Source organism: Pseudomonas sp. KB_12 (genome assembly GCF_052114545.1).
Lineage (GTDB): Bacteria > Pseudomonadota > Gammaproteobacteria > Pseudomonadales > Pseudomonadaceae > Aquipseudomonas > Aquipseudomonas brassicacearum.
Genome location: NZ_JBFREY010000004.1, coordinates 113,346 through 168,905, shown reverse-complemented (window position 1 = coordinate 168,905; position 55,560 = coordinate 113,346). Strand labels below are relative to the sequence as shown.

General features: G+C 60.7%; 58 protein-coding genes (2 of these 58 running past the window's edge). 34 read left to right on the top strand and 24 right to left on the bottom strand.

Annotation, left to right across the window (positions count from 1 at the left end):
* Window positions 1–304, top strand: partial view of a PepSY domain-containing protein gene (locus tag AB4Z20_RS03895; RefSeq protein ID WP_018604552.1) — the 3' portion only. The gene continues 2 nt to the left of window position 1, outside the view; 304 of the gene's 306 nt are visible here — the last part of the coding sequence; its start codon straddles the left edge of the window (only 1 of its three bases is visible, at window position 1); it ends in the stop codon at window positions 302–304.
* Window positions 305–384: 80 nt separating this feature from the next.
* On the opposite strand, the gene AB4Z20_RS03890 is transcribed toward AB4Z20_RS03895, so the two are convergent.
* Window positions 385–2,010 carry a methyl-accepting chemotaxis protein gene (locus tag AB4Z20_RS03890; RefSeq protein ID WP_253477385.1) on the bottom strand — a complete coding sequence of 542 codons (1,626 nt, stop codon included), beginning with the start codon at window positions 2,008–2,010 and terminating at the stop codon, window positions 385–387.
* 258 nt (window positions 2,011–2,268) lie between these two features.
* On the opposite strand from AB4Z20_RS03890, the gene AB4Z20_RS03885 reads away from it, so the two are divergent.
* The 4 genes from AB4Z20_RS03885 (at window position 2,269) to AB4Z20_RS03870 (ending at window position 5,147) form a co-directional block, all read left to right on the top strand.
* Entirely contained in the window at window positions 2,269–3,291 is a 1,023-nt protein-coding gene (locus AB4Z20_RS03885) for a transporter (protein WP_018604547.1), read from the top strand.
* A 142-nt stretch (window positions 3,292–3,433) separates the two neighbouring features.
* A complete protein-coding gene (locus tag AB4Z20_RS03880) occupies window positions 3,434–3,577 on the top strand; it encodes a hypothetical protein (RefSeq protein ID WP_003204853.1) in 144 nt (47 codons plus the stop codon).
* Between the two features lie 37 nt (window positions 3,578–3,614).
* On the top strand, window positions 3,615–3,845 hold the full coding sequence (locus AB4Z20_RS03875) for a hypothetical protein (RefSeq protein WP_320389343.1): 231 nt from the start codon (window positions 3,615–3,617) through the stop codon (window positions 3,843–3,845).
* 102 nt (window positions 3,846–3,947) lie between these two features.
* Window positions 3,948–5,147, top strand: a complete 1,200-nt coding sequence (locus AB4Z20_RS03870) for an MFS transporter (protein ID WP_003204857.1) — start codon at window positions 3,948–3,950, stop codon at window positions 5,145–5,147.
* On the opposite strand, the gene arfB is transcribed toward AB4Z20_RS03870, so the two are convergent.
* Window positions 5,144–5,557 carry an alternative ribosome rescue aminoacyl-tRNA hydrolase ArfB gene (gene arfB, locus AB4Z20_RS03865; RefSeq protein ID WP_013694088.1) on the bottom strand — a complete coding sequence of 138 codons (414 nt, stop codon included), beginning with the start codon at window positions 5,555–5,557 and terminating at the stop codon, window positions 5,144–5,146. The genes AB4Z20_RS03870 and arfB overlap by 4 nt on opposite strands.
* Before the next feature lie 335 nt (window positions 5,558–5,892).
* Window positions 5,893–7,314, bottom strand: coding sequence for an amino acid permease (locus tag AB4Z20_RS03860; protein ID WP_442089355.1), 1,422 nt, complete (start codon window positions 7,312–7,314; stop codon window positions 5,893–5,895).
* Window positions 7,315–7,972: 658 nt separating this feature from the next.
* On the opposite strand from AB4Z20_RS03860, the gene AB4Z20_RS03855 reads away from it, so the two are divergent.
* Both AB4Z20_RS03855 and AB4Z20_RS03850 read left to right on the top strand, forming a co-directional pair.
* On the top strand, window positions 7,973–8,110 hold the full coding sequence (locus AB4Z20_RS03855; RefSeq protein ID WP_003178782.1) for a hypothetical protein: 138 nt from the start codon (window positions 7,973–7,975) through the stop codon (window positions 8,108–8,110).
* Between the two features lie 92 nt (window positions 8,111–8,202).
* Window positions 8,203–9,168 carry a leucyl aminopeptidase gene (locus tag AB4Z20_RS03850; protein WP_214509475.1) on the top strand — a complete coding sequence of 322 codons (966 nt, stop codon included), beginning with the start codon at window positions 8,203–8,205 and terminating at the stop codon, window positions 9,166–9,168.
* Window positions 9,169–9,422: 254 nt separating this feature from the next.
* Here the strand turns inward: AB4Z20_RS03850 and rluB are convergent, their stop codons facing one another.
* The 5 genes from rluB to AB4Z20_RS03825 form a co-directional block, all read right to left on the bottom strand.
* Complete coding sequence (gene rluB, locus AB4Z20_RS03845; RefSeq protein ID WP_214509474.1) at window positions 9,423–10,658, bottom strand: 23S rRNA pseudouridine(2605) synthase RluB; 1,236 nt, start codon at window positions 10,656–10,658, stop codon at window positions 9,423–9,425.
* A gap of 324 nt (window positions 10,659–10,982) precedes the next feature.
* The gene (gene scpB, locus AB4Z20_RS03840) at window positions 10,983–11,942 is read right to left on the bottom strand and encodes an SMC-Scp complex subunit ScpB (RefSeq protein ID WP_442089354.1); all 960 of its coding nucleotides are present in this window, start codon (window positions 11,940–11,942) and stop codon (window positions 10,983–10,985) included.
* A gap of 11 nt (window positions 11,943–11,953) precedes the next feature.
* Window positions 11,954–12,652: a segregation and condensation protein A gene (locus AB4Z20_RS03835; RefSeq protein WP_164488504.1), complete on the bottom strand. Its 699-nt coding sequence runs from the start codon at window positions 12,650–12,652 to the stop codon at window positions 11,954–11,956.
* Between the two features lie 132 nt (window positions 12,653–12,784).
* Window positions 12,785–13,414 (bottom strand): L-threonylcarbamoyladenylate synthase, encoded by a 630-nt coding sequence (locus AB4Z20_RS03830; RefSeq protein WP_014339843.1) that lies wholly within the window; start codon window positions 13,412–13,414, stop codon window positions 12,785–12,787.
* 13 nt (window positions 13,415–13,427) lie between these two features.
* Window positions 13,428–14,291 (bottom strand): PHP domain-containing protein, encoded by an 864-nt coding sequence (locus AB4Z20_RS03825; protein ID WP_253477398.1) that lies wholly within the window; start codon window positions 14,289–14,291, stop codon window positions 13,428–13,430.
* 87 nt (window positions 14,292–14,378) lie between these two features.
* Here AB4Z20_RS03825 and AB4Z20_RS03820 point away from each other — a divergent pair, with 87 nt between their 5' ends.
* The 11 genes from AB4Z20_RS03820 to AB4Z20_RS03770 all read left to right on the top strand — a co-directional run bounded on the left by AB4Z20_RS03820 (window position 14,379) and on the right by AB4Z20_RS03770 (window position 26,883).
* Window positions 14,379–14,975: a septation protein A gene (locus AB4Z20_RS03820; RefSeq protein WP_253477401.1), complete on the top strand. Its 597-nt coding sequence runs from the start codon at window positions 14,379–14,381 to the stop codon at window positions 14,973–14,975.
* Between the two features lies 1 nt (window position 14,976).
* Window positions 14,977–15,276, top strand: coding sequence for a YciI family protein (locus tag AB4Z20_RS03815; RefSeq protein ID WP_003204875.1), 300 nt, complete (start codon window positions 14,977–14,979; stop codon window positions 15,274–15,276).
* Between the two features lie 107 nt (window positions 15,277–15,383).
* Window positions 15,384–15,794 (top strand): translation initiation factor 2, encoded by a 411-nt coding sequence (locus AB4Z20_RS03810; protein WP_214509469.1) that lies wholly within the window; start codon window positions 15,384–15,386, stop codon window positions 15,792–15,794.
* 7 nt (window positions 15,795–15,801) lie between these two features.
* A complete protein-coding gene (locus tag AB4Z20_RS03805; protein ID WP_003204879.1) occupies window positions 15,802–16,479 on the top strand; it encodes a response regulator transcription factor in 678 nt (225 codons plus the stop codon).
* 311 nt (window positions 16,480–16,790) lie between these two features.
* The gene (locus AB4Z20_RS03800) at window positions 16,791–17,228 is read left to right on the top strand and encodes a Spy/CpxP family protein refolding chaperone (protein ID WP_014339849.1); all 438 of its coding nucleotides are present in this window, start codon (window positions 16,791–16,793) and stop codon (window positions 17,226–17,228) included.
* 65 nt (window positions 17,229–17,293) lie between these two features.
* Window positions 17,294–18,634: a sensor histidine kinase gene (locus AB4Z20_RS03795; protein ID WP_320389347.1), complete on the top strand. Its 1,341-nt coding sequence runs from the start codon at window positions 17,294–17,296 to the stop codon at window positions 18,632–18,634.
* A 284-nt stretch (window positions 18,635–18,918) separates the two neighbouring features.
* Window positions 18,919–20,346, top strand: coding sequence for a di-heme oxidoreductase family protein (locus tag AB4Z20_RS03790; RefSeq protein WP_258689175.1), 1,428 nt, complete (start codon window positions 18,919–18,921; stop codon window positions 20,344–20,346).
* 28 nt (window positions 20,347–20,374) lie between these two features.
* Window positions 20,375–21,439: an imelysin family protein gene (locus AB4Z20_RS03785; protein WP_116833304.1), complete on the top strand. Its 1,065-nt coding sequence runs from the start codon at window positions 20,375–20,377 to the stop codon at window positions 21,437–21,439.
* Between the two features lie 2 nt (window positions 21,440–21,441).
* Entirely contained in the window at window positions 21,442–22,539 is a 1,098-nt protein-coding gene (locus AB4Z20_RS03780) for a DUF1513 domain-containing protein (RefSeq protein ID WP_077508578.1), read from the top strand.
* A gap of 155 nt (window positions 22,540–22,694) precedes the next feature.
* Window positions 22,695–23,843: an efflux RND transporter periplasmic adaptor subunit gene (locus AB4Z20_RS03775; RefSeq protein WP_442089353.1), complete on the top strand. Its 1,149-nt coding sequence runs from the start codon at window positions 22,695–22,697 to the stop codon at window positions 23,841–23,843.
* 13 nt (window positions 23,844–23,856) lie between these two features.
* Window positions 23,857–26,883: a multidrug efflux RND transporter permease subunit gene (locus AB4Z20_RS03770; RefSeq protein ID WP_214509463.1), complete on the top strand. Its 3,027-nt coding sequence runs from the start codon at window positions 23,857–23,859 to the stop codon at window positions 26,881–26,883.
* A 196-nt stretch (window positions 26,884–27,079) separates the two neighbouring features.
* On the opposite strand, the gene AB4Z20_RS03765 is transcribed toward AB4Z20_RS03770, so the two are convergent.
* The 5 genes from AB4Z20_RS03765 to colR all read right to left on the bottom strand — a co-directional run bounded on the left by AB4Z20_RS03765 (window position 27,080) and on the right by colR (window position 30,772).
* Window positions 27,080–27,307, bottom strand: a complete 228-nt coding sequence (locus AB4Z20_RS03765) for a hypothetical protein (RefSeq protein WP_214509462.1) — start codon at window positions 27,305–27,307, stop codon at window positions 27,080–27,082.
* A 2-nt stretch (window positions 27,308–27,309) separates the two neighbouring features.
* Complete coding sequence (locus AB4Z20_RS03760; RefSeq protein ID WP_214509461.1) at window positions 27,310–28,020, bottom strand: lipopolysaccharide kinase InaA family protein; 711 nt, start codon at window positions 28,018–28,020, stop codon at window positions 27,310–27,312.
* Window positions 28,021–28,024: 4 nt separating this feature from the next.
* Window positions 28,025–28,693 carry a class I SAM-dependent methyltransferase gene (locus AB4Z20_RS03755; protein WP_442089352.1) on the bottom strand — a complete coding sequence of 223 codons (669 nt, stop codon included), beginning with the start codon at window positions 28,691–28,693 and terminating at the stop codon, window positions 28,025–28,027.
* Window positions 28,694–28,821: 128 nt separating this feature from the next.
* Entirely contained in the window at window positions 28,822–30,099 is a 1,278-nt protein-coding gene (locus AB4Z20_RS03750; protein WP_214509459.1) for a sensor histidine kinase, read from the bottom strand.
* Window positions 30,089–30,772 carry a two-component system response regulator ColR gene (colR, locus tag AB4Z20_RS03745; RefSeq protein WP_320389352.1) on the bottom strand — a complete coding sequence of 228 codons (684 nt, stop codon included), beginning with the start codon at window positions 30,770–30,772 and terminating at the stop codon, window positions 30,089–30,091. The genes AB4Z20_RS03750 and colR overlap by 11 nt, the downstream gene beginning before the upstream one ends.
* A gap of 208 nt (window positions 30,773–30,980) precedes the next feature.
* On the opposite strand from colR, the gene AB4Z20_RS03740 reads away from it, so the two are divergent.
* Window positions 30,981–32,930, top strand: coding sequence for an LTA synthase family protein (locus tag AB4Z20_RS03740; protein ID WP_320389353.1), 1,950 nt, complete (start codon window positions 30,981–30,983; stop codon window positions 32,928–32,930).
* 53 nt (window positions 32,931–32,983) lie between these two features.
* Window positions 32,984–33,727 (top strand): phosphatase PAP2 family protein, encoded by a 744-nt coding sequence (locus tag AB4Z20_RS03735; RefSeq protein ID WP_320389354.1) that lies wholly within the window; start codon window positions 32,984–32,986, stop codon window positions 33,725–33,727.
* A gap of 211 nt (window positions 33,728–33,938) precedes the next feature.
* Here the strand turns inward: AB4Z20_RS03735 and groL are convergent, their stop codons facing one another.
* From groL to AB4Z20_RS03715, 4 genes are all read right to left on the bottom strand, one after another.
* Window positions 33,939–35,582: a chaperonin GroEL gene (gene groL / locus AB4Z20_RS03730; protein WP_014339862.1), complete on the bottom strand. Its 1,644-nt coding sequence runs from the start codon at window positions 35,580–35,582 to the stop codon at window positions 33,939–33,941.
* 50 nt (window positions 35,583–35,632) lie between these two features.
* Window positions 35,633–35,926, bottom strand: a complete 294-nt coding sequence (locus AB4Z20_RS03725) for a co-chaperone GroES (protein ID WP_003204913.1) — start codon at window positions 35,924–35,926, stop codon at window positions 35,633–35,635.
* A gap of 244 nt (window positions 35,927–36,170) precedes the next feature.
* A complete protein-coding gene (locus AB4Z20_RS03720) occupies window positions 36,171–36,647 on the bottom strand; it encodes an FxsA family protein (RefSeq protein ID WP_014339863.1) in 477 nt (158 codons plus the stop codon).
* Window positions 36,648–36,713: 66 nt separating this feature from the next.
* Window positions 36,714–37,445 (bottom strand): HugZ family pyridoxamine 5'-phosphate oxidase, encoded by a 732-nt coding sequence (locus AB4Z20_RS03715; protein WP_186650416.1) that lies wholly within the window; start codon window positions 37,443–37,445, stop codon window positions 36,714–36,716.
* A 164-nt stretch (window positions 37,446–37,609) separates the two neighbouring features.
* On the opposite strand from AB4Z20_RS03715, the gene AB4Z20_RS03710 reads away from it, so the two are divergent.
* Complete coding sequence (locus tag AB4Z20_RS03710; RefSeq protein ID WP_253477419.1) at window positions 37,610–38,368, top strand: SDR family oxidoreductase; 759 nt, start codon at window positions 37,610–37,612, stop codon at window positions 38,366–38,368.
* 189 nt (window positions 38,369–38,557) lie between these two features.
* Here AB4Z20_RS03710 and apbC read toward each other — a convergent pair whose 3' ends face one another.
* Window positions 38,558–39,652: an iron-sulfur cluster carrier protein ApbC gene (apbC, locus tag AB4Z20_RS03705; RefSeq protein WP_442089351.1), complete on the bottom strand. Its 1,095-nt coding sequence runs from the start codon at window positions 39,650–39,652 to the stop codon at window positions 38,558–38,560.
* 332 nt (window positions 39,653–39,984) lie between these two features.
* Between apbC and metG the strand changes: the two genes are divergently transcribed.
* From metG to AB4Z20_RS03665, 8 genes are all read left to right on the top strand, one after another.
* On the top strand, window positions 39,985–42,030 hold the full coding sequence (gene metG, locus AB4Z20_RS03700; protein WP_442089350.1) for a methionine--tRNA ligase: 2,046 nt from the start codon (window positions 39,985–39,987) through the stop codon (window positions 42,028–42,030).
* Between the two features lie 130 nt (window positions 42,031–42,160).
* On the top strand, window positions 42,161–42,733 hold the full coding sequence (locus tag AB4Z20_RS03695; RefSeq protein WP_258689183.1) for an Rnf-Nqr domain containing protein: 573 nt from the start codon (window positions 42,161–42,163) through the stop codon (window positions 42,731–42,733).
* Window positions 42,730–43,755, top strand: a complete 1,026-nt coding sequence (rsxB, locus tag AB4Z20_RS03690) for an electron transport complex subunit RsxB (protein ID WP_258689184.1) — start codon at window positions 42,730–42,732, stop codon at window positions 43,753–43,755. The genes AB4Z20_RS03695 and rsxB overlap by 4 nt, the downstream gene beginning before the upstream one ends.
* Window positions 43,742–44,728, top strand: a complete 987-nt coding sequence (locus AB4Z20_RS03685) for an RnfABCDGE type electron transport complex subunit D (protein ID WP_258689186.1) — start codon at window positions 43,742–43,744, stop codon at window positions 44,726–44,728. Before rsxB ends, AB4Z20_RS03685 begins: the two co-directional genes overlap by 14 nt.
* Entirely contained in the window at window positions 44,725–45,336 is a 612-nt protein-coding gene (locus tag AB4Z20_RS03680; RefSeq protein WP_442089349.1) for an RnfABCDGE type electron transport complex subunit G, read from the top strand. Before AB4Z20_RS03685 ends, AB4Z20_RS03680 begins: the two co-directional genes overlap by 4 nt.
* Window positions 45,329–45,862: an Rnf-Nqr domain containing protein gene (locus tag AB4Z20_RS03675; protein WP_442089348.1), complete on the top strand. Its 534-nt coding sequence runs from the start codon at window positions 45,329–45,331 to the stop codon at window positions 45,860–45,862. The genes AB4Z20_RS03680 and AB4Z20_RS03675 overlap by 8 nt, the downstream gene beginning before the upstream one ends.
* Window positions 45,859–46,497, top strand: a complete 639-nt coding sequence (nth, locus tag AB4Z20_RS03670) for an endonuclease III (RefSeq protein ID WP_253477443.1) — start codon at window positions 45,859–45,861, stop codon at window positions 46,495–46,497. The genes AB4Z20_RS03675 and nth overlap by 4 nt, the downstream gene beginning before the upstream one ends.
* Window positions 46,498–46,604: 107 nt before the next feature.
* Window positions 46,605–46,787, top strand: coding sequence for a PA3496 family putative envelope integrity protein (locus tag AB4Z20_RS03665; RefSeq protein ID WP_214509446.1), 183 nt, complete (start codon window positions 46,605–46,607; stop codon window positions 46,785–46,787).
* 55 nt (window positions 46,788–46,842) lie between these two features.
* On the opposite strand, the gene AB4Z20_RS03660 is transcribed toward AB4Z20_RS03665, so the two are convergent.
* Entirely contained in the window at window positions 46,843–47,469 is a 627-nt protein-coding gene (locus AB4Z20_RS03660; RefSeq protein ID WP_057452503.1) for a response regulator transcription factor, read from the bottom strand.
* Between the two features lie 467 nt (window positions 47,470–47,936).
* On the opposite strand from AB4Z20_RS03660, the gene AB4Z20_RS03655 reads away from it, so the two are divergent.
* Window positions 47,937–48,419, top strand: coding sequence for a hypothetical protein (locus AB4Z20_RS03655; RefSeq protein ID WP_253477499.1), 483 nt, complete (start codon window positions 47,937–47,939; stop codon window positions 48,417–48,419).
* Between the two features lie 93 nt (window positions 48,420–48,512).
* On the opposite strand, the gene AB4Z20_RS03650 is transcribed toward AB4Z20_RS03655, so the two are convergent.
* Both AB4Z20_RS03650 and AB4Z20_RS03645 read right to left on the bottom strand, forming a co-directional pair.
* On the bottom strand, window positions 48,513–49,730 hold the full coding sequence (locus AB4Z20_RS03650) for an argininosuccinate synthase (RefSeq protein WP_003204943.1): 1,218 nt from the start codon (window positions 49,728–49,730) through the stop codon (window positions 48,513–48,515).
* Between the two features lie 128 nt (window positions 49,731–49,858).
* Window positions 49,859–50,836 carry a flagellar protein MotY gene (locus AB4Z20_RS03645; protein ID WP_253477502.1) on the bottom strand — a complete coding sequence of 326 codons (978 nt, stop codon included), beginning with the start codon at window positions 50,834–50,836 and terminating at the stop codon, window positions 49,859–49,861.
* Between the two features lie 190 nt (window positions 50,837–51,026).
* Here AB4Z20_RS03645 and pyrC point away from each other — a divergent pair, with 190 nt between their 5' ends.
* Window positions 51,027–52,073 (top strand): dihydroorotase, encoded by a 1,047-nt coding sequence (gene pyrC / locus AB4Z20_RS03640; protein ID WP_214509444.1) that lies wholly within the window; start codon window positions 51,027–51,029, stop codon window positions 52,071–52,073.
* Window positions 52,070–52,747 (top strand): ribonuclease T, encoded by a 678-nt coding sequence (gene rnt, locus AB4Z20_RS03635; RefSeq protein WP_003204947.1) that lies wholly within the window; start codon window positions 52,070–52,072, stop codon window positions 52,745–52,747. Before pyrC ends, rnt begins: the two co-directional genes overlap by 4 nt.
* 213 nt (window positions 52,748–52,960) lie before the next feature.
* Here rnt and AB4Z20_RS03630 read toward each other — a convergent pair whose 3' ends face one another.
* The gene (locus tag AB4Z20_RS03630; protein WP_003204949.1) at window positions 52,961–53,563 is read right to left on the bottom strand and encodes a peroxiredoxin; all 603 of its coding nucleotides are present in this window, start codon (window positions 53,561–53,563) and stop codon (window positions 52,961–52,963) included.
* A 313-nt stretch (window positions 53,564–53,876) separates the two neighbouring features.
* On the opposite strand from AB4Z20_RS03630, the gene AB4Z20_RS03625 reads away from it, so the two are divergent.
* Together AB4Z20_RS03625 and bfr are read left to right on the top strand one after the other, a co-directional pair.
* A complete protein-coding gene (locus AB4Z20_RS03625) occupies window positions 53,877–54,095 on the top strand; it encodes a bacterioferritin-associated ferredoxin (RefSeq protein WP_003178704.1) in 219 nt (72 codons plus the stop codon).
* Window positions 54,096–54,303: 208 nt separating this feature from the next.
* Window positions 54,304–54,777, top strand: coding sequence for a bacterioferritin (gene bfr, locus AB4Z20_RS03620; protein ID WP_018614169.1), 474 nt, complete (start codon window positions 54,304–54,306; stop codon window positions 54,775–54,777).
* A gap of 200 nt (window positions 54,778–54,977) precedes the next feature.
* Here the strand turns inward: bfr and grxD are convergent, their stop codons facing one another.
* Both grxD and AB4Z20_RS03610 read right to left on the bottom strand, forming a co-directional pair.
* Window positions 54,978–55,319 carry a Grx4 family monothiol glutaredoxin gene (grxD, locus tag AB4Z20_RS03615; RefSeq protein ID WP_018614171.1) on the bottom strand — a complete coding sequence of 114 codons (342 nt, stop codon included), beginning with the start codon at window positions 55,317–55,319 and terminating at the stop codon, window positions 54,978–54,980.
* An 89-nt stretch (window positions 55,320–55,408) separates the two neighbouring features.
* A protein-coding gene (locus AB4Z20_RS03610; RefSeq protein ID WP_442089347.1) for a molybdopterin oxidoreductase family protein crosses the window boundary here: on the bottom strand, window positions 55,409–55,560 show its 3' end. It continues 1,957 nt past the right edge of the window; the window shows 152 of its 2,109 coding nt (coding positions 1,958–2,109); its start codon lies beyond the right edge, outside the window — the gene reads right to left on this strand; its stop codon occupies window positions 55,409–55,411.

The following is a 55,560-nucleotide window of genomic DNA, read 5'->3' as shown; positions in this document are numbered from 1 at the left end:
GAAAACTTTGACTGCCCTGTTTACCGCCGCTGCCCTGACCCTGACTGCTGGCCTGGCCCAGGCAGATGTTCGCGTCGATCAGATTCCTCAACTGGTCAAGGAAGGCAAGATCAAGTCCCTTGAATCGATGAACGAAGAAGCCCTGAAGTTGCACCCGGGCGCGACCATCACCGACACCGACCTGGATAACCACTTCAACGGTTATGAATATGAAGTTGAATTGAAAACCGCCGACGGCAAAGAGTTTGATGTTGATTTCGATGCCACGACCGGCAAAGTCTTGAGCAACAAGCAAGACACTTGATCCATCAGAAAAAAAAGAGCCGCGCAACCTTGGGGTTGCGCGGCTCTTTTGCGTTTATCAATACCTGTCGCGAACGACCGTCAGGCACTCAACCGCGCCGTCACTTCATTCAACTGTCCCGACAAACCGTGCAGATCCCGACTGGCGGCTTCGGTGCGCTGCACATTGTCCATGTTGGTGCTGGCAATGCAGGTGATTTCCGTCAGGTTGCGGGAAATGTCTTCGGCCACGGAAGTCTGCTCTTCGGCTGCAGTGGCGATCTGGCGGTTCATGTCGCGAATCGCTTCGACAGCCTGGGTGATGCGTTCGAGCATCACACCGGCCTGGGTCACTTGCTCCACACTTTCTTCGCTGCGCGACTGCCCACTCTCAATGGCATGGGCCGCGTCCACCGCACCCGTTTGTACAGTCTGGATGATCTGGTTGATCTCGATGATTGACGAGGCCGTGCGTTGGGCCAGGCTGCGGACCTCATCGGCGACCACCGCGAAACCGCGCCCCGCCTCCCCGGCTCGCGCGGCTTCGATGGCAGCATTGAGGGCCAGCAGGTTGGTCTGTTCGGCGATCCCGCGGATCACCTCCAGCACCTTGCCGATGCGCCCGCTGTCGGTTTCCAACTGACGGATGACCGCAGCCGTGTTGGCGATCTCGCCGCGCATCCGGGTGATGGTGTGGATGGTCCCCTGCATGACCTTGCCGCCCTGTTGCGCCGATTGATCGGCGTCATCGGCCGCCTGCGCCGCGTCGGCGGCATGACGGGCCACTTCCTGGGCCGTGGCGGACATTTCGTTCATCGCCGTCGCCACCTGATCGGTGCGTTCGAATTGCTCGCCGGTGCCCTGGCTCATCAGGCTGGCGATGGCATTGAGCTCACCGCTGGCACTGTCCAGCTCCGTGGCACTGCGTTGCAGGCGGGTAAAGGTTTCGGCAAGGAAATCGCGCAATGTGTTGGCCGCTACCGCCAGGTTGCCCAGCTCGTCCTGACGGTTGCTCGTCACACGCTCGGCGAACCGCCCATGACTGAGTCGGGTCACGTAGTCGATCAGGCTACGGATCGGTTGAACCAGGTTGCGATTGACCAGCCACAGGCTGAACAGCCCAATCAGCACACCCGACACCAGCATGATCACGGTGCCCAGCATGATCGTGCGATCGGCGCCGGCACTGATCAGCGTCGATTGCTCGGTGCCCAGCTTGCGCAGTTCCACCACCAGCGCACTCATTTGCTCACTGGCCGCACGGTCCACGCCCTTGACTGCCGCATCGCCCGCCGCCGAATCGCCACCGGAGGCGACAAATGCGTCACGGCCCTTTTGGTAGGCAGCACCCAACTGACGATGTTCATCGCGCAGGGCCACGATGCGGGTCTTGATGGGCGCCGGCACACCTTCACGCCCGCTCAATTGGCCAAGGATGTCCTGGACCTCACGCTGACGTTCCTCGAACTGCTTCCAGTATTTATCCAGGTCAGCCGGCTGCTTGCCGCGCAGCAGGACGTTTTTCCATTCCTGCACCTGCACCTTGAACTGCAGGTTGGCCTCGTCGATCAACTGCGAGGCACGCAACGGTCCATCGATCAGGTTGCGATAGTTCTGGACACCATTGGAGAGGAAATGAAAGGACGCCAGGGCGATCAGCAACATCGCCAGCAGGCTGCCGCTCAATAGGGCGAGAATCTGAGCTCGAAGGGATTTTTGTAGAATCATGGGGAGCAATCTCTAAGCAAGGATAACAGGAACGACGTCCCGACCTCCATGTCCGCAACACACCGCGTCGCAACCCGAATACGGGGGGATATGCACATACCATCGGCCTGAGCGGGGCATTCTTGAACCTTGGCGACGGCCGGTAGCGCCAGCTTGGCGGTGCGAATGGAACTGTCACAAAACCATCAAGAAAGCTTGCGAAGATGGCGTTCAAGTGAACCTGTAGCCGCCACAGGCACTTCCCGCCAGCGAGACTTCATGAACCACAGCATTGATCAAAGCCACCGTGATCCGGACCTGTTCGGCCTGCTTTACGGGTTCCGTTTCCGCCCCGGCGAACGCGGGCAGGAGATCGATTCGGCCCAGGCCTTACGGAGCCTGCAACACCCGCAAGATTCGGATGAGTTCCTCTGGCTGCACCTGAACCTGGCCCACGCTGCGTGCGAGCGCTGGATGAAAGGTCACCTGGCCCTGCCCCAGGAGTTTTTCGAAGCCTTGCACGAAGGCTCGCGCTCGACCCGCATCGAGCATGTCGACTCGGCGTTGCTGGCCGTGGTGAACGATGTCGTGTTCAACCTCAGCAACATGGTGTCCTCGGATGTCTCCACATTGTGGGTTTGCGTGCACAGTCGATTGATCGTCAGCGCGCGCCTGCAACCCCTGCACTCGGTCGACAAGCTGCGCTCGTCGGTGAAGGCCGGCGAGTGCTTTCGCTCGCCAGTGGAATTACTCGTGCACTTGCTGCGCGACCAGGGCGAAGTGCTGACCCAGATCGTGCGCAAGACCAGCCTGAGCGTCGATCAGGTCGAAGATCAGTTGCTGTCCTCGCGGCTGTCCACCAACCGCGCCGAGCTGGGCAGCAACCGCCGGGTACTGGTGCGCTTGCAGCGCTTGCTGGCCCTGGAGCCGGGTTCATTGCTACGTCTGCTCAACCGCCCGCCGCAATGGTTGCAGAAAGAAGACGTCAAGGAGCTGCGCAAATCCACCGAGGAGTTCGCCCTGATCATCAACGACCTCACCGCGTTGAGCGAACGGATCAAGCTGCTCCAGGAAGAAATCGCCGCCAACCTCAACGAACAAAGCAACCGCACCCTGTTCACCCTGACGGTGGTCACGGTATTGGCGTTGCCCATCAACATCATTGCCGGTTTCTTTGGCATGAACGTCGGCGGCGTGCCGCTTGCCGGCGATCCCGAAGGCTTCTGGATCCTGGTGGCGCTGGTGGCAACCTTCACGCTGATTGCCGGCCGCTGGGCGTTTCGCAAGCGACGTGACTATTGAACATGACGTGTCTAGACAATCCCTTTTGTCGGCCCGACGGGATTTAACAGTCTTTTTGTCATTTCTCCTGCTGTATCCTGCCCAGGCTTTGTAAAAGCGCGGATCTACCAGATCTATCCACAGACCTTGCGAGGAGCGCGATATGCACGAGATCCCTAATCTCCCCTTCCCAAGCCTGCACGACACTGAGCAGACGACCACGCTACAAGCCGGGGGGCAAGCAGACGCCCAGCAACCCGAGCCAAAAGAAGCCACTGAACGCCGCCAGGCCGACAGCGAAGACTGATTGACCCGCACCACCAGACCGTGTGGAAAGCGCTAAGATGCGCTTTCCACACCGCCTGAATCCCGAGCCCTCCATGACCGATGACACCCCTCCCTTCAGCGAAGCCCAGGCCAGCGTGCTGATCGGCACTGCCGAAAAAATGGTCGAGATCTGGACCCGCCTTCCTGCCGAAAAACAAGCGGCCCTGCTGGCGCGCTTTGGCAGCGAAGAAAACGCCATCGCCGCACTGGTCACCACACGCCTGGTCAGCAGTGAGAACGGCAGCTGAACCACCGTTGGGCAAATAGTTTTACTTTCCCCCGCCCTGAGCCCACGGTCGCCGTTATCATAAGCAGCCTATCTATCCTGCTGCTCCGTGGACCTTTACCCCATGTCAGATTCCCAGCGCCCCCTGGCGGTCACGCTGCAAGTCGTTTCCATCGTCCTGTTCACGTTCATCGGCTACCTGAATATCGGCATTCCCCTGGCCGTGCTGCCCGGGTTCGTCCACGGCGAACTGGGCTTCGGCGCGGTGATCGCCGGGTTGGTGATCAGCGTGCAATACCTGGCCACCCTGCTCAGTCGTCCTTACGCCGGGCGAATCATCGATAACCTGGGGAGCAAGCGCGCGGTGATGTTCGGCCTCGCCGGCTGCGGGCTGAGCGGTGTGTTCATGCTGGTGTCTGCCTGGACGCCCCACCTGCCCACGTTCAGCCTGATCAGCCTGCTGATCGGTCGCCTGGTGCTCGGCAGCGCGGAAAGCCTGGTGGGCTCCGGTTCGATTGGCTGGGGCATCGGCCGGGTCGGCGCGGCGAATACCGCCAAAGTGATTTCCTGGAACGGTATCGCCAGTTACGGCGCGCTGGCGATCGGCGCTCCGCTGGGGGTGTGGCTGGTCAATGCGCTGGGGCTGTGGAGCATGGGCGTAAGCATTATCTTGCTCGGTTTGCTGGGGTTGGCATTGGCCTGGCGCAAAACCGCCGCGCCCATCGTCACTGGCGAACGCCTGCCGTTCATGCACGTATTGGGACGTGTGCTGCCACACGGCTGCGGCCTGGCCCTGGGTTCCATCGGGTTTGGCACCATCGCGACCTTCATCACCCTGTACTACGCCACCCAGCACTGGGACAACGCCGTGCTGTGCCTGAGCCTGTTCGGCGCCAGCTTCATCGGCGCGCGCCTGCTGTTCGGCAACCTGATCAACCGTCTGGGCGGCTTTCGCGTGGCGATTGCCTGCCTGTCGGTGGAAACCCTGGGCCTGTTGCTGTTGTGGCTCGCACCGGATGCCCACTGGGCCCTGGCGGGCGCGGCGTTGAGCGGTTTCGGCTTTTCCCTGGTGTTTCCGGCGCTGGGCGTGGAAGCGGTCAACCTGGTGCCGGCCTCCAGCCGCGGGGCGGCGGTGGGCGCTTATTCACTGTTCATTGATTTGTCGCTGGGGATCACCGGACCGCTGGCCGGTGCGATTGCCGCGGGCTTCGGCTTTGCCTCGATCTTTCTGTTCGCCGCACTGGCGGCCCTGGGCGGGTTGGCATTGAGCGTCTACCTGTACCGACAGGCGCCGAGGCATCGCCAGGAACGGGAGAAAAGCTAGAAGTCCACCTTGCCGCGCCCGGCCTTGATCGAGCCGCGCTTGGTCTTGGATTCCAGGCGACGCTTTTTCGAACCCAGGGTCGGTTTGGTCGGACGGCGCTTCTTCTCGACCTTGGTGGCGCTGAGGATCAGTTCGGTCAGGCGCTCCAGGGCATCGGCCCGGTTCTGTTCCTGCGTGCGGTATTGCTGGGCCTTGATGATCAATACACCGTCGCTGGTAATGCGACTGTCGCGCAGCGCCAGCAGCCGCTCCTTGTAGAACTCGGGGAGCGACGAGGCCGGAATGTCGAAGCGCAAGTGCACGGCGCTGGAGACCTTGTTGACGTTCTGCCCCCCTGCCCCCTGGGCGCGGATGGCCGTCAGCTCGATCTCGGCGTCCGGGATGTGCACGGTGTTGGAAATCGCCAGCATGGAAAGTGTCCGGTATCAGGACCCACAGGATACCCGAAACAGCCGGAATGAAGATTGCGAGAGCCTGACCTGTGGAACTGGTCTGTGGAATTGGTCTGTGGAATTGGTCTGTGGAATTGGTCTGTGGAATTGGTCTGTGGGAGCAAGGCTTGCCCGCGATGCCGTCACCTCGGTGCAGCTGATGGACCGAGGCGATGCCATCGCGGGCAAGCCTTGCTCCCACAGACCTTGTTCCCAGAGTTCTTGCTTCCAGAGTTCTTGCTTCCACAGGATTTGTGTCTGGCCTGAAACGACAAACCCGGCACTTGGCCGGGTTTGTTGTATTTCAAGATGGGTTACTTGGCAGCAGCCGCCACCGCCAGTTCATGCCGGGCACTGCGCTTGTTCTTGATCACGTAGCACACCCACATGAACACCACCCACACCGGAATCGCATAGACCGATACCTGGATGCCCGGGATCAGCAGCATCACGCCCAGGATGAACACCACGAACGCCAGGCAGATGTAGTTGCCGTACGGGTACCACAGCGCCTTGAACAGCGGCGTCTGGCGGGTCTGGTTCATGTGCTGGCGGAACTTGAAGTGCGAGTAGCTGATCATCGCCCAGTTGATCACCAGGGTCGCGACCACCAGCGACATCAGCAACTCCAGCGCATGTTGCGGGATCAGGTAATTCAACAGCACCGCCACCAGCGTGACCGCCGCCGAGGCGAGGATCGAACGCACCGGCACGCCGCGCTTGTCGATCTTGGACAAGACCTTGGGCGCATCGCCCTGCTCGGCCATGCCCAGCAACATGCGGCTGTTGCAGTAGGTGCCGCTGTTGTACACCGACAGCGCGGCGGTCAGCACCACGAAGTTGAGGATATGCGCCGCGGTGTTGCTGCCGAGCATCGAGAACACCTGCACGAACGGGCTGCCGCTGTAGGCATCGCCGGAAGCGTTGAGCGTGGTCAGCAGGCTGTCCCAAGGGGTCAGGGACAACAGCACCACGAGCGCACCGATGTAGAAAATCAGGATCCGGTAGATCACCTGGTTGATGGCCTTGGGAATCACGGTTTTCGGTTTGTCGGCTTCAGCGGCAGTGAAACCGAGCATTTCCAGGCCACCAAAGGAGAACATGATGATCGCCATGGCCATCACCAGGCCGCTGACGCCGTTGGGGAAAAACCCACCGTGGGACCACAGGTTGGTCACCGACGCTTGCGGCCCGCCGTTGCCACTGACCAGCAAATAGCTGCCCAGGGCAATCATGCCGACAATCGCCACGACCTTGATGATCGCGAACCAGAACTCGGCCTCGCCAAAGACTTTGACGTTGGCCAGGTTGATAACGTTGATCAGGATGAAAAACGCCGCCGCCGACACCCAGGTCGGAATGTCCGGGGCCCAGTAATGGATGTACTTGCCGACTGCAGTCAGCTCGGACATGCCCACCAGGATGTAGAGAATCCAGCAGTTCCAACCCGACAGGAACCCGGCGAAACCGCCCCAGTACTTATGGGCAAAGTGGCTGAAGGAACCGGCCACCGGCTCTTCGACGATCATTTCACCCAACTGGCGCATGATCATGAAGGCGATGAGGCCGCAGATGGCGTAGCCAAGGATCATCGACGGGCCGGCTGATTTCAGCACCCCCGCCGAGCCGAGGAACAGGCCAGTACCGATCGCGCCACCGAGGGCGATCAGTTGAATGTGGCGATTTTTCAGGCCGCGTTTCAGCTCGCCCGAATGCGTATATTCTACAACGGTCATGCGTCACCTATTTGTTTTTATCTGTGACGAAATCGAACCCGACACGCTTATGGCATGGCGGAGTGAACAAGGCGGATAACCTTGAAAATGCGTGGGTACGCGAAGGGTCACAGTAAAACGCCGCGCATTGTACACTGCGGCCCTCCTCCTGCCAGACACCACCGGATCAGCGTCTCCCCCTGCACTTCAGGTATGGCGCGCATCTGACCCTTCCCGTTGGCCTGAAACAAGCGCTGCGAAGTATCAAAAAACGCGTCAAACCGGGGCCCTCGGCAGCTTTTTCTTACAGCCACCCGAAACGCCGATAGCGGCCCGTTCACAAGGAAAAAATCGTCAGTATTCCTTTACGGTGCGTAACGCAAACTTTCCAAAGAGGAAATTTCCGTAGGCTGACTGCAAATTGACGGTAGGTAGCTACCTATTTAAAAAAGCACCCAGGCGGCTGTTTTTGAATGACTAATATCGCCGCTGAAAATGGAATAAAAAGTTCAAACAAAAAAAATAAAATTATTTTTTTGCAATCCAAAAATCCCTCGACTAGGTTTTCACCGACTTGCCAAGGCATCGTGCCGACAAGTTCTGCGGTGCCGTTGCCGGCCTGCTTCCATTCGCCGAATCGAGCCGCAAATTTCCGTAAAAGTCATCTAGGAGATTCACTATGCAAGCACTGGACAAAGACTTGGAAACCGAACTGCAACTGGACGAATGGTTTGAAGCCCCAACCCATGAAGCCGCGGTTGAAATGATGCAGGCCGATGCCGTCGTTCCATTCGGCACGGCGATGTGGCCTCTGTAGGCACCGCCCGGCGGAGGCGATCCGGCCGGTCGACTCCGCCACTTTTGCCGGTTGTCAGGGACGTTTAATGAACTTGTCAGGGAAGAAAAAGCATGGACACACAACGAGCCATCTCACATTTCCTTTACTACCTCGAACACCATCCCGCCCTGGTCGGCATCCAGCCCGCCAAGGTGTTGCTCGGCCATACCGCTGACTACGAAGCGCTGACCGGCGCCATTGCCGAGCAGGCGGGCAGCGGCTCGCCCTTCCGGTTCAGCGCCATGCGCCTGGACCTTGAACCCACGGAGCGCCTGTCCAAGGCCATTGCCGACAGCGATCTGTACATTTTCTTCTACGACTCCTCCACCCTGCCCAACCCTCGTCCCGACGGCCCGGACTTTGTCCGCGCACTGCAAGGCGTGATGGCCGACAACTGGAGGAAATCGCTGCTGTTCAAGGACTACGGTGACTACTTCTACGACACCTTCAGCGTGATTCCCCAGCGTATCGCCGGGCTCAACAGTCACCTGATCCGGCGCATGTCCCAGGCGACAACCCTGAGCTTCCAGGATGACCATGGTTCGTATTTCGACACCGCCCTGGGCAGTGTGAAGAAATGGACCGACATCAACGGACTCGGCAACTACGACCTGGCCCCCGGCGAAATCGCCACCCACAGCGACACCATCAATGGCCGAGTGAATTTCGTCGGCACCTTCCTGAGTACCATCCCGTTCGCGCGCAAATACGGCGTGCTGCAATCGCCGCTGGAGCTGTGGATCGAAGACTCCACCATCCAGAAAATCGCCACCGACGTACCGGGCCTGGAGCACGACTTCAACAAATACCTGGACGCCAACCCGTCCAACCGCCGCATCGAGGAACTGGGGATTGGCACCAACGAAGGGGTCAAGAGCCTGTACGCCCGCAATGCCGGTTTCGAGGAGCGCCATTGCGGCCTGCACCTGGGGCTCGGCGGCGGGGCCAAGGGCAGCCATCACCTGGATCTGATTTTCGAGAAGGGGATGTTGGCGCTGGATAATGAGCCGATGTTTGATGGGCGGTTTGTGCTTTAGAGGTATCTGTGAGGCTACTGGCCTCTTCGCGAGCAGGCTCGCTCCCACACGCCATCCCATTGTGGGAGCGAGCTTGCTCGCGATAGCGGCCTGCTTGAAAAGGTGATGTTGACTGGACCGCCGCCATCGCGAGCAAGCTCGCTCCCACAGAAGATCTGAGCCAGATGCCGAATCTGTGAACCTCCCCCTTCAACTAAAGCCAGGCAAAAAAAAGCCAACTCGAAAGTTGGCTTTTTTTCATGGACGCTCGCCGATCACTCCGGCTTACGACGCCCAAACCCCGGACGCTGTCCCGAACCTGCCGGTGCACCACGGCGCTTGCCCGATGGCGTGTCACGGTCGGCCAGGATGATACCCGGGCGTTTTTTCGGTGCCGGCTTGGCCGGACGCTTGGTGTCGGCCGGGCGATCGGCAACTGGCGTACCGCGTCCAGCCGGGGCACCGCGACCTTCGCCGCGCTCAGTGCGACCATTGGCCGGACGCGGCGTGCGTGGACCACGCTCGCCGTCCTGACGCGGAGCAGGCTTGCGGGCCGGGCGTTCGCCTTCGATCTGCGGCTCGCGGGAAGGACGCGGCCCCGTCGGCGCGCCTTCGGCAGCCGGACGCAGCGTACGCACGCGCTCGGTCTTGCCCATCGGGCGCGAGGATTTACGCTGCATCCGCTCCAGCTTGTCCTTGCTCTTGGCGGTCATCTGCGGCATTGCCACCGGCTTGAGGCCCACTTCGGCCGCCAGGATGTCGACTTCGTACTGGCTCATTTCGCGCCAGCGGCCCATCGGCAGGTCGGAATTGAGGAACACCGGACCGAAACGCACGCGCTTGAGGCGGCTGACCACCAGCCCCTGGGATTCCCACAGACGCCGCACTTCACGGTTGCGGCCTTCCATCACCACGCAGTGGTACCAGTGGTTGAAGCCTTCGCCGCCGGGCGCCTGCTTGATGTCGGTGAAACGCGCCGGGCCGTCTTCCAGCACGACGCCGGCCTTGAGGCGCTCGATCATCTCGTCATCGACTTCGCCACGCACACGCACAGCGTATTCGCGGTCCATCTCGTAGGACGGGTGCATCAAGCGGTTGGCCAGTTCACCGTCGGTGGTGAACATCAGCAAACCGGTGGTGTTGATGTCCAGGCGACCGATGTTGATCCAGCGGCCTTCTTTGGGACGCGGCATCTTGTCGAACACGGTCGGACGGCCTTCCGGGTCGTCACGGGTGCAGATCTCGCCGTCGGGCTTGTTGTACATGATCACGCGGCGCACCGTTTCGGCGGCCTCTTCGCGCTTGATCACCTTGCCATCGATGGTGATGGCGTCGTGCATGTCGACACGCAGGCCCAAGGTGGCATCTTTGCCATTGACCTTGATCCGGCCCTGGGTGATCCAGGCCTCCACGTCGCGGCGCGAGCCGACGCCGATACGGGCGAGGACTTTTTGCAGCTTCTCGCCTGCTGGGCCGATTTCCTGGCTGTCGTTCTGGTCTTGGTCTTTCATTCTGGGCACCTCCCGGTGTGGTCGAGCCAGGCTTGGCCTGACGCTTTGAAAACGGGTCTTCGACGAAGGGATCGCCAAAGGGTCGCGAATCATACGCTCGTTGAGGCGATTGCGCATCAGAGACTAGCTGATCGACGCACGCCCGGCGCTTTTTCCGCCGACCGGTGGCACCCGGCTTAATGAAGGCCCCTGTGGGAGCCGAGCTTGCTCGCGATGACGGTGGGTCAGCCTGCATTGATGCTGAATGTTCCTCCGTCATCGCGAGCAAGCTCGGCTCCCACAGGGGACGGCGGTGGATCAGCCAGTGTTTGCAAACCAGTTGAATCAGTCGTCGAACTGGCGCCGTTCGTTTTCGATCGCTTCGGCCAGGGCGCGGGCTTCGGCTTCTTCGTCGCTCAGCTCGGGTTCCGGCGGTTGGAGAGCGGCGACGGCGGCCAGCAGTTTTTCCCGGGCTTGCGCAACGCCGAGGATGTCTTCTTCCGGTTCTGGCTCTGGCTCTGGCTCTGGCTCTGGTTCCGACTCGCTGTCAGGCCCCGGCAGCTCATCCGTCTCGCCTTCAGGCCCCGGCCCCTCACGCAGCAGGTCATCGAAATCGGTCTTCAAGCCCTCCTCCATGGTGTCCAGCTCCAGCAACAACGAGTGGAAACTGGTCTCTTCCTTCGGTTCCTCAGGCTCGGCACTGGCATCGGCCAATTCCTGCAGGCCCTGGGGCACCGGGGCGTCGTCGAACTCCAGCATCGGCTCGGGTTCCAGCTCCCGCAGTTCGGCCAGCGGCGGCAGGTCATCCAGGTTCTTCAGGTTGAAGTGATCGAGAAAGGCCTTGGTGGTGGCGAACATCGCCGGTTTGCCGGGCACATCGCGATAGCCAACGACACGGATCCACTCGCGCTCCAACAGCGTCTTGACGATATGGCTGTTGACCGCCACGCCGCGCACATCTTCGATCTCGCCGCGGGTGATCGGTTGGCGATAGGCAATCAATGCCATGGTTTCGAGCATGGCGCGGGAGTAGCGCTGCGGCCGCTCCTCCCACAGGCGCCCGACCCATGGCGCGAACTTCTCGCGGATCTGCAGGCGATAACCGGACGCCACTTCCTTGAGTTCGAAGGCCCGCCCCTCGCAGGATTTGCCCAACAGCGTCAGGGCTTTCTTGAATACGGCCGGCTCAGGTCGCTCACCTTCTTCGAAGAGTTCGAACAGGCGCTCCATCGATTGCGGCTTTCCCGAGGCCAACAGGAAAGCTTCAAGCAAGGGGGCCAGCTCGCGGGGTTCAGTCAGATTCATTGATTTGCTCGTTATTCGGCTCGTGCCCGCACGTGGATCGCTGCGAACGGCTCATTCTGCACCAGCTCGACCAAGGATTCCTTGACCAATTCCAGGACCGCCATAAACGTCACGACAACCCCCAAGCGCCCTTCCTCGGCGGTGAACAGCTCGACGAACGGCACAAAACCGCCGCCCTTGAGCCGCTCCAGCACATCGCTCATGCGCTCGCGGGTGGACAGCGCTTCGCGGCTGACCTGGTGACTTTCAAACATATCGCCCCGGCGCAGGACCTCGGCCATGGACATCAGCAACTCTTCCAGGCTCACATCCGGCAGCAACTTGCGCGCCCGTGCCTCGGGGGCATCGAGCTTGGGCACCACCACGTCGCGCCCGACCCGGTTCAAGCCATCGAGGCCTTCGGCTGCGGCCTTGAAGCGCTCGTACTCCTGCAAGCGGCGGATCAGTTCGGCCCGCGGATCGTCTTCTTCCGCTTCGACCTCTGCCGAGCGCGGCAGCAGCATCCGCGACTTGATCTCGGCCAGCATGGCCGCCATCACCAGGTACTCGGCCGCCAGTTCCAGGCGCACCGACTGCATCAACTCGACGTAGCCCATGTACTGGCGGGTGATTTCCGCCACGGGGATGTCGAGGATGTTGATGTTCTGTTTGCGAATCAGGTACAGCAGCAGGTCAAGCGGGCCCTCGAAGGCTTCGAGGAACACTTCCAGCGCATCCGGCGGAATGTACAGGTCCAGGGGCATTTCCATGACCGCCTGACCATAGACCATGGCGAACGGCAGCTCCTGCTGCGCGCCGGCCTGGCTATCTGTAGGGTCCACAGCGGTTTCCACGGCGGACATTCAGGCCTCGACCATGAACGGCGTCGGATCGCCACAACCGACGCGCACCACCTGGGGCTCGCCATCGGCCAGGTTGATCACCGTGGACGCCGACATGCCGCCGAAACCGCCGTCGATGATCAGGTCCACCTGATGCTCGAGGATCTGGCGCATTTCATAGGGATCGGTCAGCGGATCGGTCTCGCCGGGCATGATCAGCGTCACGCTCATCAGCGGCTCACCCAGTTCCGCCAGCAGCGCCAGGGCAATGGGATGGCTCGGCACCCGCAGGCCGATGGTGCGCTTTTTCGGGTGCAGCAACAGCCGCGGGACTTCCCGCGTGGCATTGAGAATAAAGGTATATGGCCCCGGCAAATGCGCCTTGAGCAGGCGGAAGGTGCCGGTGTCGATCTTGGCGAACAGCCCCAACTGCGACAGGTCGCTGCAGATGAGCGCGAAGTTGTGCTTGTCGTCCAGTTGACGCAGGCGTCTTACCCGCTCCACGGCATTCTTGTCGCCGATCTGGCAACCGATGGCGTAGGACGAGTCGGTGGGATAGACCACCACGCCACCGCCACGAATGATTTCCACGGCCTGTTTGATCAGGCGCGCTTGCGGGTTTTCCGGATGAATCTGGAAAAATTGACTCACGTGTTCTACCTGTTCAGACGGCGGCGGTAACGGGATCATGTTTGAATCTACACCAGAGTGGTGGCAGATCTTCCGGCAATGGGCGGTATTCGCCAATCTCGGACCAGCCCCCAGGGCCATGGAAATCACTGCCGGCGGTGACCAGCAGGCCGAACTCACGGGCCAGGATCGCCAGGCTGCCAACCTGCTCGGCAGGCTGATGGCCGTTGACCACCTCAATGGCATGGCCCCCCGCTTGAATATAGTCGGCGACCAGGCGGCGGCGCTTGCTGCGAGTGAAGTCATAGTGCCATGGATGTGCGAGGCTGACCCAGGCGCCAGCGGCCCGCAGGGTCTCGACGGTTTCTTCCAGCGTCGGCCAGTGTTGCTTGACGTCCCCCAGCTTGCCGGCCCCCAGCCATTTGCGGAACGCTTCGGCGCGGTCCTTGACGAACCCTTCGCGCACCATCCAGTCGGCAAAGTGTGGTCGGGCCGGTGCGTTGCCACTGTCGCCCAGCGCCTGCTGGATCTGCCGGGCGCCGTCCAGCGCACCGGGCATGCCCTTGAGGGCCAGCTTGCGGCTGATCTCTTCGGAACGCAGCCAGCGCCCGTCGCGCAATTGGGCGATGGCCTGGACCAACGCCGGCGCATCCACATCGAAACCATAGCCCAGCACATGGATTGTCGCCCCACCCCAGGTACAGGACAGCTCGACCCCATTGACCAGCTGCATGCCCAGTGCCGTGGCGGCACTGCGGGCCTCGTCGAGGCCTTCGAGGGTGTCGTGATCGGTCAGGGCCAGGACTCGCACGCCGTGCTCGAACGCCCGCGCCACCAGAACCGCAGGCGCCAGGGCGCCATCGGAGGCCGTGCTATGGCAGTGCAAATCAACATTCACGAGAGTTTGTTACCTCAAATCAGCTGGCCCTATCGCGGCCAAGGATGTTTGTTATTATGCCGCCACATCCTGCTTCTGGCTGCCACTGTGAAACAATTCATCGACTTCATCCCGCTCCTGCTGTTTTTCATCGTCTACAAACTTGATCCCCGGGCCGTCGACTTCGCCGGTCATTCCTTGACTGTAGGCGGTATTTACAGCGCCACCGCAGTGCTGATCATCAGCTCCCTGGTGGTCTACGGCGCACTGTTCGTGTCCCAGCGCAAGCTGGAGAAGAGCCAGTGGCTGACCCTGGTCGCCTGCCTCGTGTTCGGCAGCCTGACCCTGGCGTTCCACAGCGAAACCTTCCTCAAGTGGAAGGCCCCGGTGGTCAACTGGCTGTTTGCCCTGGCCTTCATCGGCAGCCACTTCATCGGTGACCGCTTGCTGATCAAGCGCATCATGGGCCATGCCATCAACCTGCCGGAACTGATCTGGACCCGGTTGAACATCGCCTGGATCGCGTTCTTCCTGTTCTGCGGCGCCGCCAACCTGTTCGTTGCGTTCACGTTCCAGGAGTACTGGGTCGACTTCAAGGTCTTCGGTAGCCTGGGCATGACGCTGTTGTTCCTGATTGGCCAGGGTATCTACCTGTCCCGTCACCTGCATGATGCCGACCCCACCACGCCAAAAACCGAGGACTGACATGCTCTACGCAATCATTGCTACCGACGTCGCCAACTCCCTGGAAAAACGCCAGGCCGCTCGTCCCGCGCACCTGGAGCGCCTGCAAAAACTCCAGAACGAAGGCCGCGTAGTGCTGGCCGGCCCGCATCCGGCGGTGGACAGCAATGATCCGGGCGCCGCAGGTTTCAGTGGCAGCCTGATGGTAGTCGAATTCGACTCCCTGTCCGCTGCGCAGCAATGGGCCGAGGCCGACCCGTTCGTTGCGGCCGGCGTCTATGCCAATGTCGTGGTCAAGCCATTCAAGCAAGTCATGCCGTAAATGCCCCTGGCGCGATGAGCCTTCGCGGCTCATTGCGTTCAATTGCTCATTGTTCTCGTTTGCCTGCCGACAACCTGTCTAATCTCGATTGGAATTCAGGAGTTGCAATGCGCAAAGGTCCGTTGTGCCTGTTATTGGTCACGTTGGCGATCGGGGCACCCGCCCATGGCGAGGAGAGCACCGAGGGCAGTCATTCGACGCCTTTGTCCCTGAGTGCTGGCAGCCAGATCGCCGAACTGCAGCAACGCTTGAAAGACAGCGAACGCCAGCGCGAAGAACTGAGCAAGCAATTGCAAAGCGCCGACAGCGAACGCGAGAGCGCATTGCTGGGCCGGTTGCGCCAGGAGAACCAACGCCTGAAGCTGCAACTCAAGGAAGCCCAGGCCAGCCCCCTGCCACGCCTGTTGACCGATCAACAGCAATGGTTTGTCATCGGTGCCGGGGTAGCGCTATTGGCCCTGCTCTGCGGTATCTTTGCCAGCGGTGGACGTAGACAACGTCGGCAATGGCTAAATTGAGTGAGTCATGAGCGAGCTGTTACTGATAGACGATGACCAGGAGCTGTGCGAGCTCCTTGTCAGCTGGTTGAGCCAGGAAGGTTTTCAGGTCCGGGCCTGTCACGATGGCCAAAGTGCCCGCAAGGCCTTGGCCGAAACCGCCCCGGCAGCCGTAGTACTGGACGTGATGCTGCCCGACGGCAGTGGCCTGGAACTGCTCAAGCAATTGCGCAGCGATCATCCGGAGTTGCCGGTGCTGATGTTGTCGGCCCGGGGTGAACCCCTGGACCGGATCCTCGGCCTGGAACTGGGCGCCGATGACTACTTGGCCAAGCCCTGCGACCCACGCGAACTGACCGCCCGCCTACGCGCCGTGCTGCGCCGCAGCCACCCGACAGCCGTGTCCAGCCAGATCGAACTGGGTGACCTGACTTTCAGCCCGGTACGTGGCGTGGTCAGCATCGATGAACAGGAACAGACCCTCACCGTTTCCGAAAGCCGCCTGCTCGAAGCGTTGCTCAAGCAACCGGGCGAGCCGCTGGACAAGCAGGAACTGGCGCAGATCGCCCTGGGCCGCAAGCTGACCCTGTACGACCGCAGCCTCGATATGCACGTGAGCAACCTGCGCAAGAAAATCGGCCCCCACCCCGACGGCCGCCCGCGCATCGTGGCGCTGCGTAGCCGTGGTTACTACTACAGCCTCTAGAGGCTTTGGCTGCTATTCCTGCCCAAGAGGCTTTTTGTGGCGAGGGAGCTTGCTCCCGCTCGGTTGCGCAGCAACCGCAGAATCTTGGGGCTACTTCGTAGCCCAGCGGGAGCAAGCTCCCTCGCCACAAAAGCGCCCTCACCACAGCAAGTACCCCCATCACAGGGCTTTGTGTTCGGCCCAGCAGATTTGTCAGGTCCGCACCAAACCGTCTTTACCCAAGCTTTACCCACCCCTGACCGCCGCTGACCTTGATCTCCGTAATCTGCACTCATCCGGAACTGACCGGGAATGAGACAAGGAGACACACCATGCGCAAGACCCTTATCGCTCTGATGTTCGCTGCCGCCCTGCCGACCGTCGCCATGGCCATGCCCGAAGGCGCCGGCCCGATGGGACCAATGGACGGCCCACGCCACGGCGGCCAGATGCACGACAAAGGTCCGTACAGCCAACTGGACCTGAGCCGCGAACAGCGCCAGCAGATTCGCCGGATCATGGGCGAACAGCGCCACGAACAACGCGAACTGGTAGACAAGTACCTGGCCAAGCTGTCGCCAGCCGACCAGAAAGCCATGCAAGACGAAATGCAGGCCCGGCATCAGAAGATCGATGCCCAGATCCGCGGGCTGTTGAAGCCTGAGCAGCAGAAAGAGTTCGACGCGATCCAGAAGAAACAGGCCGAGCGTCGCGCCGAGTGGGCTGAGTTCAAGGCCTGGAAAGCGCAACAGCCGCAAAAAGCGCAATAATGCACTGAAGCCCCCTAGCCCAACGGCAATTGCCGTTGGGCTTTCTTTGTTTTCGAGGATCTACCGTGCGTTCATTGTTCTGGCGCATCCTGGCCAGTTTCTGGCTGGCCATCGCTCTGGTTGCAGGACTTTCGCTCCTGATGGGCCACATGCTCAATCAGGACGCCTGGATCCTCAGCCGCCATCCGGGTCTCAACACCCTGCCCGAAGAGTGGACACAAACCTACGAAAGCCAGGGTGAGGACGCCGCGCAGGACATCCTGCAACAGCGCAAGCGTCAGTATCACATCGACGTCCAAGTGTTCAATGAAAGCGGCGACCCGGTGGTGCGCGGCACATTCCCCCATCGCGCCGAGGCCTTCGAGGCTCGGCAGAACAGCAACGAGCGACGCCTGCCCTGGCGGCGACTGACCGACGAATTCACCAGTGCCAAAACCGGTGACACGTATCTGTTCATCTACCGCATCCCCCATCCCGAACTGGACGCCTGGCACCGCGACAGCCTGCTCTGGCCCCTCAGTGCGCTGGGGATCGCGCTGGTGGTGCTGACCTTGTTCAGCCTGTTGGTGACGCTTTCCATCACTCGCCCGCTGAGTCGCCTGCGTGGTGCGGTGCATGACCTGGGCCAGGCCGCCTATCAGCAGAACAGCCTCGCCAAGCTGGCCAACCGGCGGGATGAGTTCGGCGTACTGGCCACTGACTTCAACCGCATGGGCGCGCGCCTGCAAAGCTTGATCACCAGCCAGCGACAACTGCTGCGCGACGTGTCCCACGAACTGCGCTCGCCCCTGGCCCGGCTGCGCATTGCCTTGGCCTTGGCTGAGCGGGCCAGCCCCGAGGAACGTGAAAGACTCTGGCCACGCCTGACCCGCGAATGCGATCGCCTGGAAGCGCTGATCAGTGAAATCCTGGTGTTGGCCCGGGTCGATGCCGACAACGCCAGCGCCGAAGAGGTGGAACTCAACGGCTTGCTGGTCACCCTGCAAAAAGATGCGCAACTGGCCTCACCGGAACAAACCGTGCAGCTCGAAACCGAGGCGGACCTGACCCTCAAGGGCTGGCCGACCATGATCGAGCGAGCGCTGGACAACCTGCTGCGCAACGCCCAGCGCTTCAATCCGGCCGGGCAATCGATCGAGATGCGCGCGGCGCGCCAGGGCGAACGGATCCTGATCAGCGTGCGCGACCACGGGCCAGGCGTGGAGGCCGAACACCTGGGACAATTGGGCGAGCCGTTCTACCGCGCCCCCGGCCAGACCGCCGCCGGTCATGGCCTGGGCCTGGCCATCGCACGCCGCGCCGCCGAACGCCATGGCGGCACGCTGGTACTGGGCAATCATCCCGACGGCGGGTTCATCGCGACGCTGGAGTTGCCGTTGGTGCCGGGGGCTGTCGTCCAGCCCTGAGCGCCTTAGGTGAACCTGTGGCGAGGGAGCTTGCTCCCGCTCGGCTCTGTAGGAGCTGTCGAGTGCAACGAGGCTGCGATCTTTCCCCTGACTGTTGAGTCTCAAGCGAAAGATCAAAAGATCGCAGCCTTCGGCAGCTCCTACAGAGCCCAGCGGGAACAAGCTCCCTCGCCACAGTGAAGCAAGCGCGATCCCATCAAACCAAACGATAATTCCTCTTATTCAAACTGCCCCGCCCTGTTAGACTTTGCGCCCTCGTTTTAACTCATCTCCCAGGACGCCCGATGCCGTCGTTGCCTCTTCGTTTATGTGCGCTGTTCATGGCCCTGGGCCTGAGCGCCTGCGATGATGCCCCGCGTTTTACCCAGGCCGAACCGGGTGAAGCCCGTTCCGGTGGCGCCGCGACGGTACGCAAGACAGACCAGAACGCCTTTTCCCTGCCCTCGGCCAACCTGCCGCCCTCACGGCGCGTGGATTTCAGCGTCGGCAACAGTTTCTTCCGCAGCCCCTGGGTGATCGCCCCCTCGACCACCACCGCTCGCGATGGCCTCGGGCCCTTGTTCAACACCAACGCCTGCCAGAACTGCCACATCAAGGACGGCCGCGGCCACCCACCCGCGCCGGACGCGACCACCGCGGTATCGATGCTGGTACGCCTGTCGATCCCCGACGCGCCGCCTTACGCCAAGGTCATCGAACAATTGGGAGTCGTGCCGGAACCGGTTTACGGCGGGCAGTTGCAGGACATGTCCGTGCCTGGCGTCGCCCCTGAAGGCAAGGTGCGGGTCGATTACACGCCGGTCCCGGTGCGTTTCAAGGACGGCACCGTGGTGGAACTGCGCAAGCCCGACCTGCAGATCACCCAACTGGCCTATGGGCCGATGCACCCGGACACGCGTTTTTCCGCCCGCGTCGCCCCGCCGATGATCGGCCTGGGGCTGCTCGAGGCGATCCCCGACGAAGCCATCCTGGCAAACGCCGAAGCCCAGGCCCGGGAGAAAAACGGCATCGCCGGGCGTCCCAACCAGGTCTGGGACGATGCCCAGCAAAAAACCGTCCTGGGAAGGTTCGGCTGGAAGGCCGGACAGCCCAACCTCAACCAGCAGAACGTCCACGCGTTCTCCGGCGACATGGGCCTGACGACAAGCCTGCGGCCCTTCGACGACTGCACCCAGACCCAGGTCGACTGCAAGCGTGCGCCCAGCGGCAACGGCCCCGATGGCGAACCGGAAGTCAGCGACAACATCCTGCGACTGGTGCTGTTCTATAGCCGCAACCTCGCCGTACCGGCCCGGCGCGAGGTGAACTCACCCCAGGTGCTGGCGGGCAAGAATCTGTTCTTCCAGGCCGGTTGCCAGTCCTGCCACACACCGAAATACACCACCGCCGCCAACGCTGCCGAACCGGAGTTGGCGAACCAGGTCATCCGCCCTTACACCGACCTGCTGTTGCACGACATGGGCGAAGGCCTGGCGGACAACCGCAGCGAATTCAAGGCCAGCGGCCGTGACTGGCGAACCCCGCCGCTATGGGGTATCGGCCTGACCGAAACCGTCAACGGCCACACCCAGTTCCTGCATGACGGCCGGGCCCGCAATCTGCTCGAAGCCGTGCTGTGGCATGGCGGCGAAGCACAAGCGGCGCAGCGCCAGGTTTTAGCGTTCAATGCCGAGCAGCGCACTGCGTTGCTGGCCTTCCTGAATTCCCTTTAAACGCCTTTTCCAGAAGTGGGAGCACGACATGTTCCGTCCCAAGCTGTTGTTCACCAGCCTCGCCGCCATCGCCCTCGGTGCCTGCTCGCCCCAGGATCCACAAGCCGTCACCTCGGCCGCCATCGCCAAGCAAGTGATCCTGCCGACCTACAGCCGCTGGGTCGATGCCGACCGGCAACTGGCGAGCAGCGCCCTGGCGTTCTGCCAAGGCAAGGAAAACCTGGAAACCGCCCGCGCCGATTTCCTCAAGGCGCAAAAAGCCTGGGCCGAGTTGCAACCGCTGCTGATCGGTCCGCTGGCCGAAGGCAACCGCGCCTGGCAGGTGCAGTTCTGGCCGGACAAGAAAAACCTGGTGGGCCGTCAGGTCGAGCAATTGGTCAACAGCGAGCCACAGATCGACGCCGCCGGCCTGGCCAAGTCCAGCGTCGTGGTCCAAGGCCTCTCGGCCTATGAATACCTGCTGTTCGACGCCAAGATCGACATGGCCGACAGTGCGCAAAAAGCCAAGTATTGCCCGCTGCTCACCGCCATTGGTGAACGCCAGAAACAACTGGCCGAAGAGATCCTGTCGCGCTGGAACACCAACGACGGCATGCTCGCCCAGATGAGCAAATTCCCCAACCAGCGCTACGCCGACTCCCACGAGGCCATCGCTGACCTGCTGCGTGTCCAGGTCACCGCCCTGGACACGTTGAAGAAAAAGCTCGGCACACCGATGGGCCGCCAGAGCAAAGGCGTGCCTCAGCCGTTCCAGGCCGATGCCTGGCGCAGCCAGTCGTCGCTGCAAGGCCTGGAGGCCAGCCTGAGTGCGGCCAGGACCGTCTGGGCAGGCGTGGACAACAAGGGCCTGCGCGGCCTGTTGCCAAGCGACCAGAAGCCACTGGCCGACAAGATCGATGCCGCCTACGATGCCTCCTTGAAGCTGTTCGCCAGCAGCCAGCGTTCGCTGACCGAAATGCTCAACGACGATGCCGGGCGCCAGCAACTCAACGATTTGTATGACAGCCTCAACGTCGTCCATCGCCTGCACGAAGGCGAACTGGCCAAGGCGCTGGGCATTCAACTGGGCTTCAATGCCAACGACGGTGACTGATCATGTTTCGACGTCAGGTTCTGGCACTGGGCAGCTTGCTGCTCGGCGCCGTCACCCTGGGCGGCTGGACGCTGTTCAAGCAAAAGGACAAGCACCCACTCTTGCTTTCGGCACGGGACGACGGCGACGGCAAGCACTACGCCGTCGGCTATCGACTGGACGGCACCCGGGTGTTCGCCACCCAGGTCGGCCAGCGCTGCCATGACATCATCAATCATCCGACACAGCCGATTGCGCTGTTCGTCGCCCGCCGTCCAGGTACCGAAAGCTACCTGATCGACCTGCGCGACGGGACGCTGCTGCAAACCATCACTTCGTTGCCGAACCGGCATTTCTACGGCCATGCGGTGATCCACAAAAGCGGCGAATGGCTGTATGCCACCGAGAACGACACCACCGACCCGGGGCGCGGCCTGTTGGGCGTGTACCGTTTCGAAGGCGAGCGGCTGGTGCACAGCGGCGAGATGTCCACCCATGGCATCGGTCCGCACCAGGTCTCATGGATGCCTGATGGCGAAACCCTGGTGGTGGCCAATGGCGGCATTCGCACCGAGGCCGAAAGCCGGGTCGAAATGAACCTCGACGCCATGGAGCCGAGCCTGGTGCTGATGCAACGCGATGGCACCCTGCTGAGCAAGGAAACCCTCGCCCAGTCGATGAATAGCGTGCGCCACCTGGGCATCGCCAGCGACGGCACCATCGTCTCCGGCCAGCAGTTCATGGGCGCTGCCCACGAGTCGTCGCAACTGCTGGCGATCAAGCGGCCGGGCCAGCCGTTCCAGGCGTTCCCAGTGCCTGAAGAGCAATTGCAGGCCATGGGGCACTACACTGCCAGCGTCGCCGTGCACAGCGACCTGCGCCTGGTGGCCCTGACCGCTCCTCGTGGCAACCGCTTCTTCATCTGGGACCTGGACAGTGGCGAAGTACGCCTGGATGCGCCGCTGCCGGACTGTGCCGGCGTGGGCGCGGTGGCCGACGGGTTTGTCGTGACGTCGGGCCAAGGGCGTTGCCGCTATTACGATTGCCGGCAGACACAACTGGTTGCAAAACCATTGGATCTGCCGGCAGGCCTCTGGGACAACCATTTGCATCTGGCCTGAGCCAGGGAGCGAAGCACCTCGGTGCCGAGCTCCCTGATTTTTCGGAAGAATCCCACGCATCACCGGCCCGCCAACATCTGGAATAGCCCGCACACTCAGAGTAATGTGCCCGCCTATCTGTATTTTCTCTCAGCTCTTTTCCAAGGAAGTGGAACATGCTGCGACGCCGCATGCTGATCATGTTGGGTGTTGTCCTGCTGGTGGTGCTGCTGCTCGCCGGCTACAAGGCCTTCTCCGTCTACCAGCAGATCCAGATGTTTTCTGCACCCAAACCACCGGTCAGCGTGGCCGTGGCCACGGCCGCCCAGCAACCCTGGCAAGCTCGCCTGCCCACCGTTGGCAGCCTCAAGGCGCTGCAAGGCGTGGACCTGAGCCTGGAAATCGCCGGGACCGTGCAGAAGGTGCAATTCCAGTCCGGGCAGAAGGTCAAGGCCGGCCAACCGCTGCTGCAACTGGACAGTGAAGTCGAAAGCGCCCTGCTGGAAACCGCCGAGGCCGACCTTGGCCTGGCGCAACTGGATTTCGGGCGCGGCCGACAACTGGTGGGCAGCCAGGCGATCTCCAAGGGCGAATTCGACCGGCTCTCGGCGCAACTGAAGAAGAACCAGGCCACGGTCAACCAGCTCAAGGCTTCGCTGGCCAAAAAACAGATCCTGGCGCCCTTCAGCGGCACCATCGGTATTCGCCAGGTGGACGTTGGCGACTACCTGGCCAGCGGCACGGTGATCGCCACCCTGCAGGACCTCAGCAGCCTTTACGTGGACTTCTACGTCCCCGAGCAAACCGTGCCCAGGCTCGCCGTTGCCCAGTCGGTCAACGTCAGTGTCTCGGCCTATCCCGGGCAAAACTTCGTCGCCACCATCAGCGCGATCAACCCCAAGGTCGAGGACAGCACCCGCAACGTGCTGGTGCGCGCCACCCTGGCCAACCCCGACGGCAAGCTGCTGCCCGGCATGTTCGCCAACCTGCAGGTGATCCTGCCGGACGTGGCCGCCGGAATCGTCGTGCCGGAAAGCGCCGTGACCTACACCCTCTACGGCAACTCCATGTACGTGGTGACCCGGAAGAAAACCGCCGACGGCAATGTCGAGAAAGACGACAAGGGCCAGCCGGTCCTGATCGCTGAACGGCGTTTCGTGGAAACCGGCGAACGACGCGACGGGCAGGTGCTGGTTACCAAAGGCGTGCAGAGCGGCGAGCAAGTCGTGATTGCCGGCCAGCTCAAGCTCGATAACGGTACGCCGATCGCCATCAGCGACGACAAGACCCTGACCGAACAGAACAGCCCGCCGCGCGCGGACTGATCAAGGAACCCCCATGGCTTTTACCGATCCGTTCATCCGCCGTCCGGTGCTCGCCACCGTGGTCAGCCTGTTGATCGTGCTACTGGGCTTCCAGGCCTGGAGCAAGTTGCCCCTGCGTCAGTATCCACAAATGGAGAACGCCCTGATCACGGTGACCACCGCCTACCCCGGGGCCAATGCCGAGACCATCCAGGGCTACATCACCCAGCCGATGCAGCAGAGCCTGGCCAGTGCCGAGGGCATCGACTACATGACCTCGGTCAGCCGCCAGAATTTCTCGGTGATTTCGGTCTATGCCCGCATCGGCTCCAACAGCGACCGGCTCTTTACCGAACTGCTGGCCAAGGCCAACGAGGTCAAGAACCAACTGCCCCAGGATGCCGAGGACCCAGTCCTCAGCCGCGAGGCCGCCGATGCCTCGGCACTGATGTACATCAGCTTCTTCAGCAAGGAACTGAACAACCCACAGATCACCGACTACCTGTCACGGGTGATCCAGCCCAAACTGGCGACCCTGCCAGGCATGGCCGAGGCGGAAATCCTCGGCAACCAGGTCTTCGCCATGCGCCTGTGGCTGGACCCGGTCAAACTCGCCGGCTTCGGCCTGACTGCCGCCGACGTGACCAATGCCGTGCGCCAGCACAACTTCCTCTCCGCTGCTGGTGAAGTGAAGGGCGAGTATGTGGTCACCAGCATCAACGCCAACACCGAACTCAAGTCCGCCGAGGCCTTCGGCGCGATCCCGCTCAAGACCGACGGCGACAGCCGCGTATTGCTGCGGGACGTGGCCCGCGTGGAAATGGGCGCCGAGAACTACGACTCCATCAGTTCCTTTGGTGGCACGCCCTCGGTGTACATCGGGATCAAGGCCACGCCGGGTGCGAACCCGCTGGATGTGATCAAGGAAGTACGCAAGATCATGCCGGACATGGAGGCCCAGCTCCCGGCCAACCTCAAGGCCGAGATCGCCTACGACGCCACCCTGTTCATCCAGGCTTCCATCGACGAAGTGGTGAAAACCCTGTTCGAGGCGGTGCTGATCGTCATCGTCGTGGTGTTCCTGTTCCTCGGCGCCCTGCGCTCGGTGGTCATCCCGGTGGTGACCATCCCGCTGTCGATGATCGGCGTGATGTTCTTCATGCAGTTGATGGGCTACTCGATGAACCTCCTGACCCTGCTGGCCATGGTGCTCGCCATCGGTCTGGTGGTGGACGACGCCATCGTGGTGGTGGAGAACATTCACCGGCACATCGAGGAAGGCAAGACCCCATTCGACGCGGCGATAGAAGGTGCCCGGGAAATCGCCATGCCGGTGGTCTCGATGACCATCACCCTGGCGGCGGTGTACGCGCCGATCGGCCTGCTCCAGGGCCTGACGGGCGCTTTGTTCAAGGAGTTCGCATTGACCCTGGCCGGGGCGGTGGTGATCTCCGGGATCGTCGCCCTGACCTTGTCACCGATGATGTGCGCCATGCTCCTGCGCCACGATGAGAACCCCTCGGGGCTGGCCCATCGGCTGGACATGGTTTTCGAACGTTTGAAGAGCCGTTACCAGCGCATGCTTCACGGCACGCTCAACACCCGGCCGGTGGTACTGGTGTTCGCCGTGATCGTCCTGCTGCTGATCCCGGTGCTGATCATGTTCACCAAGTCCGAACTGGCCCCCGACGAGGACCAGGGCATCATCTTCATGATGGCCAACGCCCCGCAACCCACCAACCTCGACTACCTGAACACCTACACCGATCACTTCATTACCATCTTCAAGGAGTTCCCGGAGTACTACTCCTCGTTCCAGATCAACGGCTATAACGGCGTACAGTCGGGCATCGGCGGCTTCCTGCTCAAGCCCTGGAACGAACGCAGCCGCACCCAGATGGAAATCCTGCCAGAGGTCCAGGCCAAGCTGGAAAGCGTGCCTGGCTTGCAGATCTTCGGTTTCAACCTGCCCTCGCTGCCGGGCACCGGCGAAGGCTTGCCATTTGCCTTCGTCATCAACTCGCCGAAGGATTATGCGACGCTGCTGGAGATTGCCGACCGGGTCAAAAAGCGCGCATTGGAATCCGGCAAGTTCGCCTTCATGGACATTGACCTGGCGTTCGACAAACCCGAAGTCGTGGTGGATATCGATCGCGCCAAGGCCGCCCAGATGGGCGTCTCGATGCAGGACCTGGGCGGTACCCTGGCGACACTGCTGGGTGAAGCCGAGATCAACCGCTTCACTCTCGAGGGGCGCAGCTACAAGGTCATTGCCCAGGTCGAACGCCCCTTCCGGGACAACCCGGACTGGTTGAACAACTACTACGTGAAAAATGCCAAGGGTGAATCACTCCCGCTGTCGACCCTGATCAAGGTCAGCGACCGGGCGCGACCGCGACAACTGAACCAGTTCCAGCAGCTCAATGCGGTGACCATTTCGGGCTTTCCCATCGTGAGCATGGGCGAGGCGATCGAGACCGTCCGCCAGATCGCCCGGGAGGAAGCCCCGGTGGGGTTCGCCTTCGATTACGCCGGGGCGTCGCGCCAATTCGTACAGGAAGGCAGCGCGTTGTGGGCGACCTTTGCCCTGGCACTGGCAATCATCTTCCTGGTGTTGGCCGCGCAGTTCGAAAGTTTCCGGGACCCGCTGGTGATCCTGGTGACCGTGCCGCTGTCGATTTGCGGCGCCTTGATTCCGTTGTTCCTCGGCTGGTCGAGCATGAACATCTATACCCAGGTGGGGCTGGTGACGTTGATTGGCCTGATCAGCAAGCACGGGATCCTGATTGTCGAATTCGCCAACCAGCTGCGCAGGGAACAGAACCTGACACCGCGCGAAGCCGTGGAACAAGCCGCGTCGATTCGTCTGCGGCCGGTGCTGATGACCACCGCAGCAATGGTGTTCGGCATGGTGCCGCTCATCTTCGCCACGGGCGCCGGGGCGGTGAGCCGCTTCGACATCGGCACGGTGATCGCCACCGGGATGTCGATTGGCACCTTGTTCACGCTGTTCGTGTTGCCTTGTGTCTACACGCTGCTGGCCAAGCCGGACAAGGCCTGAAGTGAACACCTGTGGCGAGGGATACTGTGGGAGCAAGGCTTGCCCGCGATGAAGGTGATGCGGTCTTCCAGAAATCGGGGCGACTGTTTCGCGAGCAAGCTTTGCTCCCACAAAATCCCCTCGCCACAATGGTTTTTCTGCAGTCAAAAAATAAAGGCCTCGCACAAGCGAGGCCTTTATTTTGGCTTTATGTCTCTCAACTTTGCGGCCTCATCCCCTGGGACAGGCTGAACATGAACAGCAGCAGGTCATTATCCGGTCGGATCGTCTCGCTGACCTTTGCCACACGCGGCAAAGGACAATGCGCACCCGCATTGGAGGCACTGAGGATCTGCGAGCGTGGCTGCTCCCACACAGCCACCGCCATCGATGCAACTGCCAGGGCTCCGACTAAAAACAAACCTCTAGCAATTTCTAGTTTCATCGCTATAAACCTTTGATAGCGCTGCCAAACGCCGCCTCGTAAAAGTAGACCAGTTTTTTCCAGTCAGCCTCGCTGAACGACGAGTGGCGCCGCAACTGCTTCAGGTCATGGGATGCCGCACGTTGGGCGGTCAGACGCTGGCGACACTTTTCAAAATCGAGCAAAGCCACTTCGGCCTTGGCCGCCTCGCCCTCCCCGGTCACGCGCACAAAGACGTGCTTGATGTAGATACAGCCATGTTGCCAACGGCCCTTGTGCATGCGGGCCAGGTTTTCAGCCAGTGCCAGGAGGATTTGATCATGCACGGCTTCGCCATGGCGCTCGCGGCCACCGCCGGCATACCAGTGCTCGATCTCTTCAAAACCTTCCAGCGCCTGGGTTACCAGCAGCGCACGCCACTTGTGAACCGGGTCGCGTTGGGCGCCACAGAAAATGAGCTGGGGGACGCGAACACCCAACCGGGTCAAGGCCAGGAGTGCGTCTTGCTCGCGCAGCACGGTCGGTCTACCGAACGGGTGCAACCAGCTGCGATAAATATGTCCGGTCTGACGCTTGGCATAAAGCAGCTTGCCGTCCTTGCTCTTGATCCGCTGTACGCCGCTTTCACCGCCGCGACGCACATTAGGTTCTTCCACCCACTCACCCTGCTGACTCCAGAAATGTTCGAAGTCGTCGAGAAGAATCGTCGATGGTTCTGCTGCCTGTACACCCATGCCTTTACCTCTTGCGTAATACATAAACTCGCCACATGGCATAGAGCGGTAGAAAATCCAGTCGTTCCTGAATGCGAAACCCTGCCTGCCGAAACTCCTCCTCTACTGTAGCAACCGGTAACACAAATCGATTCTGGTAGTCTTTTTGCCCACGAGTGCGTTCCTGGCGCTTGCGTTTCCAGGCCTTGAAATTGCCATCGACCCATAACGAAACGAGCACGCTGTCGCGGCTGACACGGTGGAATTCCCTAAGAATCGCCAGTCGGTGCGCGGGTTCACCGATGTGATGCAACAGGCGCATGCAAAAAATGCTGTCGACGGCGTTATCAGGCAAGGCAATGTCGAACGCAGAAGTGTGCAAGGGTTGTACCCGTTTCACCACATCGGCCGGTTGAGCCTCCATTGCGGTCGTGAGCATGGCCTCGGAATTGTCCGCGCCGATGATGACCCGGTTCGGTTTTTCGGCCAACAAAGACCAGAATCGCCCGGCACCGCACGGCAAATCCAATACCAGGCCTGGATCACCCACCAGTGCCAATGCGCGGCGGGCCAGTTGCTGGTCTCGTAGGTTGGAAAGACGGCGACTCAAGCTGCCTCGATGCTTATGAAAATACTTCTTGGCGTGCTGCTCGTCGTATTTCTCGGAAAAATCGAGTTTGATCGGGTCGGGCATTGATGGGGGCCTCCATGTCTGAATAGCCCCCACCTTATGAATTGGTATGTCAGGGTCAGGTCATCACTCTGTGAAAAATTCGTCATGTAAATGACCAAATTTTTACAAGATTTTTCCAAGCTAAACGATCATACCTTCGGATTCAACTCCACCTCGAAATGGCAACCGTTGGGTTCCATCGTGCTGAGACTCACCGTCCAGCCCTGGTTCTCGCAAATCCGTTGCACCAGTGACAGTCCCAACCCCAACCCCTCGCCACGCTTTTCGTTGCCGCGCACGAATGGCTCGAACATCGCCTCGCGCTTCTCCTCCGGGATGCCCACGCCGCTGTCCTCGACCACGAAGCCGGTCGCAGACAACGAGAGACGGATGAACCCCTGGTCGGTGTAGTGCAAGGCATTTCTTAGCAGGTTGCCCATGACGGCGGTCAGGAACGTGGCGTTATACAGGGTGTCCAGGGTTTGCCCCGGTTCGAAGATCAGCGTCAGGCCTTTGGATTCGATGGAGCCGCGCCATACTCCGAGGAGATTTTCAGCCACCTGTGCAAGGTTCCGCCGAGGCGACATGCCGTTGTCTTCGCGCTGGGCCCTGGCGAGCATCAGGAAGGTCTGCACCAGTTCGCGCATCTCTTCACTGGCCCTGTTGATGCGCTCGACCTGGGTGCGACCACGCTGGTCCAATGCCGGATTTTCCAACAGCAATTCACAGGAGGTCGCCAAGACCATCAACGGTGTGCGCAATTCGTGGCTCACGTCGCTGGTGAACAATCGTTCACGGGTCAGGGCCTGGCGCAAGCGCCCCAGTGTTGCGTCGAACGCCACGGCCAGTTCACCCACTTCATCGGCGGCATAATCCGGAGCCAGCGGCGGAGCCAGGCCCAGGAGCTGGTCGCGGTGGCGCACTTGCCGGGCCAGGCGAACCACCGGCGCCATTACCCGGCGTGCCAGGACCCAGCCCAAAAATACCGCCAGTGCCAGGCTGAGCACAAAGCCCACCAGCACCACAGCGAACAGCACCCGTTCGCGCTCTTCGAAGTCGCTCTGGTCCTGCAGCAACACGTAGTGCCGGCCGTCAACGATCTCGACCATGGCGTGATAGGACAGCTGCTCGCGGAACACCTCGTGGAAACCGCGCTCCAGATGGCGCAAATCCTTGGGCAACTCGAAGTCCCCCGGGCCGCCGCTGAAATAAAACAACTGGTCGGGCTCTGGGCGATGGCTCCAGTCGGAAACACTGTCCATCAGCAACAGGCGTTGCAGGTCCCCGCCCAGTCCGGCGGAAATCAATTTCTCTTCAACCAGATGGACCGTCGCGATGATGCCCAGGGCAAAAGCACCCGCCACCAACGCGCTCATCAGTGCAAACGCGATGATGATCCGTTGGGCAAGGCTTTGCTTAAACTCCATCACGGCCCTCGGTCAAGCGGTAACCAACGCCGTGCACTGTATGCAGCAGCTGTTTTTCGAACGGTTTGTCGATGACCTGGCGCAGTTGGTGGACATGGCTGCGCAGGCTGTCGCTGTCCGGGCAATCATCGCCCCACAACGCTTCTTCGAGGATTTCGCGGCGCAGCACGTGAGGGCTTTTCTGCATCAGTACCGCCAGCAGCTTGAGGCCCACAGGGTTGAGCTTGAGCAGCTTGCCTTCACGCGTAACTTCCAGGGTGTCGAGGTCGTAGCTCAGGTCGCCGACCTGCAAGGCACGGCGACCACCACCCTGGGACCGACGCATGACGGCTTCGATCCGCGCCGCCAGCTCCGACAAGGCAAAGGGCTTGACCAGGTAATCGTCAGCCCCGGACTTGAAACCCTGCAAGCGATCATCCAACTGGTCTCGCGCGGTGAGCATGATCACCGGCGTATCGATCCGGGCGTCTTCGCGCAGGCGTTTGCACAAGGTGTAGCCGTCGATGCCCGGCAGCATGATGTCGAGCACGATCAGGTCGTAGTGCTCGGTCGCGGCCAGGTGCAACCCCGACAAACCGTCCTGGGCACAATCGACGGTGTAGCCCTTGAGCCCCAGGTAGTCGGCCAGGTTGGCCAGGATATCGCGGTTGTCTTCGACCAATAGAATTCGCATGGGCACCTCTGTGTACACAGTTAACGGCCATCTTGGCCCGCGCAGCTTACGGCCAATGCCGATTCAGGGCTAGGGCTGGAGGCGGCGGAAAATTGACACCTGCCGTACGTCAGTTTTTAATGGTTTTTTCACTATCGATTCACAACCTGACTACAGTGAGGGAGCAAGACTCTCGCGCTATCGGATTGATATATAAGGAAAGTAGTAAATGGACTTTATCAAAGCGGCGCCCATGCGCTTTCTGCTGCTGGTCACCAGCGTCTGGCTGGCAGTGTTTATCCTGACCCGAACCGTTCTGCTGCTCACCCACTTGGATGAGGCCGGAGGCATCGCGTTTTCCGTGTTTGGCACCGGCCTGCTGTATGACCTGGGGTTCCTCGCCTATGCCATCCTGCCGATGGGGCTGTATCTGCTGCTTTGCCCTCCAGCCCTATGGCACCGTCGCGGTCACCGCTGGTTTCTTCGCGGGCTGCTGACGGTCAGCGTGTTCGTCATGCTGTTCACCTCGGTCGCCGAATGGCTGTTCTGGGACGAGTTCGGCGTACGTTTCAATTTCATCGCTGTCGACTACCTGGTCTATTCCGATGAAGTGCTGAACAACGTGCTGGAATCGTATCCAATCGGCACTCTGTTGACGACTCTTGCGGTACTGGCCGTGGGCTTGAGCCTGGCGTTGGGTAAACCGTTCAATGCCGCGTTGGCCGCCCCATTGCCGCCCTTGCGCGGACGCCTGCTCAATGCATTAGGCCTGTTGGCTGTCGCGGGCCTGAGCCTGCAATTGCTCAGCCAGGATGCACCACGTGCCCAGGGCGGCAATGCCTACCAGAACGAACTGGCAAGCAACGGCCCATATCAGTTTTTCGCGGCGTTTCGTAATAACGAACTGGACTACGGACAGTTCTACAGCAGCTTGCCCCCAGCGACCGTCGCCCAGCAGATACGTGCTGAACTGAGCGAGCCCAATGCACGCTTCGTCGGTGAGGACCCACAAGATATCCGCCGAATGATCGACAGCCCCGGCACCGCCCGTAAACCGAACATCGTGCTGGTGACCATCGAAAGCCTCAGCGCCAAATACCTGGGCAGCAACGGTGATCAACGCAACTTGACGCCCAATCTGGACGCCTTGCGCAAACAGAGCCTGTATTTCAATAACTTCTACGCCACAGGCACTCGCACCGATCGAGGCCTGGAAGCCATCACCCTGGCTATTCCGCCTACCCCGGGACGCTCGATCGTCAAGCGCATTGGCCGGGAAAGCGGCTTCGCCAGCCTTGGCCAGCAGTTGAACGCGGTCGGCTACGACAGCGTGTTTGTCTATGGCGGGCGCGGTTACTTCGATAACATGAACGCGTTTTTCAGCGGCAATGGCTATCGGGTCGTCGATCAAACCAGCGTCGATGAATCCGAGATCCACTTCAAGAATGCCTGGGGCATGGCCGATGAGGACCTGTACAAACAGACGTTGAAATTGGCCGATGCCAATCATGCCCAGCAACAGCCATTTTTATTGCAGTTGATGACCACCTCCAACCATCGCCCTTATACCTACCCGGATAACCGGATCGACATCAAGTCCGGCAATGGCCGTGATGGCGCGGTAAAGTACACCGACTATGCCATCGGTCAGTTCCTGGAGCAGGCGCGGCAAAAACCGTGGTTCGATAACACGATCTTCGTCTTCGTCGCCGACCACACCGCCGGCAGCGCTGGCAAGGAAGACCTGCCGATCAGCAATTATCAGATCCCGTTGTTCATCTACGCGCCGAAGCTGATCGAACCGCGAGAAGACGGCCAACTCGCCAGTCAGATTGACCTCGCACCCACCTTGCTCGGCTTGCTGAACATGGATTACGAGTCGACGTTCTTTGGTCGCGACCTGTTGCAGGACAACCCGTTGCCACCCCGCGTCGTCGTAGGCAATTACCAGCACCTGGGCCTGTTCGACGGCAAGGACCTGGCAATCCTCAGTCCACGCCAGGGCCTGCGACGGCATGACGATGCGCTGACCGAAAGTCGCGAATCCCGGGCGGACAGCGCAGACCCGCTGATCAGCCGCGCCATCACGTATTACCAAACCGCCAGTTATGGCTTCAAACAACAGCTGCTTGGCTGGAAAGCACCCAAGGAGGGTGCCGAGCAAGTCAGCGAACGTTAATCGAACTGCCCCAGGCTGATGCCCTGGGGCGTTTTCTTTGTTCAGGACCTGTCATGTCATCAAGCGTTCTACGCCCTGTCCCTCGCCCGCTGAATTTCTGGTTGTGCCTCGGAGCTCCAATCTTGATAGCGCTCCTTCTGGTACCGCTGGAGTGGACCGACCTGGATATGCAGCTGGCCAAACTGTTTTATGACCCTACCGCCGGCAACTTCATCGGGCGTCATAGTTACTTTCTGGAAAACATCCTTCATGACCGAGCGAAACAGGTGGTTATCGCCTTTTCGGTGTTTGCCATCCTCGGGTTCATCGGTACGTTTTTCATCGCCCGCCTCAAACCATTCAAACGCGAACTGGGCTGCCTGGTGTTGTCCCTGGCACTGGCGACGTCCTTCGTCACGCCGATGAAAGCGGTGACGGCGGTGCAATGCCCCTGGAGCCTGAAGGAGTTCGGTGGCAAGGAAACCTACAGTGAGCTGCTAAGCCCGCGCCCGGCCACGGACAAACCCGGTCGATGCTGGCCCGGCGGTCACGCCGCTACCGGGTTCACGTTGTTTGCGCTGTTCTTCGTCCTGCGCGACCGCCGCCCACGCCTGGCCCGCCAGGCTCTGATATTCGCCTTCACGTTGGGAACGGTGTTCTCCCTGGGGCGAATGATGCAAGGGGCGCACTTCTTTTCCCACAATGTGTGGACAGCGGTGTTCTGTTGGCTGATCTGCCTGGGGTGTTACTACTACATCCTGTACCGACCGGCCGTCATGACTGATCGCGTAGCGCTGAGCCAGCCCGCCAACGCCTGAAAGCGTCTCGGACAAACCCTGTGGGAGCAAAGCTTGCTCGCGATCGCAATGGCAGCTTCAGCATCCTGGCAAGCTGACCCACCGCAATCGCGAGCAAGCTTTGCTCCCACAGAGGCAGCTGGGTCCAGCTCGATGCTGGGCAAACCCAAGGCAATAAAAAACCCCGCTTGCTTTCGCAGGCGGGGTTTTTCGCTACAGGGGTAAGGCTGGCTTACATCATGCCGCCCATGCCACCCATGCCGCCCATGTCTGGCATGCCGCCGCCAGCTGGAGCGTCTTCCTTGATTTCAGCGATCATCGCCTCGGTGGTGATCATCAGGCTGGCAATCGACGAAGCCGCTTGCAGAGCCGAACGAGTCACTTTGGCTGGGTCCAGGATACCCATTTCGATCATGTCGCCGTATTCGCCGGTAGCAGCGTTGTAACCGTAGTTACCCGAACCCTGCTTGACCTTGTCGACCACAACGCTTGGCTCGTCGCCGGAGTTGGCAACGATCTGGCGCAGCGGCGCTTCTACAGCGCGACGCAGCAACTGGATGCCCACGTTCTGGTCATCGTTGTCGCCTTTGAGTTCGCTGATGGCTTGCAGGGCACGAACCAGTGCCACGCCGCCGCCAGGTACCACGCCTTCTTCAACGGCTGCGCGGGTAGCGTGCAGGGCGTCTTCAACGCGGGCTTTCTTCTCTTTCATTTCAACTTCGGAACCAGCGCCAACCTTGATCACTGCAACGCCGCCGGACAGCTTGGCCAGACGCTCTTGCAGTTTTTCACGGTCGTAGTCGGACGAAGTGTCGGCCACTTGCTGACGGATCTGCAGAACGCGAGCCTGGATGTCAGTCTCAACGCCGGCACCGTCGATCACGGTGGTGTTTTCCTTGGACAGGATCACGCGCTTGGCGTTACCCAGGTGCTCCAGGGTGGTGCTTTCCAGGCTCAGGCCAATCTCTTCGGAGATAACGGTACCGCCGGTCAGTACGGCGATGTCCTGCAGCATGGCCTTGCGACGGTCGCCGAAGCCTGGAGCCTTGACGGCTGCGACTTTAACGATACCGCGCATGTTGTTCACGACCAGGGTCGCCAGGGCTTCGCCTTCAACGTCTTCAGCCACGATCAGCAGTGGGCGGCCGGCTTTGGCAACGGCTTCCAGCACTGGCAGCATTTCGCGGATGTTGGAGATCTTCTTGTCGACCAGCAGGATCAGCGGACCGTCCAGCTCGGCAGTCATGGTCTCTGGCTTGTTGACGAAGTAAGGGGACAGGTAGCCACGGTCGAACTGCATGCCTTCTACAACCGACAGTTCGTTTTCCAGGCCCGAGCCTTCTTCAACAGTGATCACGCCTTCTTTACCGACTTTTTCCATGGCTTCGGCAATGATGTCGCCGATGGAGTTGTCGGAGTTGGCGGAGATGGTGCCGACCTGAGCGATTGCCTTGGTGTCAGCGCATGGCTTGGACAGGGCCTTGAGCTCTTTGACAATGGCGATGGTCGCCTTGTCGATGCCGCGCTTGAGGTCCATCGGGTTCATGCCGGCAGCGACGGCTTTGAGGCCTTCGTTGACGATCGATTGAGCCAGGACGGTAGCGGTGGTGGTGCCGTCGCCGGCGTCATCGTTGGCACGGGAGGCAACGTCTTTGACCAGTTGCGCGCCCATGTTTTCGAAGCGGTCTTTCAGCTCGATTTCTTTGGCTACGGAAACGCCGTCCTTGGTGATGGTCGGAGCGCCGAAGCTCTTCTCGATGATCACGTTACGGCCTTTCGGGCCCAGGGTCGCTTTTACTGCATCAGCCAGGACGTTGACACCGGCGAGCATTTTCTTACGGGCGGAATCGCCGAATTTAACTTCTTTAGCAGCCATGATCGATATTCCTTAAATACTTTGTAGTAACGGGAAAATGGGCGGGGGAATCAGCCTTCGAGAACAGCGAGGATTTCGTTCTCGCTCATTACCAGCAGGTCTTCGCCGTCGACTTTCACTGTGTTGCTGCCGGAGTAAGGGCCGAACACAACCTTGTCACCCACTTTCACGGCCAGCGCACGTACTTCACCGTTTTCCAGTGCCTTGCCTGGGCCTACAGCGAGAACTTCACCGTGGTTGGCTTTTTCAGCAGCCGAACCTGGCAGGACGATACCGCCAGCGGTTTTCTTCTCTTCTTCGCTGCGACGGATGACGACGCGGTCATGCAGAGGACGAAGCTTCATTGTCGATCTCTCCTAATTTTTGGTTTTCATCGGCCGGTGTAGTCCCGGCGGGTTTAACAAAGCCGGCGGAGCCGGGTGCGGTTCGTCAGTCGAACCGCGGAAGTCTGTCCGGTGTCACCACCGGAAACCTTGCGGTGACCGTTACATAAGGGCGCACAAGTGGATTACAAGGGCGGGGACAGAAAATTTTTTACTCCGTGCCACCAAAACGAGCACGGCGCCCGAAGGCGCCGTGCTGATAGTTTTACTTGGAATCGCGGTGTTCGAATTCGCCTTCGATCACGTTGGGCTCGCGGCCCACAGGCTCGCGCGGAGCCGGGCCGCCGCGGGGTTGGAGGTCATCGGCGAAGGCGCGTTGACGCATCGCCTGCTCTTCGGCGCGCTGGCGCATTTTATTGGCCAGCAGCCTACGGGTGAACGGCAACAGCATGACCAGGCCCAGCACGTCGCTGATAAAGCCTGGCAGGATCAACAGGCCGCCACCCAGTGCCAGCATCAGGCCTTCGAGCATGGTCTGGGCGGGCAGCTCGCCGCGGTTCAGGCTTTCACGGGCCCGCAATGCCGTGGCAAGGCCGGCGATACGCAGCACGAACACGCCGAGCATCGAGCCGAGAATGACCAGCAGCAGGGCCGGGAAAAACCCGATCGCACCGCTGACCTTGACGAATACGAACAGCTCCAACACCGGGAACAGCAGAAAGAGCAACAAAAAAGGGCGCATCAAATGGTTCCTCAACGCAAGAATGCCTTGCTATGAAACCCTAAATGACGTCGCCCTTTCGTGAATTCAAGCGTCGACTTCCGCATTTTTTGGCCATTGCTCGGCGTGAGCCAGATAAACCAAGGCCTCGCGCACTTGTGTCGGGGTGTTGCAAGGCGTCGGAAACGCCAGCCAGTGCAGGCCCTGGCCAATGCGCAAGTGCATGCCCTCGCTATCTATGCCCGCCAGTTGTGCCGGTTCGCTTTTCGGCAGGCCGGTCAATTCCACGTAATGGGCGATGGCCTTGGCGTGATCGGCATTCATGTGCTCGACCATGCTGGCTTCGGCTTTGCCGGCGAAGGGATTGGCCAGGGTGAGCTGGTCGATCCAGTGGATGGCGCCAAAGCCGCCGATGTAGCGATGGCGCACCGGCTCGAGCACCCAGAAATCGAAATCATGGGCCTTGTGGTAGTTCTGCGAGTCAGGGAAATAGCGGTAGTAACGCTCAGCGGCGGCCTCGATGGCGCCACTGTCTTCGAGTTTGCGGGCCTCGGCCAGGTAGGTCAGGCGCCCCACGGCCTGCACATCCTCGGCGCCCCGCTCGCCCACCAGCATCGAACACTTGGGGTCTTTCTGCAGATTGTGAGTGTGCTGGGCGATACGGCTGATCAGGATCAGTGGTCGGCCTTGTTCGTCCAGGCAATAGGGCACCACGGAGCCGAACGGAAAGCCGGGCATGGATTTGGAATGAGTGGCGAGCACTCCACGGTATTCCTTGAGCAGCAGTTCCCGGGCATGCTTGGCAGCTTCAACGCTCAACTTATGACTCCTTTAATGAAATCCGTCTAGAAAACGGTCAGGCGACTGGAGTAATGTTCCGATACACCGATAGGACAGTTCTCGTGTGCAACCGGGCTACACCGTCGCCAATCGAGAGACGTCCCAAAAGGTCCCCTCCATCGCTGCGCCACCTGGACATGAGCATGCAACTCACTGACAAAGTAATCATTATCACCGGCGGTTGCCAGGGCCTGGGCCGCTCCATGGCCGAGTATCTCGCGGGCAAAGGCGCAAAGCTCGCCCTGGTGGACCTCAACCAGGAAAAACTCGACCAGGTAGTTGCCGCGTGTGTAGCCAAGGGCGTCGAGGCCCGGGCGTATCTGTGCAACGTTGCCAATGAGGAGCAGGTCAGCGACATGGTCGCCCGGGTCGCCGAGGACTTCGGCGCGATCCACGGCCTGATCAACAACGCCGGGATCCTGCGTGACGGCCTGCTGCTCAAGGTCAAGGACGGCGAAATGACCAAGATGAGCCTGGCCCAGTGGCAGGCCGTGATCGACGTCAACCTCACCGGTGTATTCCTGTGCACCCGTGAAGTGGCGGCGAAAATGGTCGAGCTGAAGAACAGCGGCGCCATCATCAATATCTCGTCGATCTCCCGCGCCGGCAACGTGGGCCAGACCAACTACTCGGCCGCCAAGGCCGGTGTGGCCGCCGCCACTGTGACCTGGGCCAAGGAACTGGCGCGCTACGGCATCCGTGTCGCCGGCATCGCACCGGGCTTCATCGAAACCGAGATGACCCTGGGCATGAAGCCCGAGGCCCTGGAAAAAATGACCTCGGGGATCCCGCTCAAGCGCATGGGCAAGCCTGAGGAGATTGCGCATTCGGCGGCATATATCTTCGAGAACGACTATTACACCGGTCGGATCCTGGAGATGGATGGCGGGTTGCGGATCTAAACCCACCGCCTAACAAAATGTGGGAGCAAGCCTTTGGAGGGCAAAGCCTGTGGGAGCATAGCTTGCTCGCGATAGCGGTTTTAAAGCCAACAGAGATGTTGGGTGTGATGCCGTCATCGCGAGCAAGCTATGCTCCCACAGGTTTTGCTCCTACAGGCTTGCTCCCCACATGGATTGCAGTTCAGCCGATCAATCGTCGCTGACGGTGATGTTCGGCATCGCCGGTGACGCAGCCTCTTGCAACACGATCCGCGCGCCCACGTGGCGGGCCAGTTCCTGATAGACCATGGCGATCTGGCTGTCCGGTTCGGCGATGACCGTCGGCTTGCCGCCGTCGGCCTGTTCGCGGATCAGCATCGACAGCGGCAGCGAAGCCAGCAATTCGACGCCGTACTGGGTCGCCAGTTTTTCCCCGCCACCTTCGCCGAACAGGTGCTCGGCATGCCCGCAGTTCGAGCAGATGTGCACGGCCATGTTTTCCACCACGCCCAGCACCGGGATGTTGACCTTGCGGAACATTTCCACACCCTTGCGCGCGTCCAGCAAGGCCAGGTCTTGAGGTGTGGTGACGATCACCGCACCGGCCACCGGGACTTTCTGCGCCAGGGTCAGCTGGATATCGCCGGTGCCCGGTGGCATGTCGATCACCAGGTAATCCAGGTCGCCCCAGGCGGTTTGCGTAACCAGTTGCAACAGGGCACCGGAAACCATCGGCCCGCGCCAGACCATCGGTGTGTTGTCATCGGTCAGGAAGGCCATGGACATGACTTCCACGCCATGGGACTGGATCGGCACGAACCACTTCTGGTCCTTGACCTGCGGTCGGGTGCCCTCGGCAACACCGAACATGATGCCCTGGCTCGGGCCGTAGATGTCTGCATCGAGAATCCCGACCTTCGCCCCTTCACGGGCCAGGGCCAGGGCCAGGTTGGCCGCAGTGGTGGACTTGCCCACGCCGCCCTTGCCCGAGGCCACGGCGATCACGTTCTTGACGTTCGCCAGCCCCGGCACCTGCGCCTGGGCCTTGTGGGCGGCGATCACACTGGTGATGTCGACTTTGGCGGCGCTCACCCCGTCCAGGGCCTCGATCGCCATTTGCAGCATCTGCGCCCAACCGCTCTTGAACAGGTCGGCGGCGTAGCCGATTTCCAGCCGGACACTGACGTGATCGCCCTGGATGTCGATGGCGCGCACGCATCCGGCGCTGACCGGGTCCTGGTTCAGATAAGGGTCGGTGTACTGGCGAAGGACGGCTTCCACCGCTGCGCGATTGACGGCGCTCATGGGCAACTCCGATAGCAAGACTTGAAAACAGGCCGCTATCCTACGCCGCGCATGCTTTTGTGGCGACCCGATTAAGGGCGACGAACGCTCTTGTGGCGAGGGAGCTTGCTCCCGCTGTGTGGGAGCAAGGCTTGCCCGCGATGCAGGCGATGCGGTCTTTCAGAAATCGAGGCGCCTGTTTCGCGAGCAAGCTTTGCTCCCACAATCCCCTCGCCACAGGTTGTGCCTACGCTGTTACCAGACGATGCATCCCGAAACAGCCCCGAAGGGTGAAAAAAAGCCGCCAGCGCTTTATAGTGGCCGACCTCCGTTTCATCAAGTAGCCGAGCCCCATGTCCGAGCCACGCAAGATCCTCGTCACCAGCGCCCTGCCCTATGCCAATGGTTCGATTCACCTCGGCCATATGCTGGAGTACATCCAGACCGATATGTGGGTGCGCTTCCAGAAGCATCGCGGCAACCAATGCATCTATGTCTGCGCCGACGACGCCCACGGTTCGGCCATCATGCTGCGCGCAGAAAAGGAAGGCATCACCCCGGAACAACTGATCGCCAACGTCCAGGCTGAACACAGCGCCGACTTTGCCGAGTTCCTGGTGGACTTCGACAACTTCCACTCCACTCACGCCGAAGAAAACCGTGAGCTGTCGAGCCAGATCTACCTGAAACTGCGTGACGCCGGGCACATCGCCACCCGTTCGATCACCCAGTATTTCGACCCGGAAAAGAAAATGTTCCTGGCCGACCGCTTCATCAAGGGCACCTGCCCGAAATGCGGCACTGAAGACCAGTACGGCGATAACTGCGAAAAATGCGGCGCCACCTACGCACCGACCGACCTGAAAGACCCGAAATCGGCGATTTCCGGCGCGACGCCGGTGCTCAAGGACTCCCAGCATTTCTTCTTCAAGCTGCCGGACTTCCAGCAGATGCTGCAAGCCTGGACCCGCAGCGGCACCCTGCAGGACGCCGTCGCCAACAAGATCGCCGAATGGCTCGATGCCGGCCTGCAGCAGTGGGACATTTCCCGCGATGCGCCGTACTTCGGCTTCGAGATCCCCGACGAGCCCGGCAAGTATTTCTACGTGTGGCTGGACGCACCGATCGGCTACATGGCGAGTTTCAAGAACCTCTGCGACCGTACGCCGGAGCTGGACTTCGACGCGTTCTGGGGCAAGGACTCCACCGCCGAGCTGTATCACTTCATCGGCAAGGACATCGTCAACTTCCACGCACTGTTCTGGCCGGCAATGCTTGAAGGTGCCGGTTTCCGCAAGCCGACCGGCATCAATGTCCACGGCTACCTGACCGTCAACGGCCAGAAAATGTCCAAGTCCCGCGGCACCTTCATCAAGGCCCGGACCTACCTGGACCACCTGTCCCCGGAATACCTGCGCTACTACTACGCGGCCAAGCTCGGCCGCGGCGTCGACGACCTGGACCTGAACCTCGAAGACTTCGTGCAGAAGGTCAACTCCGACCTGGTGGGCAAGGTCGTCAACATTGCCAGCCGTTGCGCCGGGTTCATCCACAAGGGCAACGCCGGGGTCCTGGTCGCCGGCAATGCCGCGCCGGAACTGACCGACGCCTTCCTGGCGGCCGCGCCAAGCATCGCCGAAGCCTACGAGTCCCGCGACTTCGCCCGTGCCATGCGCGAAATCATGGCCCTGGCTGACCGCGCCAATGCCTGGATCGCCGACAAGGCCCCGTGGTCGCTGGCCAAGCAGGAAGGCAAGCAGGACGAAGTCCAGGCGATCTGCGCCCTGGGCATCAACCTGTTCCGCCAACTGGTGATTTTCCTCAAGCCGGTGCTGCCGCTGCTGGCCGCCGATGCCGAGGCGTTCCTCAACGTCGCGCCATTGACCTGGAACGATCACCAGACGCTGCTGAGCAACCATCAGTTGAACGCGTTCAAGCCGTTGATGACCCGTATCGACGCGACCAAGGTGCAAGCCATGACCGACGCCTCCAAGGAAGACCTGGCCGCCAGCCAGACCGACACCGGTGCGCCTGCCGGGAACGGCGAACTGGCCAAGGACCCGCTGTCGCCGGAAATCGACTTCGACGCCTTTGCCGCCGTTGACCTGCGCGTGGCGCTGATCGTCAAGGCCGAGGCCGTCGAAGGCGCCGACAAGCTGCTACGCCTGACCCTGGACATCGGCGACGAGCAACGCAACGTGTTCTCCGGCATCAAGAGTGCCTACCCGGACCCGGCCAAGCTCGAAGGCCGGTTGACGATGATGATCGCCAACCTCAAGCCGCGCAAAATGCGCTTTGGTATCTCCGAAGGCATGGTGATGGCGGCAGGCCCCGGCGGCGAGGAAATCTACCTGTTGAGCCCTGACAGCGGCGCCAAGCCGGGCCAGCGGATCAAGTAACGCGACCGCTTGCTGCACCGATCCCACAGTCGCCTTGCAGGTGGCTGTGGGATTTTCATATCTGGCCCACGCCCCCGGCGTGCCGGATAATGCCTAATCTTGTAACAGGTCCTTTGTCGCCAACACACCCATGACCGAAATCGTCCTCACGCTGTTCAGCGCTGCTCTGATCAACAACCTGGTGTTGCACTGGCCGCTGGGCGTCGATCCGCTGCTGGCGGTCAACGGCAGGAAGCAGGTACACGCCCTGGGCCTGGCGACGGCATGCCTGATGCTGATCGTCGGCACCCTGGGCTACCTGATCGATCATGGGCTGCTGGCACCGACCAACCTGGTCTCGCTGCGCCTCTTGGCCTGGCTGTCCTTGAGCGTGTTGCTGATCGGCCCTTTGCTGCGCCTGCTGGCACGCTGGCGGCCGGCAATGCCGTTCGAGGGGTTGTGGCCGCTGTTGCTGGGTAATGCCGGCATACTTGGCGTCACACTGCTCAACGGCCAGGATGACCGAGGCCTGGGCCACGCCATCGCCCTGAGCCTGGGTGCCGGGCTGGGGTTCTGGCTGGTGCTGGGCCTGTTCGACGATCTGCGCCAGCGCACCTTCAATAACGATATTCCCCTGCCCTTTCGGGGCCTGCCGATTCAGTTGATCAGCGCCGGACTGATGGCGGTGGCCTTTCTCGGATTGCGTGGGCTGGTCAAAACATGAGCCTGATTCAACGTATCGACGCCCTGCTGCCGCAGACCCAATGCGGCAAGTGCGGCCATCCCGGGTGCAAACCCTACGCCGAAGGCATCGCCCAGGGCGAGCCGATCAACAAATGCCCGCCCGGGGGGCGCGAAACCATCGCCGCCCTGGCCGAGCTGATGAAAATACCGGTGTTGGAGCTGGACACCAGCCGCGGCGTGGCCCCGGCGCAAGTCGCCTTTATCCGTGAAGCCGAATGCATCGGTTGCACCAAGTGCATCCAGGCCTGTCCGGTGGACGCGATTGTCGGCGCCGCCAAGCTGATGCACACCGTCCTCATCGACGAATGCACAGGCTGCGATCTGTGCGTGGCGCCCTGCCCGGTCGATTGCATCGAAATGCGTCCCCTGCCGACCGCAAACGTGCTGCCGATCGTCGGCGGCCTGGCCTTCAGCGTCGAAGAACAGCAGGCGCGAACCGCCAAGCGCAATCATGCCCGGCGCCGCTTCGAACAACGCAATGCGCGCCTGCGCCGCGAAGAAGAGCAGCGCCAGGCCGAACGCCTGGCTCGAACCCAACGGGCGGCGCAGGCCCAGGCTCAAACCCAGGACCCGGCACTCGACCCCGTGCAAGCCGCACTGGAGCGCGTACGCGCGCAAAAAGCCGCCACTGCCGATGCCGCCTTGAAAAAAGCCAAGGTCGACCTGGCCATGAGCCGGGCGCAGTTGAATAAATCCTTGAAAGCGTTCGGCCACCCGCCAACCTTCGAGCAGCAGTCGCAACTGATCGTGCTGCAACGCCAGTTCGAAGCGGCCGAACAGGCGCTGAGCCAACTGGAAAACGCCGCGCCCGCACCCGCGGCCGCGCCAGCCCCTGCACCGACGCAAAACGCCGAGCTGAAGCGAGCCAAGATCCAACTGGCGATGCGCCGCGCCGAACTCAGCAAAGCCCGGGCAGCTACAGCATCGGATGAACAACTGCAGGCATTGGAACAAGCGGTGAAGGATGCCGAACGCCAGGTGGACGTCCATGCCGTCTCTTGAGCCCGTGGACGAACGGCTGCGCCAAGCAATGACGCGAGTGTTGCTGGCAACGCTGCCCGGCGTGCTGGCGTTGCTGTGGTTCCATGGCTGGGGCGTGGCGCTCAACCTGCTGTTGTCCGGCGTCACTGCGCTGGCAATCGAGGCGTTGGTGCTGCGCTTGCGACGCCAGCCACTCAGGCCCGACCTGAGCGATGGCAGCGCGCTGGTCAGCGCCACGCTGCTGGCCCTGGCCTTGCCGGCCTATTGCCCCTGGTGGCTGACCGTCACGGCGGCCGCCTGCGCCTTGCTGTTCGGCAAGCACCTGTGGGGCGGCGTCGGCAGCAACCCGTTCAACCCGGCAATGCTCGGGTACGCCCTGGTACTGGTGGCGTTTCCTTCCCAGATGAGTCACTGGCCGGCGCTCCATGGCATGGGCCTGTCTGAAGGCTTGCAGCAGGTATTCGGCGCTCATCCAGCGCCCGATGCCTGGGCCGGGGCGACCGCACTGGACAGCCTGCGAATCAACACGAGCCTGACCGTCGATGAACTGTTCGCCAACGATCCGGCGTTCGGGCGTTTCGGTGGCCGGGGTGTCGAATGGGTCAACCTGGCCTTCCTGGGGGGCGGTCTGTTTCTGCTGCAGCAACGGGTGTTCAGTTGGCATGCGCCGGTGGGCATGCTGCTGAGCCTGTCCGTCGTCAGCCTGCTGTGCTGGAACGGTTCGGGCTCCGACTCCCATGGCTCGCCGCTGTTTCATCTGTTCAGCGGCGCAACCATGCTCGGCGCGTTTTTTATCGCGACCGAACCGGTCTCGGGTGCCAAGGCTCCTCTCGCCCGCCTGCTGTTTGGCGCGGGCATGGGATTGCTGGTCTATCTGATACGCACCTGGGGTGGCTACCCCGACGGCGTGGCGTTCGCGGTGTTGCTGATGAACCTCGGCGTGCCGGCGCTGGAGCGGTTTGCCGAGGCGCGACAACGGCGGCCACTGACATGAACAATCCCGTCGGCGTGGCAATCCTGACCTTGTTGATCGGCCTGGGTATCGGTGCCACTTACCTCACGCACCTCGGCACCGCCGGGCGTATCGAGGCCCAGCAGCAAGCACTGGCGAACAGGGTCTTGCTCGAGGTGCTGCCCACCGACCACTATGATAACCAGCCGTTGGCGCACCCCGTTGTCACAACTTCGGTGCCCCTGGCCCATAGCACGCTGCTGGGTGGCTACCTGGCGACTCGCAGCGGCCAACCCAGCGCCGTGCTGCTGCGTAGCCAGGCGCTGGGCTATGAAGGCAGCATCGAATTGCTGGTCGCCATCGATCCACAGGGCCGGTTGCTGGGCGTCAAGACCCTGCGCCAATCCGAGACACCCGGATTGGGCGCGGCGATTGCCGGCTGGCCGAACGCCTGGTTGCAGACCTTCACGGGTAAATCACGCCAGGCACCTGATGACAGCGGCTGGGCCTTGAAAAAGGACCAGGGGCAGTTCGATCAACTGGCGGGCGCGACGGTGACGTCCCGGGCGGTCCTCCAGGCTGTTCACGATGCGCTGCGTTACTTCGACGAGCACAAGGCTCAGTTGACGGGGGTGGCGGCCAATGAATAAGCCATGGGGACTGACACACGGCCTGCTGCTCGTCCCCTTGGTCGGCGCGAGCGACTCGCTGGTTGGCGCGCTGGGGTTATGGCTGGCCTGGGCCCTGGTTCTTTTCAGCCATGGCTTGGCAATGGGGCTTGTCCGGCAACACCTGGCAGCCTGTCAACGGCAGCTCGCCTCCCTCGTGCTGGCCGCTACCCTGAGCACCTGCATTGGCCTTGTCGGCCAGGCCTGGGCACTGGAATTGTATCGACCGTTGAGCCTTTACGTTGGCTGGATCGCCCTGAGCTGCGTAGCGCTGGAGCATGAGGGCTTCTTCGTTGACTCTCGCTGGCCCGGACGCCTCAGGTTGGCCGGGCTGTTTGGCCTTTTGATGATCAGCCTGGGCGCCGTGCGTGGGCTGATCGGCAGCGGCCTGCCCCTGGCCTTGCTCGCCCCTGGCGGGTTCATTCTGCTCGGGCTGCTGTTGGCGGCCCGACAGGCCTGGAGGGCCGCCAAACCCCATTCATCCGCTGAGGAAATGCCGCGCCCATGAACGCCGCAAAACGCCTGGAAATATTTCGTCGCCTTCACGAGGACAACCCGGAACCGAAAACCGAACTGGCCTATTCCTCGCCGTTCGAGTTGCTGATCGCGGTCATTCTGTCAGCCCAGTCCACCGACGTCGGCGTCAACAAAGCCACGGCCAAACTGTTCCCGGTGGCCAAAACGCCAGAGGCGATCCATGCCCTGGGCGTCGAAGGGCTGTCCGAATACATCAAGACCATCGGGCTGTTCAACAGCAAGGCCAAAAACGTAATCGAGACCTGCCGCCTGCTGATCGAGCGCCACGACAGTGAAGTCCCGCAGACGCGCGAAGCGCTGGAAGCCCTTCCGGGCGTCGGCCGCAAAACCGCCAACGTCGTGCTCAATACCGCGTTTCGACAGTTGACCATGGCGGTCGACACCCACATTTTCCGCGTCAGCAACCGCACCGGGCTGGCCCCCGGCAAAAACGTGGTGGAGGTCGAGAAGAAATTGATGAAATTTGTTCCCAAGGAATTCCTGCTGGACTCCCATCACTGGCTCATCCTGCACGGCCGCTACGTTTGCCTGGCGCGCAAGCCTCGCTGTGGCAGCTGCCGAATCGAAGATTTATGCGAATACAAGCACAAGACCTCCGACGATTGAGGCGCTATTGCTTTTATCGATCCGTCGATTGAAAAAATCTTTTTTACCCGCCCGTGGTTTATCGATATAAGGAGCGCCAATGGCAGTCTTAGCCTGGAGTCGAACCCATGAGTGCTGGCAAAGAACAACTGGATGTAGAAGACGAATTCATCGCCACTGAGGCCGACGACGTCGAACCTGTGGTCGTGGAAGTGGCGAAAACCAACCTGAGCAAGCGCCGCACCATTGATAACCTGCTGGAAGAGCGTCGCCTGCAGAAACAACTGGCCGATTATGATTTTGACCTCTGACACGTAAAAGCCTCCCTGATGGAGGCTTTTTACTGAGTACGCGTGCCCCGAAAACTCACACCAAGCCATTGCGCTGCGCCAGTTCGATCAGGTCGACCAGCGAACGGGCATTGAGCTTCAATAACAGGCGCGTCTTGTAGGTACTGACGGTCTTGTTGCTCAAGAACATTCCATCGGCGATCTCCTTGTTGGTCTTTCCGCGCGCCAGTTGCTGCAAGACCATCATTTCCCGCCCCGATAATCGATCGACCATATCGGACTCACTGGCATTACCCAGACTCGACCGCACCGTATGCAATGCCTGGTTGGGAAAGTAACTGTAACCAGACAGTACTGCCTTGATTGCACTTAACAACTCGGTAAGATCCTGTTGCTTGCATACATACCCGGCCGCCCCTGTCTGCATGCAGCGCATCGAAAAATGTCCCGGCGCCTGGGAAGTCAGCACCAACACTTTCATGGGTGAAGGAATGGTCGTCAGGCGGGCAATGACTTCCAACCCGTCCAGCTTCGGAATACCAATATCGAGAATGACGATATCGGGCATAAGCTCGCGAGCAAACTGTAACGCATCGACGCCATTATCGGTTTCGGCAACGACTTCATAACCATGACGCTCCATCAGCAAACGTACAGCAAGACGAATGACGGGATGATCATCCACGATCAGCACTTTATTCATGGGCAAATCCAACTTCGCTGTTCGAATTTTTAGAGCACGCACAATAGCCTAGTCATTTCTACCTTGGCATGCTGCCCCCCCCTGAACGCTCGCACCGAGAGACAGAACCTACAAGCTATACAGAAAACTCCTACAAATCGCCGCAGAAAAAATGTGTCATGGATTTTTTTACTGAGAAGGAATGACCTTTCTTAACAATTCGGTAACCCTGTGAACAATGCGCTTTTCACCGCCCCACCCACCTATGGGCAGCCCATTGAAAAGTTATTCACTCATAGAAAGTAACTGAATTATTTACTGTTAAAACTGCCTTCCACTCACTTAAGGAAGGGAAATCCTATATAAAACATACTCAGGCGCCTGACATCCAACATGGGCAGCCATTGCGACCATGCCTATATTTATTCGGCATGGACAACCACTTTCCAACCCACTCACCGAGCACAAGTATTCCATGAGCATTAACCATGAACAAACCTTTGAAGACTATAACCAACCCCATGACCCTCATCGCCATATTCGCTACTTTATCCGAAACTTCCGCAGCGATTTCCCTGCCCTTTCTGGATGACCAGGATCGTGAATATTATCTGTGGTTCCTGATCAGCTTTCCTTTTTACCTATTGCTGCTTTTTTTCATAACGCTCAACTTCAATTACCGTTCCTTGTATTCACCTTCGGATTTTCGCAAGAACAAACACTTCATAAAGACCATGGATGATTCGCCCTGTCGACGCAAACGACAACTACGTCGGGCGGACGACGTCAAGGAACTGCTGGTGATACGTCTTCATCGACGCAGGCGCGAACCAGACACCCTTTGTATCGTATGCAGCCAATCGAAACGTCCGATCGAGACTTGTCGATCAAGACATTTGAAACACGCCGGCATCGTCGTGTACGTCATCTACAGCAACGCAGGCCTGGCAACGCACAGGCAGGATGAATGAGCGAGCGGGGGAAGCGCCGCAACAAAGGCCACACAAAAAAAAGGGCAAAAAAAACGGCCTGCTCATGGCAGGCCGTTTTTCATGTCACCAGGGTCAGAACAGCTTGCGACCCTTGTTCGCCGCGATGCGCATGCGCAGGGCGTTGAGCTTGATGAAGCCGGCCGCGTCAGCCTGGTTGTAGGCACCGCCGTCTTCTTCGAAGGTCGCGATGTTGGCATCGAACAACGACTCGTCGGACTTGCGCCCGGTGACGATCACGTTGCCCTTGTACAGCTTCAGGCGTACCACGCCATTCACGTGAGCCTGGGAGGCGTCGATCATCTGTTGCAGCATCAGGCGCTCTGGGCTCCACCAGTAGCCGGTGTAGATCAGGCTGGCGTACTTGGGCATCAACTCGTCTTTGAGGTGAGCCACTTCGCGGTCCAGGGTGATCGACTCGATCGCCCGGTGGGCGCGCAGCATGATGGTGCCGCCCGGGGTTTCGTAGCAGCCGCGGGACTTCATGCCCACATAGCGGTTTTCGACGATGTCCAGACGACCGATGCCGTGTTCGCCACCGATGCGGTTCAGGGTTGCCAGCACGGTGGCCGGGCTCATCTCAACGCCGTCCAGAGCGACGATATCGCCGTTGCGATAGGTCAGTTCCAGGTATTGCGGGGTATCGGGAGCCTTCTCCGGGGAGACGGTCCAGCGCCACATGTCTTCTTCGTGCTCGGTCCAGGTGTCTTCCAGCACGCCGCCTTCATAGGAGATGTGCAGCAGGTTGGCATCCATCGAGTACGGGGATTTTTTCTTGCCGTGGCGCTCGATCGGAATCGCGTGCTTCTCGGCGTAGTCCATCAGTTTTTCACGGGACAGCAAGTCCCATTCACGCCACGGGGCAATGACTTTCACGCCTGGCTTGAGGGCATAGGCACCCAGCTCGAAACGCACCTGGTCGTTGCCTTTGCCGGTGGCGCCATGGGAAATGGCATCGGCGCCGGTTTCGTTGGCGATTTCGATCAGGCGCTTGGCGATCAACGGACGGGCGATGGAGGTACCCAGCAGGTACTCGCCTTCGTAAACGGTGTTGGCGCGGAACATCGGGAACACGAAGTCGCGGACGAATTCTTCGCGCAGGTCATCGATGTAGATCTCTTTGACGCCCATGGCCTGGGCCTTGGCGCGTGCAGGCTCGACTTCTTCGCCCTGCCCCAGGTCAGCGGTGAAGGTCACCACTTCGCAGTTATAAGTGTCCTGCAGCCACTTGAGGATCACCGAAGTGTCCAGGCCGCCGGAATACGCCAGAACGACCTTGTTTACGTCCGCCATGCCATCACTCCACGGGTTGTACGGAAAGCCGGGAAGTCTAACGTCCAGCGCGGATAATTTACAGGGGCGCGACAGCTTATGACGACGAAGCGACAGATTATGTCGATTGCGCGACGGTCAAAATCGACTCAGGACGTCCGCGCCGTCGCCCCAGCGGGCGTCTTGGCCGGCGCTGCGGTTGGCGCCGGAGCCTTGGCGGGCGCCGCAGCGGGCGCGGGCTGCGCGGCGGGTGCCTGCGGTGCCGGCGCATCAGTCGGCGCCACGCGCTCCAGGCGCACGACTACGCGACGGTTCTTGGCTCGGTTGGCGGCGTTGGTGTTGGGCACCAGGGGATAACGCTCGCCGTGGAAGCGCAGGGTAATCTGCGACTCCTGGAAGCCATTGGCCTTGAAGAAGTCCTGGACCGCCAGGGCCCGGCGGCGTGACAGCTCACGGTTGGTCAGGCGGTTGCCGCTGTTGTCGGAGTGGCCGTCAAGCTCGACATGATTGACGCTTGGATCGGCCTTGATGAAGTCGAGCATCACCTGCAGCTGTGCCTTGGCATGGGCATCGAGCTCGACAGCTTCGCCGGGGAAGCCGATCTGTGTCTGCTTCACCTGCTCGAAATTCTTTGGCAACAGTTTTGCCACGCAGCCTTGATAGTCGTTGAAGGCCTTGCTGAAACGCACCGGCAGCAGGCGGACTTCCGAGACTCGCCCGTCCTCGGTGTTGCGGCGCACCACGGGGCTGCGACCTTCCATCAGCCCACTGATCAAACGGCCAGCCTGGACCTGGGAGCTGTTGAATAGTACGTCGCCGCTGCCGATGCTGACCGAGCCCAGGTTGATATCGCCCCGCCCCGGCTGCCATGGTGCGGCGGCCGCCAGCAAGGTTGCCGAACCGCCGCCAAGCATCGGGTTATAGGTCTTGAGGCGAAACGTCGCCTGTTCGCCCGCCCGGCGCACGAATTCGCCACTGCCAAAATCAGCGATCGGCTGGCTCAGCCGGCACTCGAACTTGTCACCTTCGACCGTCCACTCAATGCTCTCCAGACGGGTCTGGAAAGTGAGCGCCATGGCGGGAAGGCTGGCAAACACACTGAGCAAGGCTAGATAACGCTGGCGCACGGGAGGCTCCACTGACTTTTATACAAAGATCGACGCATGCCGAGGGCATGACGCCTGTCCGGCGCACTGCACGGATTCGTGGCACACCTGTAGGAGCTATCGGTAAGTTGTGCCAGAACTTGATAGCGGGTGCCTGAATCGGTCTTTTCCGGTAGCATTCCCACAGTTTGACCCGCCTGGAAGCCCCCCAATGTCCGACCGCCTGACCCTGCTGCGTCCCGACGACTGGCATATTCATCTTCGCGATGGTGCTGTGTTGACCCATACCGTCGCCGATGTCGCGCGCACCTTCGGGCGCGCAATCATCATGCCTAACCTGGTTCCGCCAGTGCGCAACGCCGCCGAGGCCGACGGCTATCGCCAGCGCATCCTCGCCGCACGCCCTGCTGGCAGCCGCTTCGAACCGTTGATGGTGCTTTACCTCACCGACCGCACCCAGCCCGAAGAAATCCGCGAGGCCAAGGCCAGCGGCTTCGTCCATGCCGCCAAGCTGTACCCGGCCGGTGCCACCACCAACTCCGATTCCGGCGTCACCAGCATCGACAAGATCTTCCCGGCGCTGGAGGCCATGGCCGAAGTCGGCATGCCGTTGTTGATCCATGGTGAAGTCACCCGGGGCGACGTCGACGTGTTCGACCGCGAGAAAATCTTCATCGACGAGCACATGCGCCGCGTCGTGGAGCGCTTCCCGACCCTCAAGGTGGTGTTCGAACACATCACCACCGGCGATGCCGTGCAGTTCGTCAACGAGGCCCCGGCCAACGTCGGCGCGACCATTACCGCCCATCACCTGCTGTACAACCGCAACCACATGCTGGTGGGCGGGATCCGGCCGCACTTCTATTGCCTGCCGATCCTCAAGCGCAATACCCACCAGGAAGCCTTGCTGGACGCCGCCACCAGCGGCAGCGCCAAGTTTTTCCTCGGCACCGACTCGGCACCCCACGCCCAGCACGCCAAGGAAGCGGCCTGCGGTTGCGCCGGTTGCTACACCGCCTATGCCGCCATCGAGATGTACGCCGAAGCCTTCGAACAGCGCAACGCGCTGGACAAACTCGAAGGCTTCGCCAGCCTGCATGGCCCACGCTTCTATGGCCTGCCGGTGAACACCGATCGTATTACCCTGGTCCGTGACGAATGGACCGCCCCCGCCAGCCTGCCTTTCGGCGATCTGGCTGTCATCCCGCTGCGCGCCGGTGAAAAACTGCGCTGGCGCCTGCTGGAGGAAAACGTGTGAGTGAAGATCATTTCGACGACGAACTGGACGGCAACGGTGGTTCGGGCGGCGCCCGTCACCCTATGGCTGCTCGGTTCCGTGGCTACCTGCCGGTCGTCGTCGACGTAGAAACCGGCGGTTTCAACTCCGCCACCGACGCCTTGCTGGAAATCGCCGCGACCACCATTGGCATGGATGAAAAAGGCTTTGTGTTCCCTGACCACACCTATTTCTTCCGTGTCGAGCCGTTCGAAGGCGCCAACGTCGAAGCAGCGGCCCTGGAGTTCACCGGGATCAAGCTCGACCACCCGTTGCGCATGGCAGTCAGCGAAGAAACGGCCCTGACCGACATCTTCCGTGGCGTGCGCAAGGCGCTCAAGGCCAACGGTTGCAAGCGAGCGATCCTGGTCGGCCACAACAGCAGCTTCGACCTGGGCTTCCTCAACGCCGCCGTCGCGCGCCTGGACATGAAGCGCAACCCGTTCCACCCGTTCTCCAGCTTCGACACCGCGACCCTGGCTGGCCTGGCGTACGGCCAGACCGTCCTGGCCAAGGCGTGCCAGGCCGCCGACATCGATTTCGATGGCCGTGAAGCCCACTCGGCCCGCTACGACACCGAGAAGACCGCCGAGCTGTTCTGCGGCATCGTCAACCGGTGGAAAGAGATGGGTGGCTGGCAGGATTTCGACGACTGACTAGTAGAGCCATTGTGACGGCCCGTGGGAGCAAAGCTTGCTCGCGACACAGGCGACTCGGTTTTTGAAGACCGCATCGCTGCCATCGCGGGCAAGCCTTGCTCCCACAGATAAATCACCTCGCCATAAGGTTCTGTGTTTCAGCCGACAAGTTTGAAACACCCATAAAAAAACCGGCCCATCATGAGCCGGTTTTTTTATGCCTCGGTGCGCTTACAGCTTGTCGCTGTGCTCGCCCAGGTAAGCGGCAACGCCTTCAGGCGAAGCGGTCATGCCCTTGTCGCCTTTTTTCCAGTTGGCCGGGCAGACTTCGCCGTGCTCTTCGTGGAATTGCAGCGCGTCGACCAGACGGATCAGTTCTTCCATGTTACGGCCCAGTGGCAGGTCGTTGATGATCTGCGAACGGACAACGCCTTTGTCGTCGATCAGGAACGCGCCACGGAAGGCCACGCCGCCTTCGGATTCAACGTCATAGGCCTTGGCGATTTCGTGCTTCATGTCGGCAGCCATGGTGTATTTCACCTGACCGATACCGCCATTGTTGATCGGGGTGTTGCGCCAGGCGTTGTGGGTGAAGTGCGAGTCGATCGAAACAGCGACCACTTCGACGTTGCGCGCCTTGAAATCATCCATGCGGTGATCCAGTGCGATCAGCTCGGACGGGCAGACGAAGGTGAAGTCCAGTGGATAGAAGAACACCAGGCCGTATTTGCCTTTGATGGCCGAGGACAGGGTGAAGCTGTCGACGATTTCGCCGTTGCCGAGGACGGCTGGAACGGTGAAGTCTGGGGCTTGTTTGCCTACGAGTACGCTCATTGGATATCTCCTGATGTAATAGCGTGAAAACAAGGTCCGGGCCAGCCTGCCACCCTCAGGCGACAGCCCTGTGACACGAACCCGCTTGCAAGGGCCGATCATCATACACCGCGCATTTGGACTGTCTTCAACGGTTTTTCGGTGGTATCGAAAAATCGCCGTCCGGTTTCATGCCGCATCAGTCGTCCTGGATAAACCGTTCGTCAGCCCGGCAACGCTCTGGCGCAAGACCTTGAGAAACCACTTTGACAATCATTCTCGTTAACATTAAGATCCGTCTCAATTGAGTCACAACCAGCGACGGTTCTCACTTATGTATGTATGCCTCTGCACTGGCGTCACCGACGGGCAAATCCGCGAAGCGATCTACGAAGGTTGCTGCAGCTATCGCGAAGTCCGCCAGGCCACCGGCGTAGCCAGCCAATGCGGCAAATGTGCCTGCCTGGCCAAGGAAGTGGTTCGTGAAACCCTCGCCAAAGTGCAAACGGCACAGGCCTCGATCCCCTACCCGGTAGAATTTACCGCTGCGTAATAACGCGTAATAAATAGTTTTCAAGGAACCGGACCCAGTGTCCGGTTTTTTTATGCCTGCAAATCAAATGCTTAGCGTCCAGACGCGGAACACAAACATTCTTATTCCGATTAATTTTCATTTATTATTCAATAACTTAGGTTTGACACTCGTAAATGCGCGGCTCAAACTCTGCCTTATACACAGCTATTACAGGGCAGGCCTCATCATGAAAGGCGACATTACAGTCATCCAGCATCTCAACAAGATCCTTGCCAATGAGCTGGTCGCGATCAACCAATACTTCCTGCATGCGCGCATGTACGAGGATTGGGGCCTGAACAAGCTGGGCAAGCACGAGTACCACGAATCCATCGACGAGATGAAGCACGCGGACAAGCTGATCAAGCGCATCCTGTTCCTCGAAGGCCTGCCGAACGTCCAGGACCTGGGCAAGCTGCACATCGGCGAACACACCCGCGAGATGCTTGAGTGCGACCTGAAAATCGAGCGCGAAGGCCACAAGGACCTGAAAGTCGCCATCGCCCATTGCGAAAGCGTTGGTGACTTCGGCAGCCGTGAACTGCTGGAAGACATTCTCGAGTCCGAGGAAGAACACATCGACTGGCTGGAAACCCAACTGGGCCTGATCGACAAAGTCGGTCTTGAGAACTACCTGCAATCGCAGATGGGTGAAGAGTAAGTTTCTCCGAAAGCAAGCCACTAAAAAGCCCCGCCCTCTTTCGAGAGGCGGGGCTTTTTATTGCCTGGGTTTCCAGGCCCACCTAAATCCACTGTGGGAGCGAGCTTGCTCGCGATAGCGGTGGATCAGGTAAGAAATACTGACTGACCTACCGCTATCGCGAGCAAGCTCGCTCCCACATGGTTTCATACATCCATGAATCAGGCTTCGGTCTTGTTCGCCGCTGCTGCTTCCACAGCTGCCTTGATCGTGGCCTGCAGAGAGCCGTCAGCGGCCATCTCGGTCATGATGTCGCTACCACCGATCAGCTCACCACCCACCCACAGCTGTGGGAAGGTTGGCCAGTTGGCGTACTTGGGCAGGTTGGCGCGGATTTCCGGGTTCTGCAGGATGTCCACGTAGGCAAACTTCTCGCCACACGCCATCACAGCCTGAGCAGCCTTGGCCGAGAAACCGCACTGTGGCGCGTTCGGCGAGCCTTTCATGTAAAGCAGGATGGTGTTGTTGGCAATCTGGTCTTTAATCGTTTCGATGATATCCATGGAGCACCTCGGCTTAAAACTTTTGCGACTTAAGTTGTCGACACGGTGACGCATTGTAACGGAAAGCCGAACCTGCTCCAGAGACAATTTTACGCAGCTGCCACCTTCACCGGAACGCCGTTAAGCGCCGCGTTGCCGGACAACTCATCGAGCTGACAATCATCGGTCAGGTCGTTGGCGCTGGAGCCCGGTTGTCCGCTGGCGATGGTCATCTGCACGCCCGGCCGGGCATGACCCCAGC

Bases quoted from the DNA above. Each gene is read 5' to 3' on its own strand.
- AB4Z20_RS03890 (WP_253477385.1), bottom strand. From the start codon at position 2,010: ATGATTCTACAAAAATCCCTTCGAGCTCAGATTCTCGCCCTATTGAGC.
- AB4Z20_RS03885 (WP_018604547.1), top strand. From the start codon at position 2,269: ATGAACCACAGCATTGATCAAAGCCACCGTGATCCGGACCTGTTCGGC.
- AB4Z20_RS03880 (WP_003204853.1), top strand. From the start codon at position 3,434: ATGCACGAGATCCCTAATCTCCCCTTCCCAAGCCTGCACGACACTGAG.
- AB4Z20_RS03875 (WP_320389343.1), top strand. From the start codon at position 3,615: ATGCGCTTTCCACACCGCCTGAATCCCGAGCCCTCCATGACCGATGAC.
- AB4Z20_RS03870 (WP_003204857.1), top strand. From the start codon at position 3,948: ATGTCAGATTCCCAGCGCCCCCTGGCGGTCACGCTGCAAGTCGTTTCC.
- arfB (WP_013694088.1), bottom strand. From the start codon at position 5,557: ATGCTGGCGATTTCCAACACCGTGCACATCCCGGACGCCGAGATCGAG.
- AB4Z20_RS03860 (WP_442089355.1), bottom strand. From the start codon at position 7,314: ATGACCGTTGTAGAATATACGCATTCGGGCGAGCTGAAACGCGGCCTG.
- AB4Z20_RS03855 (WP_003178782.1), top strand. From the start codon at position 7,973: ATGCAAGCACTGGACAAAGACTTGGAAACCGAACTGCAACTGGACGAA.
- AB4Z20_RS03850 (WP_214509475.1), top strand. From the start codon at position 8,203: ATGGACACACAACGAGCCATCTCACATTTCCTTTACTACCTCGAACAC.
- rluB (WP_214509474.1), bottom strand. From the start codon at position 10,658: ATGAAAGACCAAGACCAGAACGACAGCCAGGAAATCGGCCCAGCAGGC.
- scpB (WP_442089354.1), bottom strand. From the start codon at position 11,942: ATGAATCTGACTGAACCCCGCGAGCTGGCCCCCTTGCTTGAAGCTTTC.
- AB4Z20_RS03815 (WP_003204875.1), top strand. From the start codon at position 14,977: ATGCTCTACGCAATCATTGCTACCGACGTCGCCAACTCCCTGGAAAAA.
- AB4Z20_RS03810 (WP_214509469.1), top strand. From the start codon at position 15,384: ATGCGCAAAGGTCCGTTGTGCCTGTTATTGGTCACGTTGGCGATCGGG.
- AB4Z20_RS03805 (WP_003204879.1), top strand. From the start codon at position 15,802: ATGAGCGAGCTGTTACTGATAGACGATGACCAGGAGCTGTGCGAGCTC.
- AB4Z20_RS03800 (WP_014339849.1), top strand. From the start codon at position 16,791: ATGCGCAAGACCCTTATCGCTCTGATGTTCGCTGCCGCCCTGCCGACC.
- AB4Z20_RS03790 (WP_258689175.1), top strand. From the start codon at position 18,919: ATGCCGTCGTTGCCTCTTCGTTTATGTGCGCTGTTCATGGCCCTGGGC.
- AB4Z20_RS03785 (WP_116833304.1), top strand. From the start codon at position 20,375: ATGTTCCGTCCCAAGCTGTTGTTCACCAGCCTCGCCGCCATCGCCCTC.
- AB4Z20_RS03780 (WP_077508578.1), top strand. From the start codon at position 21,442: ATGTTTCGACGTCAGGTTCTGGCACTGGGCAGCTTGCTGCTCGGCGCC.
- AB4Z20_RS03775 (WP_442089353.1), top strand. From the start codon at position 22,695: ATGCTGCGACGCCGCATGCTGATCATGTTGGGTGTTGTCCTGCTGGTG.
- AB4Z20_RS03770 (WP_214509463.1), top strand. From the start codon at position 23,857: ATGGCTTTTACCGATCCGTTCATCCGCCGTCCGGTGCTCGCCACCGTG.
- AB4Z20_RS03765 (WP_214509462.1), bottom strand. From the start codon at position 27,307: ATGAAACTAGAAATTGCTAGAGGTTTGTTTTTAGTCGGAGCCCTGGCA.
- AB4Z20_RS03760 (WP_214509461.1), bottom strand. From the start codon at position 28,020: ATGGGTGTACAGGCAGCAGAACCATCGACGATTCTTCTCGACGACTTC.
- AB4Z20_RS03755 (WP_442089352.1), bottom strand. From the start codon at position 28,693: ATGCCCGACCCGATCAAACTCGATTTTTCCGAGAAATACGACGAGCAG.
- AB4Z20_RS03750 (WP_214509459.1), bottom strand. From the start codon at position 30,099: ATGGAGTTTAAGCAAAGCCTTGCCCAACGGATCATCATCGCGTTTGCA.
- colR (WP_320389352.1), bottom strand. From the start codon at position 30,772: ATGCGAATTCTATTGGTCGAAGACAACCGCGATATCCTGGCCAACCTG.
- AB4Z20_RS03740 (WP_320389353.1), top strand. From the start codon at position 30,981: ATGGACTTTATCAAAGCGGCGCCCATGCGCTTTCTGCTGCTGGTCACC.
- AB4Z20_RS03735 (WP_320389354.1), top strand. From the start codon at position 32,984: ATGTCATCAAGCGTTCTACGCCCTGTCCCTCGCCCGCTGAATTTCTGG.
- groL (WP_014339862.1), bottom strand. From the start codon at position 35,582: ATGGCTGCTAAAGAAGTTAAATTCGGCGATTCCGCCCGTAAGAAAATG.
- AB4Z20_RS03725 (WP_003204913.1), bottom strand. From the start codon at position 35,926: ATGAAGCTTCGTCCTCTGCATGACCGCGTCGTCATCCGTCGCAGCGAA.
- AB4Z20_RS03720 (WP_014339863.1), bottom strand. From the start codon at position 36,647: ATGCGCCCTTTTTTGTTGCTCTTTCTGCTGTTCCCGGTGTTGGAGCTG.
- AB4Z20_RS03710 (WP_253477419.1), top strand. From the start codon at position 37,610: ATGCAACTCACTGACAAAGTAATCATTATCACCGGCGGTTGCCAGGGC.
- apbC (WP_442089351.1), bottom strand. From the start codon at position 39,652: ATGAGCGCCGTCAATCGCGCAGCGGTGGAAGCCGTCCTTCGCCAGTAC.
- metG (WP_442089350.1), top strand. From the start codon at position 39,985: ATGTCCGAGCCACGCAAGATCCTCGTCACCAGCGCCCTGCCCTATGCC.
- AB4Z20_RS03695 (WP_258689183.1), top strand. From the start codon at position 42,161: ATGACCGAAATCGTCCTCACGCTGTTCAGCGCTGCTCTGATCAACAAC.
- rsxB (WP_258689184.1), top strand. From the start codon at position 42,730: ATGAGCCTGATTCAACGTATCGACGCCCTGCTGCCGCAGACCCAATGC.
- AB4Z20_RS03685 (WP_258689186.1), top strand. From the start codon at position 43,742: ATGCCGTCTCTTGAGCCCGTGGACGAACGGCTGCGCCAAGCAATGACG.
- AB4Z20_RS03680 (WP_442089349.1), top strand. From the start codon at position 44,725: ATGAACAATCCCGTCGGCGTGGCAATCCTGACCTTGTTGATCGGCCTG.
- AB4Z20_RS03675 (WP_442089348.1), top strand. From the start codon at position 45,329: ATGAATAAGCCATGGGGACTGACACACGGCCTGCTGCTCGTCCCCTTG.
- nth (WP_253477443.1), top strand. From the start codon at position 45,859: ATGAACGCCGCAAAACGCCTGGAAATATTTCGTCGCCTTCACGAGGAC.
- AB4Z20_RS03665 (WP_214509446.1), top strand. From the start codon at position 46,605: ATGAGTGCTGGCAAAGAACAACTGGATGTAGAAGACGAATTCATCGCC.
- AB4Z20_RS03660 (WP_057452503.1), bottom strand. From the start codon at position 47,469: ATGAATAAAGTGCTGATCGTGGATGATCATCCCGTCATTCGTCTTGCT.
- AB4Z20_RS03655 (WP_253477499.1), top strand. From the start codon at position 47,937: ATGAACAAACCTTTGAAGACTATAACCAACCCCATGACCCTCATCGCC.
- AB4Z20_RS03650 (WP_003204943.1), bottom strand. From the start codon at position 49,730: ATGGCGGACGTAAACAAGGTCGTTCTGGCGTATTCCGGCGGCCTGGAC.
- pyrC (WP_214509444.1), top strand. From the start codon at position 51,027: ATGTCCGACCGCCTGACCCTGCTGCGTCCCGACGACTGGCATATTCAT.
- AB4Z20_RS03630 (WP_003204949.1), bottom strand. From the start codon at position 53,563: ATGAGCGTACTCGTAGGCAAACAAGCCCCAGACTTCACCGTTCCAGCC.
- AB4Z20_RS03625 (WP_003178704.1), top strand. From the start codon at position 53,877: ATGTATGTATGCCTCTGCACTGGCGTCACCGACGGGCAAATCCGCGAA.
- bfr (WP_018614169.1), top strand. From the start codon at position 54,304: ATGAAAGGCGACATTACAGTCATCCAGCATCTCAACAAGATCCTTGCC.
- grxD (WP_018614171.1), bottom strand. From the start codon at position 55,319: ATGGATATCATCGAAACGATTAAAGACCAGATTGCCAACAACACCATC.